The organism is Paenibacillus sp. IITD108 (assembly GCF_036541265.1).
Taxonomy (GTDB): domain Bacteria; phylum Bacillota; class Bacilli; order Paenibacillales; family Paenibacillaceae; genus Pristimantibacillus.
The window spans coordinates 1-41,190 of record NZ_JAZHCT010000046.1 but is presented as its reverse complement, the minus strand read 5'-3'; the positions used below and the strand labels follow the sequence as shown (position 1 = coordinate 41,190).

The window sequence follows — 41,190 nt, the reverse complement described above, 5'->3', positions numbered from 1 at the left end:
CTAATAGTACATGCTAGAATCATTAAATGCCACAATCATGACGATAACGACGATTAATAAAATGATACCATAGAGTACGGTTCCGATAATACCGGTTACGAGTCCGGCCACAGCAAGTCCTTTTCCTTGATCATTCGTTCGTTTTATTTCCTTCATTGATAGAGAAGCATATATGATGGCTACAATCCCGATAAAAAATCCGATGTAAGGGATCATAATCGAAAGAATACCAAGTACAAGCGCTACAATAGCTTTATTATTTGTTTTTGGCATCGGCGCCAAATTATATGGCGGCGGTGGAGGCGGCGGATATTGGTAGTTCTGATACTGCTGCTGCTGATAGGGCGGCGGCGGCGGTGGTGGCGGTTGATGATTTGGGTTGTGCCCGTTTGAGTGTTGATTGGAATTCATTGCTTCCTCCTTGTATATAGCAAAGGTTAGTAATTATTGTATGTACGGCTGATAACATGATACCAAACAACCTTACCTTGAACAATAGAAAAAACATCGCCTGATCCTATCTTATGTCAGGCGATGTTTAATTAGAAATAATTAAAAGTTTTTGGATCTTGCTACCTGTTCTTATATTTCATCGGTAAACGCGCCTGTCCAAAGGACGTCGGAGCCGTTTATCCTTGTCACCTTATCTTTTAATAAGCCAAGCCAGAAGCGACGGCAGCAGCATAGCGCGGATGACAAAGGTGTCCAGCAATATACCGACAGCCATAATAAAGCCGAATAGGAACAGCTCTTGCAGCGGCTGCGTCATTAATACACAGAACGTTGCGGCTAAAATAGTGCCGGCAGAGGAAATGACCCCGCCTGTTTTGGCTACTGCGCTTGCGATAGCTTCATTCCAGCTGTGATGCTTCGACTCCTCCAGCACGCGCGAGACAAGCATTATATTGTAATCTACGCCTAGCGCGATCAAAAAGACAAAGGAGTAAACAGGCAGTCGGTAGCTGACCGCATCATAGCTGAAAAAGGTGCTGAATATAGTCCAGCTGATGCCGAGCGCCGCTGCGTAGGAGAGCAGCATCGTACCCATCATTGCCAGCGCAACAGCTATTGATTTGGCCTGGAAGATGAGCATAATAGCAATGATCAGCGTAATGACCGAGAAAATGATAAGCGTATCGCGCTGATTCATATCACGGACGTCTAGCTGCTCTGCAGTCTGGCCGGCAAAATGCAGCGAGTACAAGGCAGGATCAAAGCCGCTGTCCTTCAGCAGCTTGGCGCTGTCTTCCCGTAGCTGTTTGACGACTGCGAGTGCTTCCTTCTCATACGGATGATCCTTCAGCGTCAGCTGCAGCTTAAGCATGGGCTCATGCTCGGACAAGAAATTTCTAGGCAACGGCTGAGCATCGTTGGCAAGCTGCGGTGTAATGGCTGGCGAAAGTTCGCTTATGCCGGCTGTTTGCTGCAGCTGTACTGCCAGCTTGTCCAGCTTGTCGATAAACGGTTCGCTTAGCTCAATCGGATTTTTTGATTTTAAAATAACGGTGACAGGCGCCAGCTTGCCCTTAGGAAAATGCTCCTCCATCAGCTCAAAGCCTTGTCTGGATGAGAGCTCCTCGGGGAACGACTTCAATAAATTAAAGGAAAAATTTATTTTCGAAGCATTCCATGAGGCGCCAAGCAGCAGCACGATCATAACGGATGCCACAACAGCAGGACGTTTCGTTACAAAGGCGCCGATGCGGCTCCAGTAGCCGAGCTTTTCCTTCTTTTGGGCGCCCAGTTTAGGAACGAACGGCCAAAACGCTTTGCGGCCGACAAGTGTAAATACAGCTGGAATTAATGTTAATCCGCCCAGTAATATAACTGCAACGGCAATTGAAAATACTGGAGCGAAATAATGATACGCTTGGAATACGGCAAGAAATAATACGAGAACGGCAGCGAATATAGTAGCGCCGCTGAACAGGATCGGTTCACTTAAACGTGACATCGTTATATTCATGGCATCGTGCTTGGAGCCGAGCTTGCGCAGCTCTTCCCGGTAGCGGGACAAAATAAACAAGCAGTAGTCGGTAAGAACGGCAAAGAGCAAAATCATCATAATCGATAATGCCTGCTTATCGACAATGATAAGCCCGTTTTGAGCAGCCAAACCAATTAATCGGTCAGTTACCTGATAGACAGCTCCAGCGATAATAAGCGGAATAACCGAGAGCAGCGGCGATCGATAGATAACGATTAGAATAATAAGAATTAAACCTATAGTAGCGAATAACAAAATAAGATCAGCATTTGAAAATAAAGCAATTGTATCGGACGCTATGCCTGCCGGTCCCGTAATCTCAAATTGCAACCCGGCAAGCTCGCCGCCTTCAATATGACTGCGCAGCTCTTCCAATGCGTTGTGGATGTCACCAGACTCCAGATCCTTTTGGAGAGCCGCATTGAGCATAATCGTCGTATTGTCTTCAGAATAAAATTGCTTTTGAACGTTGAGAGGGAATTGATGAAATGGCACTGCGCTGGCAATTTGCTGCGGCTTCTCATCTGACGCAAGCCACTGGCTAATGGAACGGATAGCTTCAAGCTGCTTATCTGTAATTTCAGCTTCATTATGAAAAACGAGCAAAGCCGTTAGTCCGTCATCAGACGGAAAGCCTTTTTCCGCCAGCATTTTAGCTGTTGCTGAAGGAGTATTATTGTATATACTTGCTTCCTGACTGCTTTGTGCCGTCTGCTTGGCTGATGGGGCAATTAATGTTAGAGCAATAATAGCGGCAAGCCAAATAACTATAATCGTGATGCTGCCTTTGCGGCTGCTTACGACGCTTGCAAGCTTATTTGAAAAAGAATTCATTCTGCTTCACACTCCTCAATACTTCGTCTACGAGCATTGTAGTGCAGGAGTGTGAACAACAGATGAACGGTAAATGAACGGTAAATGAACTAGATTTGAACATCAAATGAACGAAGCTGCCGCGATTGATCATACTATTTGCGTGGGCGACGAGAAACGGTGTACGTCTTTTGGAGAGGAGGTCAAAGGGTTTTTCCTTCCTGCCAGGCTTCTACCAGTGAGGAAGCTTTATGCGGAAGGAGGTGCCTTTATTGAGCTCGCTCGTCACATGAATCGAGCCATGGTGCAGGTCAATAATTTTGCGGCATATGGAAAGACCAAGCCCACTGCCGGTTTTGGCTCGCTCGCGGGCTTTATCCGATTTGTAGAAGCGGTCAAATATATACGGCAGCTCATCTGGCGCAATTCCAATACCCGTATCTTGAATTTCTACAGTTACTTCTTTACCAACGTCAATACGCACTGCAATCGTATCTTGAGGCGAGCAGAACTTTATGCTGTTCGAAATAAGATTAAACCATACTTGATAAAGCAGCTGCTCATCGGCCTGGATTACGATTTCGGGCAGCTCGAGCTCAATTTCCAGCTGCTTGCCAGTCCACTGCCGTTCCAAGGTGATGAAGATCTGCCTAATTTGCTCGTCAAGCCGAAAGGCCGTGCGCTTCGTAAGCTGCATGTTTTTATCAAGGGCGGCCAGCATTAACAGCTGCTTGCTAAGCGAGGACAGGCGCTTGCTTTCGTCCTGAATAATTTGCAAATAGCGCTGCTTTTCGTCCTCCGACATTTCATTGTTCATCAACGTTTCCGAAAAGCCCTGGATAGAGGTAATCGGCGTTTGGAATTCATGCGATACATTGGCGACAAATTCTTGTCTCATATCGTCCAATCGCTTAATGGATTCTGCCATGTGGGAGAAATGCTTGGCCAGGTCGCCAAATTCATCCTTGCGGCGAATATCCAATTGCAGGTTGTAATCGCCGTCGACAATTTTATGAGTGGCAGCTTTGAGCACCTGCAGTGGCTTTACGATATAACGGGTCAAGATCACGATTAGAATCAGGCTGATCAGAAAGGCGAAGCCCATTAACAGGCCAAGCAGTATACGCACCTCGCCGATTTGCTGCTCCAGATTGGCACGGATGAATAAGGCGTATTGCTTGCCGTCTGCTTTGATAGGCAATCCTATCGTATTGCGCAAGCTATTTTCGAAGTAGCCCATGATGGGAAGAAGCTGCTTCTGTTCAAGCATGCCTTTGTAGCTGCCGCCCTCCAGCACATGGCGTATTTGCTCCTCCTCAAATTGCGTATGACGGAAGGGAGAGCCGTACATAGCGGTTTGAAGCTGCTCATCTACTGTGTAGATTTGAAAGCCCATCGCTGCAATTTTATTTAAATATTGGCCAAGCTCCAAATGAGGCGCCAGCTCATACAACTCGCGTATTTCGAGCCCGATATGCATAATCTCTTCTTCATTGTAATGACGCATTTTGTTGGCATAGTAAGCATTGGCAATAAAAAGCGATACGATGGTGCTGAATATGGTAATAATAATAAATATGACAACGATGCGGACGTATAATGTCCTCATTGTTCGTGCACCTCAAGCTTATAGCCGATGCCGCGGACAGTTACGATAGAAAAATCCTGCTCTGCAAAAGCAAAGCGTTCCCTCAGCCGTTTAATATGCACATCAATCGTACGGCTGTCTCCTTCATAATCGCTGCCCCATATTTGCTGAAGCAGCTGCTCGCGCGTAAATATTTGTCCCGGCTGAGTAGCAAGCTGGGAAAGCAGCTCAAATTCTTTTAAAGGCATCGTCATAGTCTCATTATTGCTTTTGACCTCATAGCTGCGCCGATCAATAATCGTATTATTCAGCTTAATCTGCTCGGACGATACAATTTGGTAGCGGCGCAATAAGGCTTTAATGCGGAACAGAAGCTCCTCTGGCTCGAAGGGCTTGACCAAATAATCATCAGTACCTAAAGTAAATCCTTTTTCCTTATCCTTCAGCTCGCCTTTTGCCGTAAGCAAAATGACGGGAATATCGTAATACTTGCGAATTTCCTCGCATAAATCCCAGCCGTTCTTATGGGGCATCATCACGTCAACTACGGCCAGATGAATCGTCTGCTTTTCCAAAATATCAGATGCTGCCAGCCCATCCTCAGCTTCGATCGCGATATACCCTTCCTTATGCAGGTTGTAACGAAGCAGCTCGCGAATGTTTGGATCGTCATCAGCAATCAGGATATGTAATCTCAAAAAAATCACCTTCTTAAAATATTTAATATAGATTTAACAATCTGTAAAATGCTGGGCGAAAAAAATTAAAGTTTTCCCATTGTCTACTGTTTCCTGTTTATTTCTTGATTGGCATGCGTTAATATTAAGTTAACAATTCGCACGATTAACCGTCTATGGACGGTTTTTCTTTTTGACTTTTTTAAAGAAAGGAAGTGAAATAGCTTGGAATTCTTATTGAATCAATACCGAAAAGCTCCGCTTTTAGTGACATTCATTTTCATTATGCTCAAAATGGCGCTTTTTCGTCAATTTATATTCCAAGAGGTACACATCAGCCGTCTAGTATCGGACGCTGCAGCTGTACTGGTCATATTGTTCATAATTGAGCTTGTTACATCTGCAAGATGGAAAACAACAGTGTTCGGCATCATAAATACAATTGTCTCATTTTTATTATTTGCCGCGGTCGTCTACTTCAGTTATTTCAGCAACGTGCCGACCTACCACGCTTTTCTTAACATTGGGCAGGTTGGGCAGGTTAAGGATAGCGTGCAATCTTCGATTCAATTGAAAAACTATTTATTATTTGCCGATATCGTAATATTGCTGCTGCTTAAAGTTTTTTGCTTGCGTTCCAGAGACAGGCTGGCTTCAAGCAGTGCGATTGCAAGACCGCTTTATGTGGCGATCGCTCTAATCGTTTGCTTGGGTGTTTCTTTTGGATATGTCCAGTCCAACCGGGGCATTAATAATGAGCTTGTCCAAGCTGAGCGGCTAGGCTTATTGAACTACCAGTTTGCAACCGCAATGAATGAAAGCAGCTACGGAGCACCAACAGGCGAAGAGGTTAATGACGCAGTAGCTGCCCTTGAGCAGGAGCAGGCTAACAAGGAGCAGGCCGGCGGACCGAATTATTTTGGAGCTGCCAAAGGGAAAAATGTTATTGTGCTGCAGCTTGAAGCTTTTCAAAACATTGCAATTGGCCTAAAGGTAGATGGGCAGGAAGTGACGCCAGTTCTAAATGAGTTAATTAAAGATAGCTTTTACTTCCCGCATTTCTTCCAGCAGATTGGTCAGGGAAATACTTCTGACGCTGAATTTTTGTCTAATACAGGTATTTATCCGACAGGCTCTGTCGCCATGTCCAAAGGCTTCGGCGATCGCGAAATTCCGAGCATGCCGCGCCTTCTGGATAAGTATAACTATGTTTCTAATACATTTCATGTCAATGATGTGACGTTTTGGGATCGGGACAAAATGTATCCTGCGCTTGGATTTACAAAGTACTACGAAAAAGCTGATTTTGTAGATGATAAATTTAATGGCTTTGGCGCTTCCGACCAGGAATTATACCGGGTTGGAATGGAAAAGCTAAGTGCATTGCATAAGAAAAACCAGCCATTTTACGCACAGTTTGTTACAACTGCCAGCCATCATCCTTTCAAAATTCCTAAAATGCTGCAAACCTTGGATGTGCCGGAAGGCTTACAAGGAACACAGCTTGGCAACTATCTTCAAGCGCTGCGCTATACAGATGAGCAGATCGGCAATTTGATTGCCGACTTGAAGAAGGAAGGCATGTGGGAGGATACCGTTCTTGTCATTTATGGGGATCACTTTGGTATGCAGACCAAAGATAACGATCCAGCGTGGGTGGAGGAACAACTGGGTGTAAAATACGAGGAAAGAATTAGCCGTTTCAACATACCGTTTATCGTTCATGTGCCTGGCGTTGAAGGCAAGACATTGGATCAAGTCGGCGGACAGGCAGATATTATGCCTACCGTTGCTAATTTGTTAGGTGTTTCCTTGAAGGATGAAGGCTATACGGTATTCGGCAAAGATTTGCTCAATGTAACGGATCATGTTGTTGGCATGCGTTATTATATGCCGACTGGCTCCTTCTTCAACAATGAAATTATGTTTGTGCCTGGAAAGAGCTTTGAAGACGGCACAGCGATTGATTTGAAGACATTTGAGAAAGTTGAAGACTTCAGCAAGTATCGCAAGGATTATGATTACGTTCTTGAGCTGATGAAGCTTTCTGATGACTATATGAAATCATTGCCAAAACGTTAACAGCTATTATAGAAGTAATTTACCCGCTTTCGAAGTGAATGCGGCTGACAGTTGCAGCAGCTATGCTGGCTTGCGCTGACGCCGCCTCACTGACAGGCGGGTTTTTTGTTGGCCACATTAGTGGGCAAAGAATGGACAAGCGGAAGAGCAAGATTGGAACTGGAGAAACGGTAGAGGCCGCCTTTGTATTACAATTTTATCCATTAATGGCTTACAAAATAGAGAAAAATTGGAATACAACAGCGGTCGTAAGTCCAATCTTGATCGTAGCGCCGTCTTATTCTATTGCTTGTTGCCTTTTAACAATTAATCAACTCTCTCTGTTTGCTCGTGCTCGACATTCTTCTGTAATCAAAATTAGCACAGTAATAACTTTAGTGTTACTATACTATATATAGTGAAAAATATAGTCAAAAACAAAGGAGAGAGAACTATGGCTCATCTCGATACAACTTTTGAGTGTAAAGGCTTAAGCTTGAAAAATAGAATTGTAATGCCGCCAATGTGCCAATACAGTGTCGAGCTGGAGGACGGCATTCCAAACGAGTGGCATTATGTCCATTACGTATCAAGAGCGATTGGCGGTGCCGGGCTTATTATTGTGGAAATGACGGATGTCCATCCTGATGGTCGAATTACAAACCGCGACCTGGGATTATGGTCGGATGACGCAATTCCAGCATTCAAGCGCATTGTAGACGAGGTCCACAAATATGGGGCAAAAATCGGCATACAGATTGCCCATGCAGGCCGTAAGGCAGAGGATGCTCCAAATCCGGTAGGAGCTTCTAATATCCCGCTGGAGGACAGCAGAAACCCGAATCAGCCGCGTGCGCTTACAACAGAAGAAGCGCAGGCTATGATTGTGAATTTCAAGGAAGCGGCAGTACGTGCAGTTGCAGCCGGTTTTGATACGATCGAGCTGCATGGCGCCCATGGTTATTTGATTCACCAATTCCATTCGCCGTCCATTAATAATCGTGAGGATCAGTATGGGCAGGATTATGCTTTGTTTGGCGTAGAGGTTATTCAAGCTGTTCGAAGTGTGATGCCAGCGGATATGCCGCTTTTGATGCGAATTTCGGCCGTTGAATATATCGATGGGGGATACGGTCTTGAGCATTCCCTTGAGCTGGGCAAACGTTATAAGGAGGCAGGCGTCGATATGATTCATGTCTCGAGTGGCGGAGAAGCGCCGCCCCCTCCAGGTCGAGTGCCGAATCATGCAGCATATCAAGTACCCTTTGCCCGTGCCTTCAAGGAGGCGCTGCAGCTTCCGACGATAGCGGTAGGCAGGCTTGAGGATGCCAAAGCGGCAGAAGAAGCGGTCGCGAATGGCGATGCTGATCTAGTTGCTGTCGGCAGAGGCATGCTTAATGACCCTTACTGGGCGCTGCATGCTATTAAGGAGCTAAACGGATCCGTCGTTCCGCCAGCTCCTTATATACGCGGTATTTAACTATTTTTCACCAGCTGATTATCCTTGCCATACCGGATGAATACCCAAACGCCGTAAAGCATCAGCATTCCTGCAGCCATGCTGTATAAAGTAATTTTCTCTTTGAGCAGCGCCAGTGCCAGCAAAGAGGCAAAAATCGGCTCTCCGAGCACGGACATGGATACGGTGGCAGCGGCCATTCTTTTCATAAGAAAATTAAAGACATAATGTCCGAGCAGCGTCGGCACTATGGCGAGCAGCAAAAAAAGCCCCCATTCTTTCGTGCTGTAGCCAGTGAACGGGTTGCGATTGATGACATTGTAGATTGCCAGCAGGCATGCAGCAAAAAAGAAAACCCAGAAGTTATAGGCAAACACTTGGGTTCGTTTCAATAAGTGTTTGCCAATAAGCATATGAACCGCTACAACGACCGCCCCGAGAAAAGAAAGCAGATCGCCATACAGCGCTTCGTCCGAGAGGGAAAAGTCGCCTGCTCCGATCATAATGGAGCCGATCATGGCGATTCCAATGCCGATAACCATTGCTTTATTGATAGCTGCCTTGAATAAGAAGTAGGATGCAATCATGACTAGAAGCGGTTCAAGCGAAAGCAGCACAGTCGAGCTGGCAACGGTTGTATAGCGCAGCGAGCCCATCCATAGCAGAAAATGCAAGCCGAGCATAGCTCCGGACAACATAAGAAGCAGCCACTGCGAGCGATCAAGCTTCAGCAGCGGCTGTCTGTATTTCCATACAAAAGGTAGCATAAGCACATTCGTGAGCAGCAGGCGGTACATGGCTATAACTGCGACATCGGCCTCGGACCACCGAACAAAAATGGATGAAAAGGATATTGCGATAATACCAACTGCGTATAACAGTAAATAGGGAGGCAGACGCTTGCTAGCCTTCATCATGCTGTTCACCGCCGCTTTGCGTTTCGAGCTCGGCAGCTTTTAACGGTTTAGCTTCAGCGGGTCGTTTCGCCTGTTTTTCTTTTTGTTTAATGATAGCTTCATCAAAATACCGCTTCAGCTCAGCAGCCTTGCGGGGATCGTCCATTTTAACCTTTTCTTTTAGAAAATGTTCCTCAAACGCTTCCCAGGTAGGCTCCAGCTTTTGCGCGCGCAGCAGGCGAACGGCATTTTTGACAAGTCTTCGCTCCTTGGCATTGGTGTAGGTATCGACATATTTCTGCTTATAGTCAAAGTCCAAATGCTCAAATATGGCGCGGAATATATGGCTCGTCATTCGAGCATCGTCAAGTGCGCGGTGAGCGCTGCCCTCCGCATCGATGGCTAGCTCAGAAAGAGCGCCTTCAACGCTAATATCATTGGTGAGACCTTTATGGCGAGTAAAGCCTTTTAGCAGATCAAAATAATCAGCCGCCAGCCAATAAGCATCATCAAGCTTATGCATTCTTGTGTCCAGCACGATGCGTTTCATATCTTCTCCGCCCCATGTTATAAACATGCAGCTGTCGCTTTTTCCGAGCCAGCTCAGAAAATCGGCGATGACAGAAGGGAAGCGCTTAGCTATATCAATATCCTCTTGAGGAATGCCTGTTTTTTTCTGAATAAAGCTATTAAGCTTTGCGAAGTATACGGGTTTGATCAAGGCAGAAAATTCATCTATAGGCTGCAAGGAAGAGTCAAGGCGGACGGCGCCGATTTCAATAACCTCCATAGGCAGCTCGCTGGCAAATTTTCGTCCATTAAATTCAATATCTAAAACAATATAATCCAATCCAACTACCTCCGAAGTTTGCTTAAAAATTTGCACTAGTACTATTAGAGCATGAGGGCCGCTGTATTTGCAAACTATTTCAAAATATAAGAAATGGTTAGTGTTTACCTAACGCTGTTCTTATAATTCAATGAGAAGTCGCATTTACCGATTTATGGGAATCATTAAGAGTTTCTTCTTGAATCCTGCTTTCTATCGTTTATACTACTAGATATGCTAATTGTATAGAAGGTAGGAGGATTTTAAGGAATGGATGATCTCATAGTTTGGCTAAAATTTTTGCTGCTTGGTATGGTGCAGGGTTTTACGGAGCCGATACCAATCTCGTCCAGCGGCCATCTTATTATTGCCCAAAAGCTGCTTGGAGTTGAGCAGAACGGACTGTTTTTTGAAATTTTAACAAATACGGCTTCTTTAATTGCCATTATGTTTATTTTTAGAGAAATGATCAGCCGATTAATTGTTAATGGTATTAAATTTATACGTACACGGGATAAGGAATATAAGTCAGACTTCATGTTCATTATTTATATCGTTGTCGGCACAATTCCAGCCGTTGTATTGGGACTATTGTTCAAGGATGCAATAGAGCAGCATTTGGCTTCCATTAAAACGGTCGGCTTCTCATTGCTTGTGACAGGTGTCGCTTTGTGGCTCATTCGCAATTTGCGCGGAGTTAAGCGCGATGGAGATTTGAGCATGAAGGACGCGCTGCTGGTCGGTCTTGCACAGGCTGTAGCTCTAATTCCTGGCATTAGCCGTTCCGGATCAACCGTTATTTCATCCATTGCACTCGGCATGAAACAAGACACTGCTTTGCGGTTTTCGTTCATGCTGTACATCCCAATCAGCTTAGGCGGACTGGTGCTTGGCGTGAAGGATGCTGCAGGCGATCCGACGCTGTCCACAATGGCTATCCCCTATATAATAGCGTTTATTAGCACTCTTATTTTGACCTATATTTCTATGCGCTGGTTTATGAATATTATGCGCAACGGCAATTTGAAATATTTCGCTTATTACTGCTTTGTTGCAGGTATCGCCATCGTATTGTTTATGTAACATTTTAGAGTTGCAAATTCTTTGCAGAAGCTGTTTTAAAGCCGCATTCATTTTATAAAATATGTGACTTCAGATTCATCTCCTTTATGCTGAACTGAACAGCTTTCCAATGGAATCATTTGAGGAAGGAGAGTGGCGTTATGAAGCCGGCGGTTTCGTTAATGACGTCTGTGAATCAACAAAGTCGTTTAAAATTAGCACTTATACTCGGTTTTCTGTCCGGCATTGGGCCATTATCCATCGATATGTATTTGCCGGCTCTTCCAACATTGGCGGAGGATTTGGGAGCTTCGGCGTCAATCGCACAATTAAGCCTTACAGCCTGTCTGCTGGGGCTCGCTACAGGCCAGCTGCTTGTCGGACCGATCAGTGATGTAAGAGGCCGCAGAGTCCCGCTTATTATCGGCATAGCTGCCTATGCGGTTGTTTCGGCGCTGTGCGCTTTTTCGCCAAGCATTACAATATTTATTGCCATGCGTTTCTTACAGGGCTTTGCCGGCGCGGCAGGGATCGTCATAGCGAGAGCAAGCGTGCGCGATTTGTATTCTGGACCGGAGCTGACTAAGTTTTACGCTTTGCTTATGCTTGTGAATGGAGCTGCGCCTATACTTGCGCCGATATTTGGCGCTGAGGTGCTGCAGCATACTTCGTGGCGAGGCGTGTTTTTCGTACTGAGCGCGCTGGGAATGGCGATGCTCTTGGCGGTATTAATCGGGCTTAGAGAAACATTGCCAGAGGAGCGTAGAATGAGAGGCGGGATCGGCAATACACTGCGCACCTTCAAAAGGCTGAGCCGTGACTCATTGTTCATGGGCTACGCTTTGACGCAAGGGCTCGTATCCGCTTCGATGTTCGCTTATATATCGGGATCTTCCTTTGTGCTGCAAGAAATTTTCTATGTCACTGCGCGGCAGTACAGTCTTATTTTTGGACTGAATGGCGTTGGAATTATTTTGGCTACACAAGTCGCCGGCAGATTGGCAGACAAGGTGGAGCCGCGCAAGCTGCTTCGCAGCGGCCTGTTATTGGCATCTTCCGGCGCATTCTTGCTGATTCTTGCGGTGACTCTGCATTTGGGCCTAGCTGCGGTTATAGCGGCATTCTTTATGGTTGTTTCAAGCGTTGGGATTATCTCGACGACTACAACCTCGCTTGCGCTGCAAAGTCAGGGGAATTCTGCCGGAAGTGCATCGGCGATGCTCGGTATGCTTTCTTTTATTGTAGGCGGAACAGCAGCGCCGCTTGTTGGGCTTGGCGGCAAGGATACGGCGCTGCCGCTTGCAATCGTAATGGCGTCATTAGTCGCCTGCGCATTTATTTGCTTCGTGCTGTTGACCAAGTCGAGACAACGCAGTCAAGCGCAATAGGCTATTTGCGAGCGACAAAAACAGTAAATTCATTATATTTGTATACGCAATCTACATCCTTGAAGCCAGCTTCCCGCAGCCAAAGCAGTTGCTCTTCCATCGGTGCATTGCGATCCTCTCGCTTTCTTTCTTTGGAGGCATCCAGCGCGCTTTGCGGCAGTCCGCTGGCTAGAACAGCCTCCTCCCATTGTTGTTCATATTGCTGATTGAACAGGGAGGAACGGCTGGAGGCCTGATCCGCATTAATAAAGTATCCCCCCTCCTCAAGCTGATCATATATGGAGAAGAAGAGCTGTTTCTTCTCTTGATCGGTCAGGTGATGAATCGATAGTGAGGATACGACCGCATCAAATTTGGTATCAAAGCGGTAGCTGAGATAATCACTTGCGATATAGTTTATGTTTGAAAAGGAAGCTAGACGCTGCTCCGCCTTGGCAAGCATATCCTGGCTAAAATCAATCAGCGTCATAGCAGCTGAAGGATATTTTTGCAGCACATAGCTCGTAAGCAGTCCTGTGCCGGCCCCTAAATCCAAAATCGAAGGAGAAGCCGATGGCAGTTGCAGCCATCGTATAACAGCCTCGTAGAAATCGTCATAGCATGGTATAAGTCCTCTTCTCTGCGTATCGTAATCAGTGGCAGCCTTGTCAAAAAGCTTCTTTACTTCATCGTTCATCGTAAATCCCTCCCGGCTTTCCTTATTTTCTATTCTCATTGTAAAAACGATTTGTTATATTGTGAAATATATAAAGATTATATTATTTATAGGCTTAAACTATAAGTATGGAAAGAGTATGGAAAGAGTACGGAAAGAGTATGGAGAGAGTACGGAAAGAGTATGGAAAGAGTATGGAGAGAGTACGGAAAGAGTATGGAAAGGTACGCTGCTGCAATGAAGGTTGGGCGGGTGGCTGCTACGATAGCGATGAAACGTATCGACGTGGTCACACGTTCCGCTATTTGCCTTAAAACGGCCTTTTTTTTAATTTGGCGGTCACACATTCCGCTATTGGGCTTTCAAAGGGGCTTTTTCTGTGAATTATGGAGCAATAACGGAACGTCTGTCACTTTGCCCCCTCAAAACTGCGAATTTTGGCGAATTAGCGGAACCACTGTCCAGCTAGGGAGAACAACGACTGGCCAACTAGGAAGAACAACAACTGTCTCAACTAATGGAGTATCTATGACTGTCCCATCTAGTGAGAACAACACTGTCCCGCTTGGAAACGCGTTAAAATTCAAAGTATTGTCGCTAGTGCAGCATTGAGAAGTTCGTTTAAAGAAGCTATAATAAATAGTGAACAATATCGCACTAAAATGAACTTTTCAGGAAGAGGGGCCGGAATGAAAAAGCTAAAAATTTTGCAGCAGCTTTCGGAAGCAGGGGTAGTAGCAGTTCTACGTGCAGATTCTCCAGAAGAAGTGGTTGAAATGTCACGCCGAGCGATTAAAGGCGGCATTAAAGCGATTGAAATTACGATGACCGTGCCTTTTGCGCTGCGCGCAATTGAGGAATTGTCTAAACAATATTCCAGCTCAGTTTCTCCGGATGCAGACAACTATGCGATTATCGGTGTAGGAACTGTATTGGATCCTGAGACGGCTCGCGCAGCTATTATGGCGGGCGCTGAGTATGTGGTATCCCCGGCACTTAATCCGGACACTGTCAGATTGTGCAATCGATATGCTATTCCTGTATTGCCAGGCACAATGACGGTAGCAGAAATTCAAACGGCGATGGAGCTAGGCGTCGATGTCGTGAAGCTGTTCCCGGGCAATCTGTATTCTCCAAGCGTTATACCTTCTATTAAAGGACCGCTTCCGCAAGCCAATATTATGCCGACTGGCGGGGTATCCTTGGATAATTTGAAGGATTGGATCAAAGCAGGTGCAGTAGCTGTCGGCATCGGTTCCGACTTAACGAAAGAAGCAGTAAAAACTGGTGATTTCTCTTTAATCGAGAAAAAAGCAGCTGATTATATGGCAGCCTATCGCGAGGCAAAAGGACAATAGCTCCTTGGCGTCGCGTCAGCTTGCTACACGCATTTGGCGCCCTTGGAGCATCTACTCTCTAGAGGCGCTTTTTGCAATGTGTTTTGGTATATGTTTTGGTATAATGATATGGGCAGCATTTCTCGTTATGTATGTTTTTGTATGATAAATATAGTATGTAAAAGTTGAAAGAGGGAGAAGCTATTTTCCGACTATTTCTTATCCTTGCTTCTTCACAAAATTCGAGTTATAACAGATAAGTAGCGATAATAGACAGGCTAGCAGATTAGATTATCAGCTTAAAGGAGTGTTTGAGGGAATGGAATTCAGAATCGAGAAGGACACGATGGGGGAAATTAAAGTCCCGGCAGATAAGTTGTGGGGCGCCCAAACTCAGCGCAGCTTGCAAAATTTCAAAATCAGTACTGAGAAAATGCCTTTGGACGTTGTTTATGCAATGGCATACGTCAAGAAAGCAGTAGCTCAAGCGAATTTGAAGCTTGGTGTTTTGGATGAGCAGAAAGCAGCAATTATTGGCGAGGTTGCAGACGAAATTATTTCTGGCAAATGGGACGAGCATTTCCCATTAGTAGTTTGGCAAACAGGCAGTGGGACGCAAACGAATATGAATGTTAACGAGGTTATAGCTAATCGCGCTAACGCCTTGCTCGCAGAACGCGGCTTGGATATTAGAATTCACCCGAACGACGATGTAAATCGCTCACAAAGCTCGAACGATACCTTCCCTGCTGCGATGCATATTGCTGGAGTTATGGCTGTAGAAAAGCAGCTGGTTCCTTCATTGGATATTTTAGCGGCTACTTTGAAAGAAAAAGTAGAAGCTTTTAAAGATATAGTTAAAATCGGACGTACTCATTTGCAGGATGCTACTCCGTTGACGCTTGGCCAAGAGGTAAGCGGCTGGTATGCCATGCTTGAGAAAACAAGAGCTATGCTAGTGCAAAGCGTTGAATCCATGCGTGAATTGGCGCTCGGCGGAACTGCAGTAGGTACAGGCTTGAACGCTCATCCGAAGTTCGCGGTTCAGGTTGCTGAAGAAATGACTAAGCTGACAGGCACATTGTTTATTACAGCGCCAAATAAATTCCATGCTCTGACTAGCCATGATCAAATCGTATACACACATGGAGCTATTAAAGCTTTGGCAGCAGATTTAATGAAAATTGCCAATGATGTCAGATGGCTTGCAAGCGGACCACGCTGCGGCATTGGCGAGCTGATCATACCAGAGAACGAGCCGGGCAGCTCGATTATGCCAGGTAAAGTCAATCCTACTCAAAGCGAAGCGATGACGATGGCTGTATGTCAAGTTATTGGTAACGACGCTACGATCGGTTTTGCAGCGAGCCAAGGTAATTTTGAGCTTAACGTATTCAAGCCGGTTATTATGTACAACTTCCTGCAATCTGTTGCGCTTATGGCGGATGCAATGGTTTCCTTCAACGATAACTGTGCGGTTGGCATCGAGCCGAATTTGCCTGTTATCCAAAGAAACCTGGAGCAATCGCTGATGCTTGTAACCGCATTGAATCCACATATCGGTTATGAGAATGCGGCAGCCATTGCTAAAAATGCTCATAAAAAAGGTCTAACCTTGAAAGAATCCGCTGTAGCAAGCGGCCTGCTAACTGAGGAGCAATTTGACCAATATGTCCGTCCAGAGAACATGATTGGAAGCAAATAAGTTATAAATAACCCAGCTTGATTGAGGCTCCAATTTTGGACCTTAATCAAGCTTTTTTATGTCCACCCCTGCCATGTCTGTCCCCGTTACTGCCCCATCTCCGCCGCTACACTCACTATACCTGTATCGCCTAATCAACTGGACAGAAGATCCGTTATTTTGCCAAAAACGCCGAATTCGAAGTATTAAAGTGACACACGTTCCGCTATTCTACAAATATGTAGTGGAAAACAGTGAAAAACGGGCGAATAACGGAACCACTGTCCGCGAAAGTAGAAAAATGATCGAAAACGGGCGAATAACAGAACCACCGTCCGCGAAAGTAGAAAAATGATCGAAAATGGGCGAATAACGGAACGCCTGTCCGCGTAGTAGAAAAATGATCGAAAATGGGCGAATAACGGAACCACTGTCCGCGAAAGTAGAAAAATGATCGAAAACGGGCGAATAACAGAACCACCGTCCGCGAAAGTAGAAAAATGATCGAAAATGGGCGAATAACGGAACGCCTGGCCACAGGTTGAAAATAAAAATGAGGCTGAAAATGCGTATATCTCCAAGTGAGAGGGTGTCGATTAATTGTAAGCAACTAATAATAAGCAATAAAAAAGGGGAACGAAGAGCAAGATTGGGAATGGAGAAGCGGCAGCGCCCGCCTTTGTAGGCCAATATTATCCTTTACAGGGGTTATGTAATCAAAAAAATTGGACTACAACAGCGGTCGGAATCCCAAACTTGATCGTAGTAGTATCCCTTTCGATTGCTTGTTGCCCTATCCACAATAAAGCGAAACCCTTAGAGATGATCTTAGTCACAAAAACGGAGTTAAAGTAAATTAACGCGTTCTTGTGATCATTCGCATCCCCAGTAACCATTCCATTTAGTAAAAAATTAACACTTCACATGTTTGTCAATTTCGTGCCACGAAACGGTCACTAACGACACTAAAGAGCCATATTTATCTGCATATAATTTTGTATAATAGGAGTAACTGATTGAGAATAATGGAGCTTGCGAATTGTTCTCCTTCAACTTTTGAAGAATTTGTGAATAAATTCACAAATTGTTGTGATTTTTTTCACATTAATCAATCGCGACGTATGCTTAAATTAGAAAGTAAGCATTTGACGGGGTTTGTTTCAAAGTAATTTAAAAGGATTAATACATTTAGAAAAGGTGGAGTGCAGCTATGGATGTCGTCGATTTAGCACGTTTGCAATTTGCATCTACAACAATTTTTCACTACTTTTTTGTACCAATATCAATTGGATTATCTCTCATCGTAGCGATAATGGAAACGATATATGTGGTCAAGAAGGATGAATTATATAAGCGAATGGCAAAGTTTTGGGGGACCTTCCTGCTCATTAACTTCGCCGTCGGTATTGTTACAGGTATTTTGCAAGAGTTTCAGTTCGGAATGAACTGGTCTGATTTTTCAAGATTTATAGGTGATATATTTGGAACGCCGCTTGCGATTGAAGCGCTGCTTGCCTTTTTCCTTGAGTCAACGTTTATCGGCTTGTGGGTGTTTGGCTGGGACCGCTTGTCAAAAGGCGTTCACTTGGCGAGCATGTGGCTCGTTTCGATTGGTACCATTTTATCCGCGCTTTGGATTTTGGCGGCAAACTCATTTATGCAGCGCCCTGTCGGCTTTGAGGTAGTAGACGGCCGTGCAGAATTAACGGATATATTCGCGCTATTAACGAATGGTCAGCTGTTGTGGGAGTTTCCGCATACGATATTCGCTGCGTTCGCGACCGGTGCTTTTCTGGTTGCCGGTATTAGCGGCTGGAAGCTTATGCGCAAGCAAGAAATTAATTTCTTTAAACAATCATTCAAAATCAGTATTATCATAGCTCTCATTTCTTCTATTGCCATTGCACAATTCGGTCATAGCCAGGCGCAATATTTGGTTGAGACTCAGCCAATGAAAATGGCTGCGAGCGAAGGGATGTGGGAGAGAAGCACTGACCCTGCTCCTTGGACAGTTATTTCTTTTATCGACACTGATAAGCAAGAAAATGGCTTTGAGATTAAAATTCCGTATATACTCAGCTTTTTGTACTATAGCAAATTTTCCGGCTCTGTTCCGGGCATGCTTGAGCTGCAGGAGCAATATGAACAAACCTATGGCCCTGGAAACTATATCCCGCCGGTCAAAACGACTTTTTGGAGCTTCCGCGTTATGGTAGGCAGCGGTATGGCCATGATTCTTTTGGCTATGTATGGCGCATATCTCACATGGCGGAAAAAGCTGGATCAGCCGAAAAACAATCTATACTTTAAATTAATGCTGTTTGCCATTTCACTTCCGTTTATCGGAAATACGGCTGGCTGGATTATGACTGAGATTGGCCGTCAGCCTTGGACCGTATTTGGGCTGCTGCGTACGGAGGATTCTGTATCGCCGAACGTATCGTCAGGTCAAGTGCTCTTCTCACTTATTTCATTCTCGTCGATATACTTGATTTTGCTTGGCATTACGATCTATTTGTTTACTCGGGTAGCACGCAAAGGCCCTGCTAGTGAAGAGAGTGAGCAAGTTGCTGATGTAGATCCGTTTGCACAGGAAGGGGGCGGCAGCAATGTCACTCAATGAGTTATGGTTTTTACTAATTGCCGTTTTGTTCACAGGATTTTTCTTTCTTGAAGGCTTTGATTTTGGTGTAGGCATGGCGACTCAAATTTTGCCGAAAAGCGATAAGGAACGCCGCGTGCTTATCAATACGATTGGACCGTTCTGGGACGCGAATGAAGTATGGCTTATAACGGCGGCAGGCGCGATGTTCGCAGCTTTTCCGCATTGGTATTCCACGATGTTCAGCGGGTACTATATGCTCCTCACGTTGATTTTGCTGGCGCTGATAGGCCGGGGCGTTGCTTTTGAATTCCGCGGCAAAATAGAGGGTGCTGCCTGGAGAAAGGTTTGGGATGCAGCGATTTTTATTGGCAGCTTTTTCCCGCCGCTGTTTTTCGGAATGCTGTTTGCCAGCATGATTAAGGGTGTGCCGATTGGACAAAATATGGAAATGACAGCTGGATTCTCAGATATAGTTAATCTATACTCAGTAACAGGAGGCGTGGCAGTGGTTGCACTGTGCCTGCTGCATGGCCTAACCTTTATTTCGATACGTACTACCGGCGACGTTCGCGGCAAAGCACGCAAGGCAGCTGCAGTTGTATGGCCTGTTGCAGTAGCGCTGCTCGGACTGCTGGCTGTTCAAACCTTTGCTTCTACGGATCTGTTTGAGAAACGCGGAGTTATCATGTATATTTTAGTTGCTTTAACTGCAGTGGCTGCGGTATTAGCTTATGTGTTTATTAGAAAAGGAAGAGAAGGGCTTGCATTTGGCATGACCGGTTTACTGATCGGTTTAACATTTATAGCTTTATTTGCAGGCTTGTTCCCAAGGCTGATGGTAAGCTCTATCGACAGCGCTTATGATCTTACGGTTTACAATGCTGCATCAGGAGGCTATACGCTGAAAGCAATGACGATTGTAACAGCAGTGCTCTTGCCATTCGTACTGGCTTATCAGGCTTGGAGCTACTTCGTCTTCCACAAACGCATTACGAATAAAGATCATTTAGAATACTAGGAGCTTGTATGGACAAACAATGGCTTCGCCTTTCAGGAATTACACCGATAATGCTGCTGTTATCGGTGTTTTCCTTCCTACAGGGATTGGCAATTATAGCGCAAGCGCTGCTTCTGTCGCATGCGCTCACACAGTTATTTAATGGGGCTGCCGTATCTGATGCAGTTCAGCCTATTTTATTATTTGCGGCTATGTTTGTGCTGCGGCATACTTTTGTATGGCTGCAGCAGCGCTTTGCCGGAAGGTTTGCAGGGAAAACTACCGAAGCGCTTGGCAAACAGCTGCTGAGCAAGCTTTTTAAGCTTGGCTCAAGGTTTGCTGCCAGCGAGGGCAGCGGCAAGATTGTTAATCTTGCTCTGGAAGGAATTGTGCGGGTTAGAACTTATTTGGAGCTGTCGATTCCCCGTATGATCGATATGCTCATCATTACCGGTGCAATATGGCTTGCTGTCATCCGATTGGATTTGATTTCAGGCATTATTTTACTTGTGGCACAGCCGGTGCTCATTATCTTTTTTATTATATTAGGGCTGGCGGCCCGTTCTCTAGCGGATAAGCAGTGGAGAAGCTATCGAATATTGTCGCAGCATTTTTCGGATACGCTTCGAGGCCTTGAGACGCTGCGCTTTTTAGGAAGAAGCAAAGCGCATGCAGGTACAGTAGAGCGTGTAGCGGGGCAATATCGCAAAGCAACAATGCGGACGCTGCGGGTTGCATTTCTATCTTCGTTTTCGCTTGATTTCTTTAGTATGCTTTCAATTGCCTTTGTAGCGGTTGGATTAGGCGTGCGGCTTATCGACGGCGGCATACAGCTGGAGGCGGCTTTGGCAATTTTGCTGCTTGCTCCTGAATATTTTATGCCGATTCGAATGCTTGGCACCGACTATCATGCAACGTTAGACGGCAAGGAAGCATGGGCTTCAATTAGAGCGATTACGGAAAAGGATACAGAGAGTGAGGGCACGGGCAGCAGTCAATATGCCATCGAAAGTAGTGCTGCATCTGGCAGACAAGTTGCTTCAGAGAGCCATAATGCTGCGCCAAATAACGTCAAGTCAATGGATAGCCAGCATAACTCAACCGCTATGCTTCGCTTATCGGATGTAACGGTGCTCAGCTCAGAAGGCCGTGAGCTGCTTGGCGGTGTGCAGGCAGAAGTAGCTGGCGGCGCACGGAAAATCGGAATTGTCGGTGAGAGCGGAGCAGGCAAATCGACCCTGCTTCATGTGCTGGGCGGCTTTTTGCAGCCATCCGCAGGAATGGTTCAAGCGGATGGGGAGCCGCTTGCTGGCGAGAAGCTCGCTCAGTGGCAGCAGCAGCTTGCTTATATCCCGCAGCACCCTTATATATTCAGCATGACGTTAAAAGAAAATATTGCCTTTTATGAGCCGGATGCCAGCGATGAGGAAATCGAACGGGCAATCGACGCAGCTGAGCTGCGCTCGCTCGTTGAGCAGCTGCCGCTCGGTATACATGAGCGCATAGGCGAGGGCGGGCGAGCTGTGAGTGGCGGCCAAGCGCAGCGGATTGCGCTGGCAAGAGCATGGCTTGGCAATCGTCCTATGCTGCTTCTCGATGAGCCCACTGCCCATTTGGACGTAGAGACAGAATGGGAGCTAAAGCAGACGATGCTGCGTATTTTCAGCGGGAAAACGGTATTTCTGGCGACGCATCGCTTGCATTGGATGAAGGATATGGATGAGGTATGGGTCATCAAGAAAGGCAAATTGGCAGAGAAGGGCACGCATGCCCAGCTGGCTGAGCAGAATGGCGTATATGCGAAACTGCTCGCTGCAGGCAGAGGGGAGGAATTGTAATGCAAGCGGCAAAAAGACGCGGCTGGATTACCTACTACATGTCTCAATACCGCTGGCAGTTTGCAGCGGCAGCTGTACTTGGCGCTATTGCCATACTTTCCGCAGCAGCCTTGCTGTTTACATCCGGGTATTTGATATCGCGTTCCTCCCTGCAGCCAGAAAACATTCTTATGGTCTATGTGCCAATCGTGCTTGTCCGGACGTTTGGATTCAGTAAAGCGATTTTTCAATACTTGGAACGGTTAGCTGGTCACAGTGCGGCACTGCGTATTCTAGCCAGTATGAGAACCCGCTTATATCGCATTGTCGAACCGCAGGCGCTTCGCATGCGAAGCAAATATAAATCCGGCGATTTGCTTGGCTTGCTGGCGGAGGATATCGAGCAGCTGCAAAACATTTTTTTGCGAATAGTTCTGCCAGCACTGTCATCTTTAATTGTATACGGAGCAGTCATTGCGCTGCTCGGCAGATTTGATCTTTGGTTTGCATTGCTGATGGCGCTCTATAGCGGCATTTGGCTGTTTATTGCTCCGCTTGCTGCATTATGGCTGTCCGTTAGAAGAAGGAAGCAATACAAGCAGCAGCGCAACCGCTTGTATACACAGCTCACTGATGCGATTTATGGCATGAGCGACTGGCAGCTGAGCGGGCGCGCAGGGCAGTTCTTGGACGATTATGAGAAGCAGAGCTCCGCCATGAACAAGCTGGAGCAGCAGCTTAGGCGCTCTGAATGGCGCTGGCAGCTTATTACGCGCAGCAGCGCCGCTGCAGCAGTCATTATGATGGCGATATGGGCAGCAGGCATGGTTGAGCAGGGCTTGCTGCTGCCAAGCTTTATAGCGGCTATGGCGCTTGTTGCGCTTCCGCTCATGGATGCCTTTGTAAAAGTAGGCGACTCTGTATACCGAATACCGGATTATAAGGACTCTTTGAATAGATTGAATAAGCTGGAGCAATCGGGACAATCCCGTTGGGATGATGCTAGCGCCCGAGATGAAAAAGCGGCTGAAGAGGCCATTCGGGCTGCGCTGCCTAAGTCCGTCAACCGGCAATCGATCGATATAGCTTTACAGCAGGTCAGCTTTCAATATGAAGGCTCGCATCCATTGACATTAAAGCAAATTGATTTGAATATTCCGCAAGGCTTGAATATGGCTGTGCTGGGCAGAAGCGGCGCCGGCAAGTCCACCTTGCTCAATCTGATGCTTGGCGAGCTGAAGCCATCGTCTGGCGAGGTCACATTAAACGGTATTGCTGCTGGTGAACTGGATGCTGCAGATTTCTCGGTTCTTAACCAGAAGCCATACTTATTCGATACATCTGTCGCTAATAATATAAGGCTCGGCAAGCCGGACGCTTCTGACGAAGAGGTGCAGCAGGTGACGGAGCAGGTTGGACTCGGCTCTTTCATCGCCTCACTCCCAAACGGCTATAACACGAGGATGGAGGAGATGGGACAGCGCTTTTCTGGCGGTGAAAGACAAAGAATTGCGCTCGCCCGCATCTTGCTTCAGAACAGGCCGATTGTATTGCTTGATGAGCCGACAGTCGGACTCGACTCCATTACGGAGCACAAGCTTGTAAATACCATTTTTGCAACGTTAAAAGGGAAAACCTTAATATGGTTTACCCATCATTTGATCGGGATGGAGCAAATGGACGAAATCGTATTTATGGAGCAGGGGCGCATCGTCATGCGCGGAACCCATGAGGAGCTGCTGGAGCGTGAGCCGAAGTACAGACGCTTGTATGAACTGGATCAGTTATAAAAAAATGACCGTTAAAGCTTTAGGCTTCGACGGTCATTTCTTTTCTTACGATGACATGGATATCGGGATTAATAATATGGATGATGACATCATACATGCCTGGCTCCTCGGGCTCCCATTTGCCGATAAATCGGCCTTCTATTTGTCCTTCAACTTTTATAAGCTTGGGCTTGCCGGTGCCGTCTTTTTTTAACTCATAATATAGCTCCACATCAATTAATTTTTTTAAGCCTTTAATTTTAGAAATTAATGATACTGGCTTGCCCGCTTTGGCAGCAGCTGGCGAGACGGTCAACTCGGCGGTCACCTCTTCCTCGGTTCCACCTTGAGGCGTTATTGTATTGCAGGCGCTAAGGAGCAAGGCAAAAACCGGAATGAAAGCAATCGCAGCCAGCTTTCTTAAGCCATGCTGAGCGGTATGAATCATTGAATACGGCTCCTTTCTGAAGCAATTTATTTTGAAGCTATACTTTGCTGCGAGGATTCAGTGAATACGGCAGCCAATCCGGCTGATCCGTAGCTTTCTCTGTATTCGGCGATTGTGCGGTGGCTCATGATGCGGCCTTCATGCAAAAATAACGCTTCATCCGCAACAGTCTCGGCAATTTGCAAATGGTGCGTAGAAAATATAATCGTTGTGCCGGCTGCTTTCAGCTCAAGAACAAGCTGAGAAAACATATCTGTCCAATAAGGGTCCAAGCCGTTAGTAGGCTCATCCATCATTAACAGTTTGGGCTTTGCCAGAACAGCTTGGCCGAACATCAGCCTTTGCCGCATTCCTTTGGAGAAGGCAGCGACGGATTTATGGCGGGCCTCATACAAATCTACAAGGCGCAGCACTTCAGCGGCGCGCTGCTTGCCGATGCCGCGCAGCGAAGCATAGAAAGTGATCGTCTCCCAGGCAGACAGCGCTGTGCCAAAACGAAAATCATCGGGCATAAAGCCGATAAGCTCCGCATAGGCTTTGCGGTTATTTTTCCATTGCAAGCCGTCCAGCATGATTTGTCCTTCAGAAGGCTGCATAATGCCTGCAATCATGCGCAGCAAGGTGCTTTTTCCCGCGCCATTGCCGCCGCAAAGCGCCAAGGTTTGCCCAGCCTCCAGCTTCAAGCTGAAAGGATGGACGATCTGCTGTTTGCCGATCTTTTTGCTGACCTGCTCAATTTGAATAAAGGGATTAGTCAATTTTTCTCCTCCTCTCCCAAAGGGCGATCGCAAGCAGCAAGGAGATTGTTATCCATAACATGCATACGCCGATAAATATCGGCGAGCCCCATGAACCGCGAATCCAGTCAATCCACTGTGCATATTCAGGTCCGAATATAGAGCCTCCGCCTATTTTGACAACCATAAAGATCCGAATCAGCTCCGCTGGGTTGAAAAACGTTAAAAAAACGATTGCAGGCTTAATCCATAAATAGGGAAGCCAGCCTAACACAGCAATCAGCAGCGTGCTCCAGCCTATAATAAATACAAACCAAATGCCGACTCCGATCGTAAGCGCCTGCCAGCGATTAGCGGCAATTGTACCTGCCAGCAGCGCTATGCCAAGAAAAAGCAGCACGAGAAGAAGCGACAGCAGCATGAAAAAGACGAGCGACGCACCTGTAAAAGAATTGCCGAGCAGCCAGCCGAACACGCCAGACAGCCCATAGCCAAAGCAGACAATCGTGCTGAGGACAATTACCAGCCCGATATATTTGCCCAGCAGCAGCTGGAAAGCAGACAGCGGATAAGTGGACAGCAGCTCCCAGCCGCCATCTTCTTTTTCCGAGGTTAAAGAGAAGGAACCCAGCAGCATCGTCATCAACGGCAGCAAGTATAGTACCAGGTTAATCATCGAGCCTGTTGTATGCGTGTAACCTTGCAAAGTATTTTGAGATTGCACGAGCAGCAGAGCCAGGCTGAAAAATGAAAACAGCGCAAGGAAGCTGTATGCCCATGGATTGCGAAATCCGAGTCGAATTTCTCGCCATGCGATATGCCAGACGATCATTCGCGAACACATCCTCTATTTCATTATTGTTGATACTAACGGCAGAGAGAACTAGCAGTCGCTAGTTCTTCAATGTGTTGGAGAAAGCTATGAATGGAGACCATTTAGTTTCCCGCTAGCAGGGTATCCCTTACGGCCGCTGTTGTCTTCACGAAATTTTATCATCGCTGTGACTATGCTCGCCTTGCTCCTGACCATGCTCATCGCTATGGCTATGCTCGCCCTGCTCCTGATCGTGCTGCTCGCCATGATGGTCATGTCCATCGTGGCTCATTGTGCTTTTCCAGCTATGATTATTAAGCTCCGCTGCAGTCATCAGTACACCTTTGCCCTGCTCCTTGATGTACGCCTCAGCCTCGGATTTATTTTTGAAGGAGTATACCCCGAAGCTCATCGGCGTTTTGAAGGATTCATCATAAGTGTAGAAGGCGTCCTCCAGCTCAATCCATTCCTTGGTATGATAATCCCTCACGTACTTGACGTTAATATCCGCATCTTTATTGTCGTTAAGCCATACGAACAGGTCGCCGATATCGTCAAATTTATAAGCCTTGCCGTTATTTAAAATAATTTGAGTCGCATTATGATCGTCCGTGATCATCATTTTGCATACCGCGCAAGTATCGACGCCCTCTTGAATAGGTGAAGGCTCAAATTTCTTTTTTGCGCCGCAGCCCGCAGCCGCAGCGACTATTAAGGACAGCATTAATATTAGTACAAATGGTTTTTTCATCTTTTATTTCTTCCTCCTGCAAAAAATATAAATAATAAACAGCCTGCTGTAACAACGGCGCTGGCAGCCCCGGCAACGGCTGATGGCGCAGCCGCTTCCTGGTCATCTGTCAGCTCGGCCAGCTTCATGAGCGGCTTTGTATCCTGCAGCTGCTCTTTGCCGGCTCCGGCAAACAAGCTTTCGAAAAACTGCATGCCCGGCGAGCCGAAAAATAGCTGATAAGGCGGTATCGCCTCTGTCAAGGTTAGAAAAAAGGGATCAACCTGATAGGGCAGGGAGCTGTAGCCGCTGCCAGTCAGATCAATGTTCTGTGCGTCATCCCAATAGTTGCGCTCGACGTTATTTCCGTCACTTTTATGCGCTTGAGCTTGTATGACGTTGGCGATAAACGTATTGCTTGCAATGTTGTTGCTGCTGGCATCCAGCAGCTGAAGGCCAATAAAATTACGGGAAATATCATTAAAGCGAAGCTGGTTATTTTGCGCATGCTCCACATAAATGCCGACTCGATTGCCTTGAATGCGATTGCGCTCGATTACGGAGTCGTAGACATCGAATAACAACAGCCCTTGAGCTGTAACGCTTTCCGTTTGCTTGTAGAAGACGTTCTCTTGTACGATTGTACGTTTAACGCCCATAATCATGGCGCCAGTCACATTATGCATCCCAACATTGCGCAAAAGCTCGTTGTCATCGCTGAACATAAAGTGATAGCCATATCGGGAAGAGGTAACCTCATTGCCCGTGACCGTATTGTTGTTGCTCTCCTCAATATAAATGCCGTCGAACATATGGCTGATCGAATTATTGGCAAGCAGATTATGATGCGAGAGCTGCAGGTCTATTCCGTTGCCTTTACGGGAGGAATGCTCGTCATGCGTTCCATATATGCTTTGCTTGCGCAAGCCTTCAATCAACAAGTGCTCCAGTTTGTTGCGGCTGGCTTCTATTAACTGAATGCCCGTGCCTCGTGTAAGTATGATTAGATTTTCAAGGGTATTGTCGCTGCTGGATACTTCAATTGCTGCAGTCAATGGAAGCATCCTTTCATCCTTGATTGTTATGTCCTGTAAGCTTACGTTATCAGCTAAAATAGTAACTACTGGTTGATCAGTGCTGCTTGTAAGGATGACTTCATCTTTATGGGCACCTGCAATAGTAAGCTGTTTATTTATTGTAACGGGACCTTCATATTTACCGCTTGGCAAAATAATAGTGTCTCCGGGGTTGGCATTATCGACGATGGACTGCAAAGGGGAGGCAGCCTGAGCATCGTCGAGCATCGCCATTGGAGCTTGCAGTACAGAAATGCCTGATGCCTCTGGGCTGGCTGCAGCAAGTGGGGGGCTGGCAGCGCCGAGCAGACATAACATAAATACGGCCATCAGCTTCATATACTTATGCTGCATGTCATTGAACCGCTCCTTCCAAGTGATGTTACTATTAGTTTGCCTTGCCGGCTCGCGAATCGCTATAACTCAAACGGGCTACATTTTTGCGCGGTGCAACCGATTTGTGAACAAAACGTGACTGCATGCTGATAGCAATCGAATATGCAGAGCTTATATGGAATGTGATATGATACGAGTGTCGATATAATAAAGACAATTACTCTTGATAAAGTAGGTTTTAATGATGCATTTATTATCAGCTGAGCAAATTACAAAGAGCTATGGCGAAAAAATATTGTTTGAAAATGTGACCTTCGGCGTGGAGGAGGGTGACAAAATTGGTATTATCGGAGTCAACGGAACAGGCAAATCAACGCTGTTGAAAGTAATAGCCGGGCTGGAGCAGCCGGATTCGGGCAAGGTGACGATCGGCAGACAGGTTGCGGTACGGATGCTGGCGCAGGACCCTGTATTCCAGCCGGGTGAAACGGCGCTTGAGCATGTGCTTGGAGGAGATTCGGCACAGCTGCGCGCTGTGCAGGCGTATGCCCGCATTATGCAGGGCTTGGAGCTTAACCCTTCAGATGAAGCGCTCCAAAAGGAGCTTATTAAAGCGAATCAGACGATGGATGAGCTTGATGCGTGGACGCTGGAGAGCGAGGCAAAGAATGTGCTGTCCCGTCTCGGCATTGCCGAGTTCGACAAGCCTGTCGATGCGATGTCGGGCGGGCAGCGCAAGCGGGTAGCGATGGCGGCTGCATTGCTGCTGCCGTCAGACGTGCTGATTTTGGATGAGCCGACGAACCATATCGATAATGAATCGGTAGCTTGGCTCGAAGGGATGCTTCAAAAGCGGCGCGGCGCGCTTATTATGATCACGCATGACCGCTATTTTCTGGATCGGGTAAGCAATCGCGTAATCGAGCTGGATCAAGGCACGGCTTATTTCTATCAAGCTAACTATAGCCGCTTTTTGGAGCTGAAGCTGGAGCGCGAGGAGCGTGAGGCAGCCTCGGAGGCTAAGCGCCAAAACTTGCTTCGCCGAGAGCTTGCCTGGATAAGGCGCGGTGCGAAGGCGCGTACGACGAAGCAGAAAGCGAGGATCGACCGCTTTGAGGCCTTGAAGGCAGATGCGCCAAAGGCGAGCGGCGGAAAGCTCGACGTATCCGTTGCCTCGGCTCGTCTCGGCCGCAAAATTGTGGAGCTTGAGCATGTCAGCAAATCGCTGGGCGGACAAGAGCTTATACGCGATTTTAGCTTTATCGCCGTTCCTGAGGATCGGGTCGGCATTGTAGGACGCAACGGAATGGGCAAATCTACGCTGCTTAAGCTGATTGCAGGCCAGCTGGAGCCGGACGAAGGCACGATAGAGCTGGGCATGACGGTCAAGCTGGGCGTATTCGCGCAAGAGCATGACGAGATGGATGACAACATGCGTGTAATTGAATATATACGGCAGGATGCGGAGCAGGTGCGGACAGCTGATGGTACGACGATATCAGCCGCTCAAATGCTAGAGCGCTTTTTATTCTCCCCAACGATGCAGTGGACGCCGATCAGCAAGCTGTCCGGCGGCGAGAAGCGCCGTCTGCAGCTGCTGCGCGTATTGATGAATGCGCCGAATGTGCTGCTGCTGGACGAGCCTACCAATGATTTGGATATTGCGACTTTAACGGTATTGGAGCAATATTTGGATGAATTTCCGGGCGTCGTATTTATCGTCTCCCATGATCGCTATTTCCTGGACCGGACAGTAGATACGATCTTTTCGTTTGAAGGCGATGGCATAGTTGAAGAGCATGAAGGCAACTACTCGGAATACTTTGAGGCTGTGCAGAAAAAAGAGGCGCTTTCGGGACAAGCTGGTTCCGACTCCGCAGCTGCAAAGGGCAATCGGACAGATAATAGCAGCAAAGCAGCTTCAGTCTCTGCTGAGGGTGCTGCTTCCCTGGATGCGAATGAAGCAACCAGCAGCGCTGCAAAAGGTCGGGCGCTTAAGATGTCCTACAAGGAGCAAAGGGACTTTGAGCAGATTGATGACTGGATTGCAGAGGCCGAGCAGCAGCTGGCAGCAGTAGGAGAGCAAATGGATGGAGCGAGCAGCGATGCAGGCCGATTGCAGGAGCTTATGCTGGAGCAGCAGCAGCTGGAAGAGAAGCTGGAGCAGCTAATGGATCGCTGGACGGAGCTGAATGAGCTGGCTGAGCAAATAGCAGCACAGAAGCAGGGCTAGTGGAAGCTGTTAACTGAGAAAAGCGGTGCACAAGCAGGACTAAGCTTAGCAAGCAGCATCGGCTTAAATAAGCTTGCTTAGAAAACAACATTGGGTTCGCGGAAGCTTTGCATAGCAATCAACAGCACAGAAGCAGAGCTAGTGGAAGCTGTGTGCCGCGGTGAATTTGGATATAGAGAGGAAAGTAATCGATGACCGACAGCCTGAAGATTGGGAATATTTATTGCGTAGGCCGTAACTTCCGCTTGCATGCGCTGGAGCTTGGCAACGAGGTGCCAAGCGAGCCGCTAATTTTCATGAAGCCATCTCACGCTGCGGCCCTGCTAGACGATAGCGAGCTGCAGCTGCCGGATGATAAGGGCGAGATTCATTACGAGCTGGAAATCGTGATTAGAGTCGGTGACCGGTATGCGCCGGGTTTGCAGCCTGACAGGTATATCGAGGCGATGACGCTGGGATTGGATTTGACGCTGCGCGATATTCAAAGCGGACTGAAAGCGAAAGGTTTGCCGTGGTTGCCTGCCAAAGGCTTCAAGCAATCTGCAACGCTTGGCCGATGGATAGAATATCCGGGCGAAGCTGCGCTTGCCGAGCAGGAATTTACATTGGTGCGCAACGGGCAGGAGGTGCAGCGCGGCTGCACGAAGGATATGCTGCTAAGCATCGGACAGCTCGTTCAATATATAGAGGAGCAGTATGGCCTTGGTCCTGGCGATATTATTTTTACAGGAACTCCTGCAGGAGTTGGAGCCCTGTGCGATAAGGATAAGTTCGAAGCATACTGGGGCGGGCAAAAGCTGGGCGGCTGCGTTATAAAGCTTGGTGGCTAATTGGTCATAATGAAAAGTCATCTTGACGGGTTCAGGAAGGCTTTTTTATTTATGAGGAACTCTAACGGACATAAGTGACCCTTAGCTGGCAAAAATGGCGTAAAAATAATTGTAACGGACACTGGTGACCTTTATACGACCAAATCAGCTATTTTAAAGGGAAAAAGCTATGTAAGGGACATTATTGTCCGTTTACAATTCAAATGGCGGAAAACAAGGCTCCTACGGTCATTTGTGACCGTTACAATTTTGCAAAGTAAGTGCTCCAATCCAATCAGCTTCTCGCGTTTTAACCATTACAGATTTTATAGGAGTCAAAAATTGGCGTACAACAGCGGTCGTCAGCCCAAACTTGATGCGATGCCGCCTCTGAAAAACTACATTATAGGTTGGTACATAAAATGTACTTAGTTTCCACGAGCACCTGTCTATTCTTCATTGTATATTTTTCCAGAAAATAATGAGGTGAATACGGATTTTGGGCGAAAAGAAGAAAGCTGTTCCCTGGCAGGCTTGCCTGCTGGAGAACAGCTTTTTGCAGTATGTCTCATTAGGTTAAGGAAAATCGATTATCTGCCGTTGAACGCGCTAAGCATCCAAACATGCTTTTCAAGTGAAGTATGAATAGCAAGCAGCATATCCGCAGTCGTTTCATCATTTTCTTGCTGCGCGATATTCATGGCCGTTTTCAGCTCTTGAATAATTGTCGTAAAGTCAGCGATAAGCTGATCGACCATCTGCTCCGCAGTTTCGATATTATTTGCTTCTTTTATGCTGGAAGTTTTCAAATAATCGCTCATCGTTGCAATAGGCTTACCTTTGACGGCAAGCAAACGTTCAGCAATCTCATCGACATGCAGGGCAGCTTCCTCATACAATTCTTGAAATTTCTCATGTAGTGTAAAGAACTGCGAGCCCTTCACATACCAGTGGTAATTGTGCAGTTTAATGTATAGCGTGCTCCAGTTGGCAATTTGTTTGTTTAGTTCATTGTGTAAAGTCATTATTTCTCATCCTTCCTTTTCCTATAGAATTTATCTAAACCAATAAATTTATTCTGAAACAGAAATATTATTTATATTAATTCCTTATTTATAATTATTACAAATAAGAGCGAAGAAGTCAAGACCTATTCTCTTTATCAGAATGACAGTTGTTTAAGCTTCGTGCTATTCGTTTAAAACTCTTTTAGAACAAGATATGGAAAACACATTGGCAATATTGTTAACATTTGGTAAGGTTAAAAGGGTAACTATCATTTCATGTCTTAGGAAAGGCGGGATAAGATGAGGAAGGCGTTTGGAATTATTATTACTTTATGTATGCTGGCGATGTTCCCGGCGGCTGTATTTGCTGATACGGCTGAGGACATAGCGAATAGCAAGCGGCCGAAGGTGCTGTTGAATGGCGAAGCAATAGCTTTTAATCAAGAGCCATATGTGAAGGATGGCATTACGATGGCACCTGCCAGGACACTGCTTGAAAGCCTTGGTTTTAATGTGGGCTGGAATGAAGAAACGAAGCAGCTTGCAGGCTTCAAGTATGGTACGGAGCTGCGATTTTCGTTAGACCAAAAGATTGCCACGATCAATAATGCTGCCTATCAATTGCCAAAGCCAGTACATATGCTTGATGGTGAAGTGTATATACCGCTTAGATTTACGGCTGAAGCTGATGGTCGTTCAGTAAGCTGGCAAGCCAGTGAGGAAACTGTAGAAATCACCACTAAAGAAATGAAAAATATCAGGATTGCCCTGCGGATGTCTGAGGCGCAGTCAGAGACTGATACCGTGGAATTAGTAAAGCAGCTTAGCAAGCATCTGGAGGAAAATAATAAGATTTCTGTACAATGGGAGCATATTCCTGCTGATTATTATCAGGAGAAGTTGAATCTCATGATCGCAGCGGGAGATATGGCCGATTTATCCTACACCCCTGACATTACCATTTTTCCGCTTGATCTGCTGTCTTCTATAACATGGAAGCTTGATAGCCATATAACAAAGTATTCAGCTTTAAATAAGCTTTCAGAACAAGCTGTCGAGGAAGTTAGAGCTGTTTATAATGACCTGTATGCTATTCCTAAAATAGCTTCTTCAATTGATGCTAGCTTTCCGGTTGCAAATGAACATTGGCTGGATCGGCTAGGATTTGTCGCTCCGAGAACGATGGATGAATTGTATACAGTCATGAAAATGTTTACTACAAATGATCCTGATGCCAATGGCAAAAAAGACACGTATGGGCTGACAGGATATATCGATAAGAACAGTCTCGGCACACTGGCATGGGTAGAGCACGTCTTTAATGAAAATGCTTCGCGTTATGAGCTGAAGGACGGCAAGCTGGTTGATCTTGCCGCATCGGAAGGAACAAGAAAAGCTTTGCAATGGTTAACTAAAGCTTACGCAGAAGGCTTAATTGATCCGGAAGTTTTTGTTTTGACAAAAGAAGCTGCCACTAAAGGCTTTAAGGATGGCAAAGCAGGCTTCCTTGCCATGAAGCTTGCTGAAGCTGCTGAGGCAGAGATGGACAGCAAGCAGCAATTTAAGCCGCTAATATCGCTTAAAAGCTCCGATTCCGCGCAAGCCGTAACAGGCGCGCAATCTGCTTATCAAGGCGCTTACATTGTCAGCAGCCTGTCAAAGAAAGAGAAGCTTGACGGCGCTTTAGAAATGATGAATGCTCTCCACACGATTGCAAATGATCAGAAGCAAGATGACCAGCTTCGCCATTTCGCCAAGGAGATTACGGGCACATCTGAAGTGAAGCTAGATAACGCGTCGAAAGCTATAAAAGAACGCTACAATCAAATAGCTGAAGCGAGAGAGTTGATTGCAGCGAAGCCGCTGCTTGAAACCCAATTGTATGCTAAGCTCGATAATCAACAGCGCTCCATTAAGTATCAGCTGGACGAAGAAATGCTGCAGTTGAAGGTAAAGGTTATTATGGGGGCAGCAACGATAGATCAGTGGGACCAGTACATCAGCAATTTGCAAAAGAATAACGATTATGTTTCCATTATGGACGCTTTTTCTAAAAAATAAGGCAAGACTAAACGGAATGGTGAAAATAGCAAATACGAAAAAGCAGCGAGCCGCTTTTAAAGCGGTATCGCTGCTTTTTTTAAAAATTACTGAGCAAAGATCAACTTCTAAGGGTTGCCACAGACGCTATTGGTGCAAAAATGATGGTTTAAATTTTCTAAGGGTGCCACAGACGCTATTGGTGAAAAAATGATGGTTTAAATTTTCTAAGGGTTGCCACAGATGCTATTGGTGAAAAAATGATGGTTTAAATTTTCTAAGGGTTGCCACAGACGCTATTGGTGAAAAAATGATGGTTTAAATTTTCTAAGGGTTGCCACAAACGCTATTCGTGCAAAATTGATGGTTTAAATTTTCTAACGGTTGCTGTTGCGCTTAATTTCCCAAAAAGCACTGATTTTGCACGAGAAAGGGTACAATAACGCTCGTGACAACCGTTAAAAACTCAAATGAGCTAAAATAATCGAAATAGCCTCTATGGCAACCGTTAGGCAATTATGGCAGCTGATTATAGGGGACGTTTTGCCGGCGAACCCGTTTTTCCTTCTGTTTTAATGGCGCTTGATCGACTAAGCGATGCTTTTCCCAAGCGCGGCTGCGCCAGCGGAAAAACATAATGACAGCCCGCAGCCACTCATCTGCAGCAATTGCCAGCCATATGCCGGCAAGTCCGAGATTGTAATGGAAAGCAAGCAGCCAGCCAAGAGGCAGGCTCATGCAAGCCATCGATATCAATCCCATATACAGCGGAAATTTAGCATCTCCGGCAGCGCGCAAGGAATTGACTAAAACGATATTAACTGAACGTCCCGTGTCCAGAATGAAGCATAAGAGCAGAATTTGAGCTCCCAGCTCGATAATTTCTCTATTCTCGGTAAAAACGCTCATTAACGGGTATCTGAACAAGACAATTCCACTAATTAAGACAAGCGAGACGCCGACCGCCCAAATAGTACTTTTCCAAACGCGATAATACGCCTTCGTCTGTTCGCCTGCACCAATAAGTCTGCCTATAATGATGGATGTTCCCATGCCGATCGCCAGCGATGCATTGATTGTAATCATTGCGATATTGCTGACATAGTTTTTCGCAGCCAGCGCTGTCTCGCCAAGATACGTAATGTAGAACAGGAATACGAGCTGGCAGGTATGATAGAGAACCTGCTCAAGCGCGGCCGGAATGCCTATCTTTAATATTTTGCCTACATACTCCTTGGACAGCGTCCAGTAATAGTGCAGATGGATACGTACAGGCAGCACTTTGTACAGCAGCCAGATGAACACAATCAGAGCTAGCAGCCGGCTTGCGGCTGAGGAGATGGCTGCCCCTTCAACGCCAAGCTGCGGAAATCCGAGCTTGCCAAAAATAAGCAGGTAGTTTCCGATAATATGAATAATGTTCATGCCCAGCGACACAAACATCGCTTGCTTCGTATAGCCATAAACGCGAATAATTGCTGAAATCGAATTAATGATCGCCTGCAAAAATATAAAGCTGCCTACTATTGTCAAATAGCTTTTCGCATGTATGAGCACTTCACCTTGCAGGTTAATTGCCTGCAGTAAAATTCCGTTACAAAGGAAAAATAACAAGCTAATCAGTAATCCGACTAATAAATTGAGTGTGATCGCAAGCGCGGCAATTTTGGAAGCCCCCAAATAATTGCGCGACCCAATATATTGGGCAACAACGATGGAAGCACCGTTTCCTACTACCTCTAGCAGCAAAATAGCAATAAGCAGGTATTGGTTCGCGGCGCCGACGCCTGATACAGCATTGTCCGATATGGCACTGATCATCAGCGTGTCGGCGATCCCCATAAACATGAAGAGAAACAGCTCTATAAATATAGGCCAGGTTAATAAAAATAAGTTTAAATGTTTGCTGCTGACGGAGGAATTTTCCAACGATGAAGCGTTTGTCAAGTGTGTCACCTTCCTGATGTAAATAGCCAATAAATCATATTAGCATATCAGGAAGGCAAATCCTATCCCCAACTGTGATTCATTCAGCAGCTTTCGATTATACGGTAATAGCAGCATCAGCCTGCGCTTCCAAGTAGCGCTCGCAATCAAGTGCCGCCATACAGCCGCTGCCTGCCGCCGTAATGGCTTGGCGGTACGTTTTATCCTGCACGTCTCCGCAGGCGAATACGCCGGGAATATTCGTTTCCGAGCTGCCCGGCTTAACGATGATGTAGCCTTGCTCGTCTGTAGTAATTTGTCCGTTTAGAAAAGCTGTGTTTGGCGTATGACCGATGGATACAAATATTCCTTCTGTTTCAAGCAATTCTTCTTCGCCTGTAAGGTTATTGCGAACCTTGAGCGCTTGTACCCCGTTCTCAGTTGCTACTACTTCAAGAGGCGTGCGGTTGAGGCTCCATTTCATTTTTTGATTGGCTTTTGCCCGATCCTGCATTATTTTGGAGGCACGCAGCTCATCTCTGCGGTGAACGATGCGAACCTCGGTGGCAAAGCGCGTAAGGAATGAAGCTTCCTCCATTGCAGAGTCGCCTCCGCCGATTACGGTAATTTTTTTGCCCCGGAAGAAGAACCCGTCGCAGGTTGCACAAGTGCTTAGCCCGCGGCCTAAGTTTTCTTGCTCCCCAGGAATGCCCAAATATTTAGCGGAAGCGCCAGTTGATATAATAACGGTCTCTGCTTGCAAAGCTCCCAATCCTTCTACTTCCAACGTATAAGGTTGCTTACTGAAATCAATGCTTTTAACAGCGCCAGTTTTAAATTGTGCTCCGAAACGCTGAGCTTGCTTGCGCATATTAGACATAAGCTCGCTGCCTAGAATGCCGTCTGGAAAGCCCGGGAAGTTTTCCACTTCAGTCGTAGTTGTAAGCTGTCCTCCAGGCTGCCAGCCCTCAATTACTAATGGCTGCATATTTGCTCTAGCCAAATATATAGCGGCCGTTAGTCCCGCAGGTCCGGTTCCGACAATAATCGTTTTATACATAATATGACCTCCTAGTCATGCTATATAATGAATAGTAAATTAAAATTATTATAAATAAGAAAAAATGTCAATGCTGTTCCGTAAGCCTTCTAGTACATTGAAATGATTTTGAAAAAATCAGGGCGTCTTAATATAGGATATTGCTATTGCTACAGGTTATAATGAAAGAAAGGAGGGTGTCGATTAATTGTGGGCAACTATTGCAAGCAAAAAGAATGGGGAACGAAGAGCAAGATTGGAATGGAGAAGTGGCAGCATCCGCCTTTGTAGGCCAAGCGGTCGGAATCCCAAACTTGATCGTAGTAGCGTCTCTTTCGACTGCTTATTGCCCTATCCACAATTAATCGACACCCTCGAAAGGCTCGCAAAAGCAATTAGAGTAAAGGTGGTTATATCAGTGAGAAGAACGATTCGTAAAGCGATTATTCCCGCAGGCGGCCTTGGGACGCGTTTTTTGCCTGCAACTAAAGCCCAGCCCAAGGAAATGCTGCCTATTATTGATAAGCCGGCCATTCAATATATTGTAGAGGAAGCTGTTAAATCAGGCATTGAAAGCATTGTAATTATAAGCGGCAGACATAAGCGTGCAATTGAGGACCATTTTGACAAATCTTTCGAGTTGGAAGCGGAGCTGGAGGAGCGGGGCAATGAAGAGATGCTCCAAATTGTGCGTGATATTTCGCAGTTGGCAGATATTTACTATGTCCGGCAGAAGGAGCCGCTAGGGCTGGGACATGCTGTGTTGTGCGGACGCAGATTTATTGCCGATGAACCATTTGCAGTGCTGCTTGGCGATGATATTTTAACCTCTAATCCTCCATGTTTAAAAAGTATGATAGATATATATGAAGAGCAGCGCACTTCTGTCGTTGCCGTAATGGAGGTGCCAAAGGATCAAACGCATCGATACGGCATCGTCGATATTTCAGGCAAAAATGCAGTAGAAAAAGTCCAATCGATTGTAGAGAAGCCTGCCCCCGGTACTGCGCCGTCAAATTTTGCGGTAGTCGGACGATATGTTCTGGACCCTGCAATATTCGATTTGCTTGAGAAGGCTCAGCCTGGAAAGGGCGGAGAAATCCAATTGACAGACAGTCTGCAGGAGCTGAACAAGCTAAGCTCTTTATTGGCGTATCGCTTTGAAGGACGGCGGCATGATGTTGGGGATAAGCTTGGCTTTATTGAGGCTACTATTGATTTTGCGCTGGAGCGGGAGGATCTTAGTGAAAGTGTGAGACGTTATATGCTGGAGCGCTTGCGTGAATATGAGAAGTAACTGGTACCGCTGGTGGCCGTTCAAGCGCCATTGAGAGTGATTACAAACCTTTAGACAATGTGATAAACTACTAGCGTGTCATTAATAGCTAATTATTAAATACGCTGCTATGGAGGAATATTCAAATGCCGGATATGCTTGTGAAGTTGTATGATCTGCCAGAGCTTGGACCAGTGATGGAGGATATGAAAAATAAAGGGATTGTTATTCGCAGAGGCCTTGGCCCGGAGAAAAATGCTGTAGCAAAATGGGCGCAGGAGCATTTCAGCGAATATTGGAAGAGCGAGTGCGAGGTTGCTTTTTCAAGACAGCCTGTAACATGTTTTATTGCCGCTGCTGAAATTCCGGGTTCAAACAAGAGTAAGATGCTGGGCTTTGCATGCTATGACAGCACCTTGCGCGGCTTTTTTGGGCCGACTGGCGTATCTGAAGAAACGCGTGGACAAGGCGTAGGTAAAGCGCTGCTTTTAGCTTCTCTGCATGCGATGAAGGAGGAAGGCTACGGCTATGCCGTCATTGGTGCCGCAGGACCGGTGGACTTCTATGCCAAGCAGGTTGGCGCTATCGAAATACCGGATTCCGTGCCAGGGGTATATCGCGGATTGCTGGCAAATTCGTAAATTGTTGAACAAGCGTTCTGTGCGAGCTTTCGAGCTTGGCAGGGCGCTTTTTAAATTCACGCCAAAATTAATTTACTACTTGAAAGATGAATCGAAAATATCCCTTAGATTCGGTGGACATGGTTCATATTATAGCAAGCAAGGATATTCCTTCACTATTAACGAGGAAAAAGTCAAGCGTTTAAACACACTTGTAGATCGAATAAAGAAAACCAGTTTAGAAAATGGAAACCACTGAACCCAATTAACCAACACTCTCCTATTCCTTCGTTATAGTGTCCAATCGAGTTCTTTAGCGTTTAACTTTTGCAGTCTTTCATTCTTAGGTTTGAAAGAAAGACGGTCCGCAGCTCGTCCGCATTGTCTATGTATCCTTTCAGCAAATTTGATGTAATAAAGTAAAACCTGCAGCCTCCCGTAAAACCAAATTGAAATCCTTTACATTGTTATACTTTTTTCGAAAAAGTTATGCTATACTGATGTCGATAATGTTATCGATAACATGGAATAGGGGAGTACTACTCATGTCAAAAAAATATGCAATTGGATTGGATTATGGTACACAATCTGGCCGTGCGGTTTTAGTAGATTTGCATGACGGAACTGAAATTGCTGAGCATGTAACGCCATACCGGCACCATGTCATTGATGAGCGGCTTCCTATCTCTGGCACAAAGCTTGAGCATGACTGGGCGCTGCAGCACCCTGCTGATTATATTGAAGTTTTAGAGCAATCTATTCCTGCTGTCGTTCAGCAGTCAGGTGTTGAACCAAGTGATATTATCGGTATCGGGATCGATTTCACGGCGTGTACGATATTGCCTATTGACGCAGATGGCACGCCGCTATGCGTTCAGACCCAGTATCGCGATAATCCGCATAGCTGGGTGAAGCTTTGGAAGCATCATGCGGCGCAGGAGGAAGCGGATCAGATTACGAGTCAGGCGCTGTCGAGCGGGGAGAAATGGCTGCCTCGCTACGGCGGAACGATTTCTTGCGAATGGATGCACGCCAAGATATGGCAGGTACTTGATGAAGCCCCTGAAATTTTTGAAGCAAGTGATCAATTTGTTGAAGCTGTTGATTGGGTTATTAGCCAAATGACCGGTACGTTAAAGCGGGGCAGCTGCACAGCAGGCTATAAGGCGCTTTGGCATAAGCAGGATGGCTATCCGTCTAACGAGTTCCTGGAAAGCCTGGATGCAAGACTCGTCAATCTTCATGACACAAAGCTGCGGGGCGAGGTTCTGTCTTTAGGCTCGAAGGCGGGTGAGCTTACAGCAGCAATGGCGGAACGGATCGGCCTTGAGGCTGGCACTGCCGTAGCAGTAGGCATTATTGATGCACATGCGGGAATGCCGGGAGTTGGCGTTGTTACGCCCGGCAAGCTAGTGATGGCGATGGGAACCTCGATCTGCCATTTGCTGCTCGCCGATGAAGAAAAGCATGTCGAAGGGGTAGGCGGAGTTGTAGAGGACGGCATTATACCCGGATACTATGCTTACGAGGCTGGGCAAGCAGCGGTAGGCGATATTTTTGAATGGTATGTTGAGGAAGCCGTACCTGCTTATATTCATAAAGATGCAGAAGCGGCGGGGGAGTCGGTGCATCAGTATTTAACGCGCAAAGCGAGCGAGCTGTCTCCTGGGCAGTCCGGCCTGCTTGCGCTTGACTGGTGGAATGGCAATCGTTCCGTACTTGTAGATCCGAGTTTGACTGGAACAATCGTAGGTCTTAATCTTCTGACTAAGCCTTGGGAAATATACCGAACCTTGTTTGAAGCAACTGCATTCGGCACTCGTAAAATTATCGAAGCATTTGAGCAGAACGGCTTTGTTATAGATGAGTTGTATGCTTGCGGCGGTTTGCCGCAAAAAAATGCGTTATTGATGCAAATTTACGCGGACGTTACGAATAAAGAAATCAAAATTGCCGATTCCAAGCAAACTAATGCACTAGGCGCGGCGATGTATGGCGCTGTTGCTGCCGGTTCCGATAAGGGCGGCTATGATAGCCTGGTTGACGCTGCCGCAGCAATGGGACGAGTGCGCGAGGAAACCTATAAGCCTGATCCGCAGCGTGCAGCTATTTATGATCAGCTGTATTTGGAATATTTGCAGCTGCATGATTACTTCGGCAGAGGCGGAAATGACGTAATGAAACGCCTTAGAGTGATTAAAGAAGGGCAAGCCGCAAACTAATGCGAAGAGTCATTTGCCAACAAAACGATCAAGAGAGTATTACTAGATCATGGGATGACAAGAGAGGGCCGCTGATTAAAGCGCGTGAGGAAGCATACTGTTTAATTTTGCGATAATAATGCCATCATATGAGCGACCATTGACGAAAGCGTTGACGGAAGCATAATGTTTTGCTAGAGCATGTACATTTAGATGAGTATCTTCAACAAAAAATTGAAATGTTAAAGAGTAACCAGCAATTGTTCTTACTGTG

General features: G+C 46.3%; 34 protein-coding genes. 19 read left to right on the top strand and 15 right to left on the bottom strand.

The window, feature by feature from the left end; translation table 11 throughout:
- The 4 genes from V1L65_RS26005 to V1L65_RS25990 all read right to left on the bottom strand — a co-directional run bounded on the left by V1L65_RS26005 (position 1) and on the right by V1L65_RS25990 (position 5,086).
- Positions 1–411 carry a DUF4190 domain-containing protein gene (locus tag V1L65_RS26005; RefSeq protein ID WP_331702214.1) on the bottom strand — a complete coding sequence of 137 codons (411 nt, stop codon included), beginning with the start codon at positions 409–411 and terminating at the stop codon, positions 1–3.
- Between the two features lie 232 nt (positions 412–643).
- Positions 644–2,821: an MMPL family transporter gene (locus tag V1L65_RS26000; RefSeq protein ID WP_331702213.1), complete on the bottom strand. Its 2,178-nt coding sequence runs from the start codon at positions 2,819–2,821 to the stop codon at positions 644–646.
- Positions 2,822–3,032: 211 nt separating this feature from the next.
- Positions 3,033–4,409: a sensor histidine kinase gene (locus V1L65_RS25995; protein ID WP_331702212.1), complete on the bottom strand. Its 1,377-nt coding sequence runs from the start codon at positions 4,407–4,409 to the stop codon at positions 3,033–3,035.
- Positions 4,406–5,086: a response regulator transcription factor gene (locus V1L65_RS25990; protein WP_331702211.1), complete on the bottom strand. Its 681-nt coding sequence runs from the start codon at positions 5,084–5,086 to the stop codon at positions 4,406–4,408. The genes V1L65_RS25995 and V1L65_RS25990 overlap by 4 nt, the downstream gene beginning before the upstream one ends.
- Positions 5,087–5,302: 216 nt before the next feature.
- Here V1L65_RS25990 and V1L65_RS25985 point away from each other — a divergent pair, with 216 nt between their 5' ends.
- From V1L65_RS25985 to V1L65_RS25975, 3 genes are read left to right on the top strand one after another with little or no spacing between them, the layout of a single operon-like run.
- Complete coding sequence (locus tag V1L65_RS25985; RefSeq protein ID WP_331702210.1) at positions 5,303–7,147, top strand: LTA synthase family protein; 1,845 nt, start codon at positions 5,303–5,305, stop codon at positions 7,145–7,147.
- A 38-nt stretch (positions 7,148–7,185) separates the two neighbouring features.
- A complete protein-coding gene (locus V1L65_RS25980; RefSeq protein WP_331702209.1) occupies positions 7,186–7,545 on the top strand; it encodes a hypothetical protein in 360 nt (119 codons plus the stop codon).
- Positions 7,546–7,580: 35 nt separating this feature from the next.
- The gene (locus V1L65_RS25975) at positions 7,581–8,606 is read left to right on the top strand and encodes an NADH:flavin oxidoreductase/NADH oxidase (protein ID WP_331702208.1); all 1,026 of its coding nucleotides are present in this window, start codon (positions 7,581–7,583) and stop codon (positions 8,604–8,606) included.
- Here V1L65_RS25975 and V1L65_RS25970 read toward each other — a convergent pair.
- Both V1L65_RS25970 and V1L65_RS25965 read right to left on the bottom strand, forming a co-directional pair.
- Positions 8,603–9,502 carry a DMT family transporter gene (locus tag V1L65_RS25970; protein ID WP_331702207.1) on the bottom strand — a complete coding sequence of 300 codons (900 nt, stop codon included), beginning with the start codon at positions 9,500–9,502 and terminating at the stop codon, positions 8,603–8,605. The genes V1L65_RS25975 and V1L65_RS25970 overlap by 4 nt on opposite strands.
- Positions 9,489–10,331 (bottom strand): 3'-5' exonuclease, encoded by an 843-nt coding sequence (locus V1L65_RS25965; protein ID WP_331702206.1) that lies wholly within the window; start codon positions 10,329–10,331, stop codon positions 9,489–9,491. Before V1L65_RS25965 ends, V1L65_RS25970 begins: the two co-directional genes overlap by 14 nt.
- 249 nt (positions 10,332–10,580) lie before the next feature.
- On the opposite strand from V1L65_RS25965, the gene V1L65_RS25960 reads away from it, so the two are divergent.
- The gene (locus V1L65_RS25960; RefSeq protein WP_331702205.1) at positions 10,581–11,393 is read left to right on the top strand and encodes an undecaprenyl-diphosphate phosphatase; all 813 of its coding nucleotides are present in this window, start codon (positions 10,581–10,583) and stop codon (positions 11,391–11,393) included.
- A 140-nt stretch (positions 11,394–11,533) separates the two neighbouring features.
- Entirely contained in the window at positions 11,534–12,760 is a 1,227-nt protein-coding gene (locus V1L65_RS25955; protein WP_331702204.1) for a multidrug effflux MFS transporter, read from the top strand.
- Position 12,761: 1 nt separating this feature from the next.
- Here V1L65_RS25955 and V1L65_RS25950 read toward each other — a convergent pair whose 3' ends face one another.
- A complete protein-coding gene (locus tag V1L65_RS25950; protein WP_331702203.1) occupies positions 12,762–13,436 on the bottom strand; it encodes a class I SAM-dependent methyltransferase in 675 nt (224 codons plus the stop codon).
- 107 nt (positions 13,437–13,543) lie between these two features.
- Between V1L65_RS25950 and V1L65_RS25945 the strand changes: the two genes are divergently transcribed.
- From V1L65_RS25945 to cydC, 7 genes are all read left to right on the top strand, one after another.
- Positions 13,544–13,729: a hypothetical protein gene (locus V1L65_RS25945; protein ID WP_331702202.1), complete on the top strand. Its 186-nt coding sequence runs from the start codon at positions 13,544–13,546 to the stop codon at positions 13,727–13,729.
- 375 nt (positions 13,730–14,104) lie between these two features.
- Entirely contained in the window at positions 14,105–14,773 is a 669-nt protein-coding gene (locus tag V1L65_RS25940) for a bifunctional 2-keto-4-hydroxyglutarate aldolase/2-keto-3-deoxy-6-phosphogluconate aldolase (RefSeq protein WP_331702201.1), read from the top strand.
- A gap of 298 nt (positions 14,774–15,071) precedes the next feature.
- On the top strand, positions 15,072–16,457 hold the full coding sequence (gene fumC / locus V1L65_RS25935) for a class II fumarate hydratase (protein ID WP_331702200.1): 1,386 nt from the start codon (positions 15,072–15,074) through the stop codon (positions 16,455–16,457).
- A gap of 1,189 nt (positions 16,458–17,646) precedes the next feature.
- Entirely contained in the window at positions 17,647–19,059 is a 1,413-nt protein-coding gene (locus V1L65_RS25930; RefSeq protein WP_331702199.1) for a cytochrome ubiquinol oxidase subunit I, read from the top strand.
- Positions 19,046–20,059, top strand: coding sequence for a cytochrome d ubiquinol oxidase subunit II (gene cydB / locus V1L65_RS25925; protein ID WP_331702198.1), 1,014 nt, complete (start codon positions 19,046–19,048; stop codon positions 20,057–20,059). The genes V1L65_RS25930 and cydB overlap by 14 nt, the downstream gene beginning before the upstream one ends.
- 8 nt (positions 20,060–20,067) lie before the next feature.
- On the top strand, positions 20,068–21,876 hold the full coding sequence (gene cydD / locus V1L65_RS25920) for a thiol reductant ABC exporter subunit CydD (RefSeq protein WP_331702197.1): 1,809 nt from the start codon (positions 20,068–20,070) through the stop codon (positions 21,874–21,876).
- Positions 21,876–23,645 (top strand): thiol reductant ABC exporter subunit CydC, encoded by a 1,770-nt coding sequence (cydC, locus tag V1L65_RS25915; protein WP_331702196.1) that lies wholly within the window; start codon positions 21,876–21,878, stop codon positions 23,643–23,645. Before cydD ends, cydC begins: the two co-directional genes overlap by 1 nt.
- Before the next feature lie 19 nt (positions 23,646–23,664).
- On the opposite strand, the gene V1L65_RS25910 is transcribed toward cydC, so the two are convergent.
- The 5 genes from V1L65_RS25910 to V1L65_RS25890 all read right to left on the bottom strand — a co-directional run bounded on the left by V1L65_RS25910 (position 23,665) and on the right by V1L65_RS25890 (position 27,783).
- Positions 23,665–24,072, bottom strand: a complete 408-nt coding sequence (locus tag V1L65_RS25910) for a hypothetical protein (RefSeq protein ID WP_331702195.1) — start codon at positions 24,070–24,072, stop codon at positions 23,665–23,667.
- A gap of 26 nt (positions 24,073–24,098) precedes the next feature.
- Positions 24,099–24,830 carry an ABC transporter ATP-binding protein gene (locus tag V1L65_RS25905; protein WP_331702194.1) on the bottom strand — a complete coding sequence of 244 codons (732 nt, stop codon included), beginning with the start codon at positions 24,828–24,830 and terminating at the stop codon, positions 24,099–24,101.
- Positions 24,823–25,641, bottom strand: a complete 819-nt coding sequence (locus V1L65_RS25900) for an ABC transporter permease (protein ID WP_331702192.1) — start codon at positions 25,639–25,641, stop codon at positions 24,823–24,825. Before V1L65_RS25900 ends, V1L65_RS25905 begins: the two co-directional genes overlap by 8 nt.
- 148 nt (positions 25,642–25,789) lie before the next feature.
- Complete coding sequence (locus V1L65_RS25895; protein WP_331702191.1) at positions 25,790–26,374, bottom strand: nitrous oxide reductase accessory protein NosL; 585 nt, start codon at positions 26,372–26,374, stop codon at positions 25,790–25,792.
- Positions 26,371–27,783, bottom strand: coding sequence for a right-handed parallel beta-helix repeat-containing protein (locus tag V1L65_RS25890; protein WP_331702190.1), 1,413 nt, complete (start codon positions 27,781–27,783; stop codon positions 26,371–26,373). Before V1L65_RS25890 ends, V1L65_RS25895 begins: the two co-directional genes overlap by 4 nt.
- Before the next feature lie 226 nt (positions 27,784–28,009).
- Here V1L65_RS25890 and V1L65_RS25885 point away from each other — a divergent pair, with 226 nt between their 5' ends.
- Both V1L65_RS25885 and V1L65_RS25880 read left to right on the top strand, forming a co-directional pair.
- Positions 28,010–29,998: an ABC-F family ATP-binding cassette domain-containing protein gene (locus V1L65_RS25885; RefSeq protein ID WP_331702216.1), complete on the top strand. Its 1,989-nt coding sequence runs from the start codon at positions 28,010–28,012 to the stop codon at positions 29,996–29,998.
- A 191-nt stretch (positions 29,999–30,189) separates the two neighbouring features.
- Entirely contained in the window at positions 30,190–30,828 is a 639-nt protein-coding gene (locus tag V1L65_RS25880) for a fumarylacetoacetate hydrolase family protein (protein WP_331702189.1), read from the top strand.
- A gap of 569 nt (positions 30,829–31,397) precedes the next feature.
- Here the strand turns inward: V1L65_RS25880 and V1L65_RS25875 are convergent.
- On the bottom strand, positions 31,398–31,832 hold the full coding sequence (locus V1L65_RS25875; protein ID WP_331702188.1) for a Dps family protein: 435 nt from the start codon (positions 31,830–31,832) through the stop codon (positions 31,398–31,400).
- Between the two features lie 282 nt (positions 31,833–32,114).
- On the opposite strand from V1L65_RS25875, the gene V1L65_RS25870 reads away from it, so the two are divergent.
- Entirely contained in the window at positions 32,115–33,875 is a 1,761-nt protein-coding gene (locus V1L65_RS25870) for an extracellular solute-binding protein (protein WP_331702187.1), read from the top strand.
- 495 nt (positions 33,876–34,370) lie between these two features.
- Here the strand turns inward: V1L65_RS25870 and V1L65_RS25865 are convergent, their stop codons facing one another.
- Both V1L65_RS25865 and trxB read right to left on the bottom strand, forming a co-directional pair.
- A complete protein-coding gene (locus V1L65_RS25865; RefSeq protein ID WP_442955720.1) occupies positions 34,371–35,810 on the bottom strand; it encodes an MATE family efflux transporter in 1,440 nt (479 codons plus the stop codon).
- 88 nt (positions 35,811–35,898) lie between these two features.
- A complete protein-coding gene (trxB, locus tag V1L65_RS25860) occupies positions 35,899–36,840 on the bottom strand; it encodes a thioredoxin-disulfide reductase (protein ID WP_331702184.1) in 942 nt (313 codons plus the stop codon).
- Between the two features lie 200 nt (positions 36,841–37,040).
- Here trxB and V1L65_RS25855 point away from each other — a divergent pair, with 200 nt between their 5' ends.
- From V1L65_RS25855 to V1L65_RS25840, 4 genes are all read left to right on the top strand, one after another.
- On the top strand, positions 37,041–37,184 hold the full coding sequence (locus V1L65_RS25855) for a hypothetical protein (protein ID WP_331702183.1): 144 nt from the start codon (positions 37,041–37,043) through the stop codon (positions 37,182–37,184).
- Positions 37,185–37,237: 53 nt separating this feature from the next.
- Positions 37,238–38,116 carry a UTP--glucose-1-phosphate uridylyltransferase GalU gene (galU, locus tag V1L65_RS25850; protein ID WP_442955719.1) on the top strand — a complete coding sequence of 293 codons (879 nt, stop codon included), beginning with the start codon at positions 37,238–37,240 and terminating at the stop codon, positions 38,114–38,116.
- Positions 38,117–38,241: 125 nt separating this feature from the next.
- Positions 38,242–38,736, top strand: coding sequence for a GNAT family N-acetyltransferase (locus V1L65_RS25845; protein WP_331702182.1), 495 nt, complete (start codon positions 38,242–38,244; stop codon positions 38,734–38,736).
- Between the two features lie 524 nt (positions 38,737–39,260).
- Positions 39,261–40,937: a ribulokinase gene (locus V1L65_RS25840; RefSeq protein ID WP_331702181.1), complete on the top strand. Its 1,677-nt coding sequence runs from the start codon at positions 39,261–39,263 to the stop codon at positions 40,935–40,937.
- Positions 40,938–41,190 lie beyond the last annotated feature (253 nt).

Excerpts from the sequence above, each read along its gene's own strand:
- V1L65_RS26005 (WP_331702214.1), bottom strand. The coding sequence starts at position 411 with ATGAATTCCAATCAACACTCAAACGGGCACAACCCAAATCATCAACCG.
- V1L65_RS26000 (WP_331702213.1), bottom strand. The coding sequence starts at position 2,821 with ATGAATTCTTTTTCAAATAAGCTTGCAAGCGTCGTAAGCAGCCGCAAA.
- V1L65_RS25995 (WP_331702212.1), bottom strand. The coding sequence starts at position 4,409 with ATGAGGACATTATACGTCCGCATCGTTGTCATATTTATTATTATTACC.
- V1L65_RS25980 (WP_331702209.1), top strand. The coding sequence starts at position 7,186 with ATGCGGCTGACAGTTGCAGCAGCTATGCTGGCTTGCGCTGACGCCGCC.
- V1L65_RS25975 (WP_331702208.1), top strand. The coding sequence starts at position 7,581 with ATGGCTCATCTCGATACAACTTTTGAGTGTAAAGGCTTAAGCTTGAAA.
- V1L65_RS25970 (WP_331702207.1), bottom strand. The coding sequence starts at position 9,502 with ATGATGAAGGCTAGCAAGCGTCTGCCTCCCTATTTACTGTTATACGCA.
- V1L65_RS25960 (WP_331702205.1), top strand. The coding sequence starts at position 10,581 with ATGGATGATCTCATAGTTTGGCTAAAATTTTTGCTGCTTGGTATGGTG.
- V1L65_RS25955 (WP_331702204.1), top strand. The coding sequence starts at position 11,534 with ATGAAGCCGGCGGTTTCGTTAATGACGTCTGTGAATCAACAAAGTCGT.
- V1L65_RS25950 (WP_331702203.1), bottom strand. The coding sequence starts at position 13,436 with ATGAACGATGAAGTAAAGAAGCTTTTTGACAAGGCTGCCACTGATTAC.
- V1L65_RS25945 (WP_331702202.1), top strand. The coding sequence starts at position 13,544 with ATGGAAAGAGTATGGAAAGAGTACGGAAAGAGTATGGAGAGAGTACGG.
- V1L65_RS25940 (WP_331702201.1), top strand. The coding sequence starts at position 14,105 with ATGAAAAAGCTAAAAATTTTGCAGCAGCTTTCGGAAGCAGGGGTAGTA.
- fumC (WP_331702200.1), top strand. The coding sequence starts at position 15,072 with ATGGAATTCAGAATCGAGAAGGACACGATGGGGGAAATTAAAGTCCCG.
- V1L65_RS25930 (WP_331702199.1), top strand. The coding sequence starts at position 17,647 with ATGGATGTCGTCGATTTAGCACGTTTGCAATTTGCATCTACAACAATT.
- cydB (WP_331702198.1), top strand. The coding sequence starts at position 19,046 with ATGTCACTCAATGAGTTATGGTTTTTACTAATTGCCGTTTTGTTCACA.
- cydD (WP_331702197.1), top strand. The coding sequence starts at position 20,068 with ATGGACAAACAATGGCTTCGCCTTTCAGGAATTACACCGATAATGCTG.
- cydC (WP_331702196.1), top strand. The coding sequence starts at position 21,876 with ATGCAAGCGGCAAAAAGACGCGGCTGGATTACCTACTACATGTCTCAA.
- V1L65_RS25910 (WP_331702195.1), bottom strand. The coding sequence starts at position 24,072 with ATGATTCATACCGCTCAGCATGGCTTAAGAAAGCTGGCTGCGATTGCT.
- V1L65_RS25900 (WP_331702192.1), bottom strand. The coding sequence starts at position 25,641 with ATGATCGTCTGGCATATCGCATGGCGAGAAATTCGACTCGGATTTCGC.
- V1L65_RS25895 (WP_331702191.1), bottom strand. The coding sequence starts at position 26,374 with ATGAAAAAACCATTTGTACTAATATTAATGCTGTCCTTAATAGTCGCT.
- V1L65_RS25890 (WP_331702190.1), bottom strand. The coding sequence starts at position 27,783 with ATGCAGCATAAGTATATGAAGCTGATGGCCGTATTTATGTTATGTCTG.
- V1L65_RS25885 (WP_331702216.1), top strand. The coding sequence starts at position 28,010 with ATGCATTTATTATCAGCTGAGCAAATTACAAAGAGCTATGGCGAAAAA.
- V1L65_RS25880 (WP_331702189.1), top strand. The coding sequence starts at position 30,190 with ATGACCGACAGCCTGAAGATTGGGAATATTTATTGCGTAGGCCGTAAC.
- V1L65_RS25875 (WP_331702188.1), bottom strand. The coding sequence starts at position 31,832 with ATGACTTTACACAATGAACTAAACAAACAAATTGCCAACTGGAGCACG.
- V1L65_RS25870 (WP_331702187.1), top strand. The coding sequence starts at position 32,115 with ATGAGGAAGGCGTTTGGAATTATTATTACTTTATGTATGCTGGCGATG.
- trxB (WP_331702184.1), bottom strand. The coding sequence starts at position 36,840 with ATGTATAAAACGATTATTGTCGGAACCGGACCTGCGGGACTAACGGCC.
- V1L65_RS25845 (WP_331702182.1), top strand. The coding sequence starts at position 38,242 with ATGCCGGATATGCTTGTGAAGTTGTATGATCTGCCAGAGCTTGGACCA.
- V1L65_RS25840 (WP_331702181.1), top strand. The coding sequence starts at position 39,261 with ATGTCAAAAAAATATGCAATTGGATTGGATTATGGTACACAATCTGGC.